The organism is Myxococcus sp. CA040A (genome assembly GCF_013336725.1).
Lineage (GTDB): Bacteria > Myxococcota > Myxococcia > Myxococcales > Myxococcaceae > Myxococcus > Myxococcus llanfairpwllgwyngyllgogerychwyrndrobwllllantysiliogogogochensis.
Genome location: NZ_JABUMR010000009.1, coordinates 169,657 through 227,327 on the forward strand (window position 1 = coordinate 169,657; position 57,671 = coordinate 227,327).

Annotated in this window: 42 protein-coding genes and 2 pseudogenes (2 of these 44 only partly in view); 15 read left to right on the forward strand and 29 right to left on the reverse strand. The window is 66.2% G+C overall.

Annotation, left to right across the window (positions count from 1 at the left end):
* From HUA75_RS36315 to HUA75_RS47230, 6 genes are all read right to left on the reverse strand, one after another.
* On the reverse strand, positions 1–981 hold the start of the coding sequence (locus HUA75_RS36315) for a DUF1156 domain-containing protein (protein ID WP_174489001.1). It extends 1,938 nt beyond the left edge of the window; only the first 981 of its 2,919 coding nucleotides appear in the window; it begins with the start codon at positions 979–981; its stop codon lies off the left edge, out of view.
* Positions 978–1,613 (reverse strand): retron Ec78 anti-phage system effector HNH endonuclease PtuB, encoded by a 636-nt coding sequence (gene ptuB, locus HUA75_RS36320; protein ID WP_174489002.1) that lies wholly within the window; start codon positions 1,611–1,613, stop codon positions 978–980. Before ptuB ends, HUA75_RS36315 begins: the two co-directional genes overlap by 4 nt.
* 2 nt (positions 1,614–1,615) lie before the next feature.
* The gene (locus tag HUA75_RS36325) at positions 1,616–3,025 is read right to left on the reverse strand and encodes an AAA family ATPase (RefSeq protein ID WP_174489003.1); all 1,410 of its coding nucleotides are present in this window, start codon (positions 3,023–3,025) and stop codon (positions 1,616–1,618) included.
* Entirely contained in the window at positions 3,022–6,555 is a 3,534-nt protein-coding gene (locus HUA75_RS36330; RefSeq protein ID WP_174489004.1) for a helicase-related protein, read from the reverse strand. Before HUA75_RS36330 ends, HUA75_RS36325 begins: the two co-directional genes overlap by 4 nt.
* Before the next feature lie 37 nt (positions 6,556–6,592).
* The gene (locus HUA75_RS36335; protein ID WP_174489005.1) at positions 6,593–6,796 is read right to left on the reverse strand and encodes a helix-turn-helix domain-containing protein; all 204 of its coding nucleotides are present in this window, start codon (positions 6,794–6,796) and stop codon (positions 6,593–6,595) included.
* Positions 6,797–7,131: 335 nt separating this feature from the next.
* On the reverse strand, positions 7,132–7,443 hold the full coding sequence (locus HUA75_RS47230; protein WP_254627947.1) for a transposase: 312 nt from the start codon (positions 7,441–7,443) through the stop codon (positions 7,132–7,134).
* 423 nt (positions 7,444–7,866) lie between these two features.
* On the opposite strand from HUA75_RS47230, the gene HUA75_RS36345 reads away from it, so the two are divergent.
* Both HUA75_RS36345 and HUA75_RS36350 read left to right on the forward strand, forming a co-directional pair.
* On the forward strand, positions 7,867–8,568 hold the full coding sequence (locus tag HUA75_RS36345) for a hypothetical protein (RefSeq protein WP_174489006.1): 702 nt from the start codon (positions 7,867–7,869) through the stop codon (positions 8,566–8,568).
* The gene (locus HUA75_RS36350; protein WP_174489007.1) at positions 8,565–9,257 is read left to right on the forward strand and encodes a hypothetical protein; all 693 of its coding nucleotides are present in this window, start codon (positions 8,565–8,567) and stop codon (positions 9,255–9,257) included. Before HUA75_RS36345 ends, HUA75_RS36350 begins: the two co-directional genes overlap by 4 nt.
* 190 nt (positions 9,258–9,447) lie before the next feature.
* On the opposite strand, the gene HUA75_RS36355 is transcribed toward HUA75_RS36350, so the two are convergent.
* Positions 9,448–10,221: an AraC family transcriptional regulator gene (locus HUA75_RS36355; protein WP_174489008.1), complete on the reverse strand. Its 774-nt coding sequence runs from the start codon at positions 10,219–10,221 to the stop codon at positions 9,448–9,450.
* A gap of 87 nt (positions 10,222–10,308) precedes the next feature.
* On the opposite strand from HUA75_RS36355, the gene HUA75_RS36360 reads away from it, so the two are divergent.
* The gene (locus HUA75_RS36360) at positions 10,309–10,758 is read left to right on the forward strand and encodes an antibiotic biosynthesis monooxygenase (protein ID WP_174489009.1); all 450 of its coding nucleotides are present in this window, start codon (positions 10,309–10,311) and stop codon (positions 10,756–10,758) included.
* A gap of 871 nt (positions 10,759–11,629) precedes the next feature.
* Here HUA75_RS36360 and HUA75_RS36365 read toward each other — a convergent pair.
* Positions 11,630–12,097 (reverse strand): SgcJ/EcaC family oxidoreductase, encoded by a 468-nt coding sequence (locus HUA75_RS36365; RefSeq protein ID WP_217440909.1) that lies wholly within the window; start codon positions 12,095–12,097, stop codon positions 11,630–11,632.
* An 887-nt stretch (positions 12,098–12,984) separates the two neighbouring features.
* Positions 12,985–14,193, reverse strand: coding sequence for an integrase core domain-containing protein (locus tag HUA75_RS48080; protein WP_371746270.1), 1,209 nt, complete (start codon positions 14,191–14,193; stop codon positions 12,985–12,987).
* A 326-nt stretch (positions 14,194–14,519) separates the two neighbouring features.
* Between HUA75_RS48080 and HUA75_RS36375 the strand changes: the two genes are divergently transcribed.
* From HUA75_RS36375 to HUA75_RS36390, 4 genes are all read left to right on the forward strand, one after another.
* Positions 14,520–14,720, forward strand: coding sequence for a hypothetical protein (locus HUA75_RS36375; RefSeq protein WP_141643385.1), 201 nt, complete (start codon positions 14,520–14,522; stop codon positions 14,718–14,720).
* A 34-nt stretch (positions 14,721–14,754) separates the two neighbouring features.
* A complete protein-coding gene (locus HUA75_RS36380) occupies positions 14,755–15,084 on the forward strand; it encodes a hypothetical protein (protein ID WP_141643386.1) in 330 nt (109 codons plus the stop codon).
* Positions 15,085–15,206: 122 nt separating this feature from the next.
* On the forward strand, positions 15,207–16,520 hold the full coding sequence (locus HUA75_RS36385) for a hypothetical protein (protein ID WP_174489011.1): 1,314 nt from the start codon (positions 15,207–15,209) through the stop codon (positions 16,518–16,520).
* Positions 16,521–17,095: 575 nt separating this feature from the next.
* Positions 17,096–17,848, forward strand: a complete 753-nt coding sequence (locus tag HUA75_RS36390) for a CTP synthase (protein ID WP_141643388.1) — start codon at positions 17,096–17,098, stop codon at positions 17,846–17,848.
* Positions 17,849–17,977: 129 nt separating this feature from the next.
* On the opposite strand, the pseudogene HUA75_RS36395 reads toward HUA75_RS36390, so the two are convergent.
* Positions 17,978–18,172, reverse strand: a pseudogene (locus HUA75_RS36395) (transposase); the annotation flags it as partial.
* A gap of 412 nt (positions 18,173–18,584) precedes the next feature.
* Here HUA75_RS36395 and HUA75_RS36400 point away from each other — a divergent pair.
* The gene (locus tag HUA75_RS36400; protein WP_254627948.1) at positions 18,585–19,526 is read left to right on the forward strand and encodes a hypothetical protein; all 942 of its coding nucleotides are present in this window, start codon (positions 18,585–18,587) and stop codon (positions 19,524–19,526) included.
* 200 nt (positions 19,527–19,726) lie between these two features.
* Here the strand turns inward: HUA75_RS36400 and HUA75_RS36405 are convergent, their stop codons facing one another.
* The 4 genes and pseudogenes from HUA75_RS36405 to HUA75_RS36420 all read right to left on the reverse strand — a co-directional run.
* On the reverse strand, positions 19,727–21,211 hold the full coding sequence (locus tag HUA75_RS36405; RefSeq protein ID WP_174489013.1) for a hypothetical protein: 1,485 nt from the start codon (positions 21,209–21,211) through the stop codon (positions 19,727–19,729).
* 157 nt (positions 21,212–21,368) lie between these two features.
* Positions 21,369–21,872: a hypothetical protein gene (locus HUA75_RS36410; protein WP_217446437.1), complete on the reverse strand. Its 504-nt coding sequence runs from the start codon at positions 21,870–21,872 to the stop codon at positions 21,369–21,371.
* A 68-nt stretch (positions 21,873–21,940) separates the two neighbouring features.
* Entirely contained in the window at positions 21,941–26,266 is a 4,326-nt protein-coding gene (locus HUA75_RS36415; RefSeq protein WP_174489014.1) for a TIR domain-containing protein, read from the reverse strand.
* A gap of 350 nt (positions 26,267–26,616) precedes the next feature.
* Positions 26,617–26,949: pseudogene (locus tag HUA75_RS36420) on the reverse strand (integrase core domain-containing protein); the annotation flags it as partial.
* 216 nt (positions 26,950–27,165) lie between these two features.
* Between HUA75_RS36420 and HUA75_RS36425 the strand changes: the two are divergent.
* Both HUA75_RS36425 and HUA75_RS36430 read left to right on the forward strand, forming a co-directional pair.
* Complete coding sequence (locus HUA75_RS36425) at positions 27,166–28,071, forward strand: serine protease (protein ID WP_174489015.1); 906 nt, start codon at positions 27,166–27,168, stop codon at positions 28,069–28,071.
* A 1,246-nt stretch (positions 28,072–29,317) separates the two neighbouring features.
* On the forward strand, positions 29,318–30,493 hold the full coding sequence (locus HUA75_RS36430; protein ID WP_174489016.1) for an IS256 family transposase: 1,176 nt from the start codon (positions 29,318–29,320) through the stop codon (positions 30,491–30,493).
* Between the two features lie 1,419 nt (positions 30,494–31,912).
* Here the strand turns inward: HUA75_RS36430 and HUA75_RS36440 are convergent.
* From HUA75_RS36440 to HUA75_RS48085, 6 genes are all read right to left on the reverse strand, one after another.
* Entirely contained in the window at positions 31,913–33,577 is a 1,665-nt protein-coding gene (locus HUA75_RS36440) for a TIGR02996 domain-containing protein (RefSeq protein WP_174489018.1), read from the reverse strand.
* Positions 33,578–33,667: 90 nt separating this feature from the next.
* Positions 33,668–34,852 carry a hypothetical protein gene (locus HUA75_RS36445; RefSeq protein WP_371746271.1) on the reverse strand — a complete coding sequence of 395 codons (1,185 nt, stop codon included), beginning with the start codon at positions 34,850–34,852 and terminating at the stop codon, positions 33,668–33,670.
* A 121-nt stretch (positions 34,853–34,973) separates the two neighbouring features.
* Entirely contained in the window at positions 34,974–35,819 is an 846-nt protein-coding gene (locus HUA75_RS36450; RefSeq protein ID WP_141643395.1) for a helix-turn-helix transcriptional regulator, read from the reverse strand.
* A gap of 171 nt (positions 35,820–35,990) precedes the next feature.
* Entirely contained in the window at positions 35,991–36,428 is a 438-nt protein-coding gene (locus HUA75_RS36455) for a DUF1801 domain-containing protein (protein ID WP_141643396.1), read from the reverse strand.
* Positions 36,429–36,754: 326 nt separating this feature from the next.
* Positions 36,755–37,303 (reverse strand): hypothetical protein, encoded by a 549-nt coding sequence (locus HUA75_RS36460; protein WP_174489020.1) that lies wholly within the window; start codon positions 37,301–37,303, stop codon positions 36,755–36,757.
* Between the two features lie 88 nt (positions 37,304–37,391).
* Positions 37,392–38,321 (reverse strand): cadherin-like domain-containing protein, encoded by a 930-nt coding sequence (locus HUA75_RS48085; RefSeq protein ID WP_368773769.1) that lies wholly within the window; start codon positions 38,319–38,321, stop codon positions 37,392–37,394.
* A gap of 581 nt (positions 38,322–38,902) precedes the next feature.
* On the opposite strand from HUA75_RS48085, the gene HUA75_RS36470 reads away from it, so the two are divergent.
* The 3 genes from HUA75_RS36470 to HUA75_RS36480 all read left to right on the forward strand — a co-directional run bounded on the left by HUA75_RS36470 (position 38,903) and on the right by HUA75_RS36480 (position 43,924).
* Entirely contained in the window at positions 38,903–40,372 is a 1,470-nt protein-coding gene (locus tag HUA75_RS36470; protein ID WP_174489022.1) for a hypothetical protein, read from the forward strand.
* Between the two features lie 462 nt (positions 40,373–40,834).
* On the forward strand, positions 40,835–42,421 hold the full coding sequence (locus HUA75_RS36475) for a hypothetical protein (protein WP_371746272.1): 1,587 nt from the start codon (positions 40,835–40,837) through the stop codon (positions 42,419–42,421).
* 234 nt (positions 42,422–42,655) lie between these two features.
* The gene (locus HUA75_RS36480) at positions 42,656–43,924 is read left to right on the forward strand and encodes a hypothetical protein (RefSeq protein WP_254627950.1); all 1,269 of its coding nucleotides are present in this window, start codon (positions 42,656–42,658) and stop codon (positions 43,922–43,924) included.
* A 112-nt stretch (positions 43,925–44,036) separates the two neighbouring features.
* Here the strand turns inward: HUA75_RS36480 and HUA75_RS36485 are convergent, their stop codons facing one another.
* From HUA75_RS36485 to HUA75_RS36510, 6 genes are all read right to left on the reverse strand, one after another.
* Positions 44,037–45,572: a hypothetical protein gene (locus tag HUA75_RS36485; protein WP_174489024.1), complete on the reverse strand. Its 1,536-nt coding sequence runs from the start codon at positions 45,570–45,572 to the stop codon at positions 44,037–44,039.
* A 14-nt stretch (positions 45,573–45,586) separates the two neighbouring features.
* Positions 45,587–47,035 (reverse strand): hypothetical protein, encoded by a 1,449-nt coding sequence (locus HUA75_RS36490; protein WP_217446439.1) that lies wholly within the window; start codon positions 47,033–47,035, stop codon positions 45,587–45,589.
* 314 nt (positions 47,036–47,349) lie between these two features.
* Complete coding sequence (locus HUA75_RS36495) at positions 47,350–47,910, reverse strand: DUF1993 family protein (protein WP_141643410.1); 561 nt, start codon at positions 47,908–47,910, stop codon at positions 47,350–47,352.
* Between the two features lie 253 nt (positions 47,911–48,163).
* Positions 48,164–48,730 (reverse strand): hypothetical protein, encoded by a 567-nt coding sequence (locus HUA75_RS36500; RefSeq protein WP_174489026.1) that lies wholly within the window; start codon positions 48,728–48,730, stop codon positions 48,164–48,166.
* 221 nt (positions 48,731–48,951) lie between these two features.
* A complete protein-coding gene (locus HUA75_RS36505) occupies positions 48,952–49,326 on the reverse strand; it encodes a helix-turn-helix domain-containing protein (RefSeq protein WP_254627951.1) in 375 nt (124 codons plus the stop codon).
* A gap of 162 nt (positions 49,327–49,488) precedes the next feature.
* Entirely contained in the window at positions 49,489–50,742 is a 1,254-nt protein-coding gene (locus HUA75_RS36510; protein ID WP_174489027.1) for a hypothetical protein, read from the reverse strand.
* 412 nt (positions 50,743–51,154) lie between these two features.
* Here HUA75_RS36510 and HUA75_RS36515 point away from each other — a divergent pair, with 412 nt between their 5' ends.
* Positions 51,155–52,105: an RNA ligase family protein gene (locus HUA75_RS36515; protein WP_254627952.1), complete on the forward strand. Its 951-nt coding sequence runs from the start codon at positions 51,155–51,157 to the stop codon at positions 52,103–52,105.
* A 154-nt stretch (positions 52,106–52,259) separates the two neighbouring features.
* Here HUA75_RS36515 and HUA75_RS36520 read toward each other — a convergent pair whose 3' ends face one another.
* Positions 52,260–52,826, reverse strand: a complete 567-nt coding sequence (locus tag HUA75_RS36520) for a hypothetical protein (RefSeq protein ID WP_174489029.1) — start codon at positions 52,824–52,826, stop codon at positions 52,260–52,262.
* A 447-nt stretch (positions 52,827–53,273) separates the two neighbouring features.
* Between HUA75_RS36520 and HUA75_RS36525 the strand changes: the two genes are divergently transcribed.
* Positions 53,274–54,752, forward strand: a complete 1,479-nt coding sequence (locus HUA75_RS36525; RefSeq protein WP_174489030.1) for an FAD-dependent monooxygenase — start codon at positions 53,274–53,276, stop codon at positions 54,750–54,752.
* 133 nt (positions 54,753–54,885) lie between these two features.
* Here HUA75_RS36525 and HUA75_RS36530 read toward each other — a convergent pair whose 3' ends face one another.
* Both HUA75_RS36530 and HUA75_RS36535 read right to left on the reverse strand, forming a co-directional pair.
* Entirely contained in the window at positions 54,886–55,734 is an 849-nt protein-coding gene (locus tag HUA75_RS36530; protein WP_217446440.1) for a hypothetical protein, read from the reverse strand.
* Positions 55,735–55,888: 154 nt separating this feature from the next.
* Positions 55,889–57,671 carry the 3' portion of a hypothetical protein gene (locus tag HUA75_RS36535; RefSeq protein WP_174489032.1) on the reverse strand. 14 nt of this gene lie beyond the right edge of the window, so 1,783 of the gene's 1,797 nt are visible here — the last part of the coding sequence; its start codon lies beyond the right edge, outside the window; its stop codon occupies positions 55,889–55,891.

Consider the following 57,671-nt stretch of genomic DNA (forward strand, 5'->3'; position numbering starts at 1 on the left):
CGCATCCTCTGGCGGCGTGCCCACCTTCACCGTGAAGCGATACTTGTCGCCTTCAACCACGGGCTTCACGTAGCTCTCCTTGCCCGTCTTGCTGCTCAGTACGAACGTCGAGGCCAGAGGCACGTCCACATGGCTGAACACCGGGTTCGGGCTCTTCACCGTGCGCGCCCACAGCCAAGCGATGACCGTGAGCTTCTGGCCCACGAGCCCTCTCAGGTCTGGGCGCTCCTTGGCCATCTCGGCGGTGATCTCGACTTGCGGATACAGGTGACCGATGCGCTTATCGGCCTCAGCGCGCATCCACGCGCCGTAGCGCCGCACGTCCTCGGCGAGCCCCTTCGCGCCGCTCCAGGTGTTCTCGACCAGCTTCCCCTGCTTGTCGCCCGGCACACGCGGTCCCACCGGCGCGCGGCCTGCGAAGCGCGGAGGAATCTCGATCATGGCCTTGTTGATGGTGACGGCCACGGGATTCAGATCGCTCGCGTAGCTCTCCAGCCCGAGCCGCTGCGCCTCAAGCGGCAACGCGCCGCCACCCGCAAACGGATCGTGGAACGCGGGCAGCTTGTCGGGATTAAACAGCTCGGCGGCCTGCGGGTGCGCCTTGTTCAGCTCGCAGACCTCACGCCACGAGCGGAGAATCTCGGCCCGCGCACGCGAGAGCACCTCTTCGTTGCTGGTATTCTCCCACTGCACCAAGTCCTCGATGATCTTGAAGAGCCGCTCGCGCTCGGCCTGTGCCTTTTCCTTGTTGACGCCGTACTTGAACCCGCCGCCCTGCTGGTAGCCGGGGTCGTTGACCATCTGCGCGAAGATGACGGCCCGCGCAGCGGCGAGCGGACGACGCGCCCACCACAGGTGCAGAGTGCTCGGGTGCCCATGACGAATGGACTTCTCGCGCGCGGCGGCGGCGTTGATGGCGTCGAGCGGTAGCGCGACCTCGATCAGCTTCTTCGGCGACTTGATGGGGGTCTTCGCACTCATAGAACGTCCTCGAACATGTGGCGGACGACGGTGCTGAACGGCTCCGAAGCGGTCGCCTGGATTTCTTGTTGCGCGTAGGCGCTGCGCTCGCTGGCATCGAGCGCGGCCAACTCGCTTACGAGCTGCAGATAGGTAGTAGCGGCGGCCTTGCGCATGTTTCGCAGGCGGCCGAACTCATCGTGAAGGTTGAATACACGGAGCGTCTCGCGGGCGCGGAACTCGTCGCGCTGCGAGAGCCCGGGGCGCACGTCAACGGTGCCGTCGGACCGGAAGCGCAGGAACTGCGATGGGTCATCCGCGCACGGGTCGAGGAGATCGTCGGGGTTGTACGGCCCCGCCCCGTGGTCTTTGAAATGCCCGCACGAGTCGTTCTGGTCGCACGAGCCGAAGAGGTTCGCCCACGCAAAGGTCAGGTGAACGAAGCGGCTCTTGCGACGGAAGTGCTCGATGTGCTGCCCAAGCGAATCGAGTGGACCTTCGCAGTAGGCGCAGCGCCGCCCCTGCATCTGCTCGAGCGAGGCGTGGAGCTCCTGCTTGTGGGTGTGCGAGACGTCGCCCCAGTTATTCCGCCCGTGGGCATACGAGGCGAGGCAAGCGGGCACCGTGGCCGTGGCGCGATCCAACTTGCGCATGGCTATTGCGCCCCCGGCTGCTTGGAGCGCTTGAAGGTCTGAAACCGCAGGAGCCGATCGCAGTCGAGGATCAGCGGGTGGTCATGGCCGAAGTGCTCGGTCAGCCTCGTGCGCAGGGCGAAGGCCTTGGGAGTCTCGCCTGCACCGTCTTCAATCAGCGACCGGTACTCACTCAGATCCTTCGCCTCTTGGACCTGAGGCACTGGGTCGACGCCCATGATGGTCGCGAGAACGTCCGCGCTCTCGACGCCCTTGGTCTGGAACTTGGGCGTTTCGAGTATTCCCGCTCCGTCGACGAGGCGGATCACCCGGATGCAGCTCACGTCAACGGTCGAGAGGACATGCGGGCTGTGCGTGCTCACGACGAGCTGCATCGCCGGGAACGCGCGCTGGAGCAGGCCGACGACGAGCTGCTGCCAGCGAGGATGTAGGTGCATGTCGACTTCGTCGATGAGCAGGATGCCGGGCGTGAGCTCGGCAGCCTTCTCACCGAACTGTGGGTTCAGCCGCGCACAGCGGTGCGCGAGATCGGCGACAAGCGCGATCATGTTGCGTACGCCGTCGCTGAGCACCGAGAGCGGGAGGCGCCCGTGGTCGGGGTGCTCGACGACGAGGGAGCCCTCTCCCTGCGGCTGGTTGTTTTCGTCGAGTGGGGGGAACTCCCAGTCGATTTCGCGCCAGCGCGTCGGCTCAAGCACGATTCGCGTCGCGTCGCGCACAGCGGCGAGGAGTTTCTCGGGCCGCTCCATCGGTCCGAGAGCCACCGACGTCGTGCTGCGCGCCGCGTTCGCCGTGCGCTCGTACCAGTCGACGAAGGTCTTGAACGACGACGAGGAAGATAGGCTGTCGAGGTAGCCCGCGACGCGCCCCATCGAGGACTGGCCGGCGCCTCGCTTGCGCTCCGTGAGCCGGTGCTCGCTCCACAGACGCCCGGTCCCGTAGAAAGCCACCAGCGGAAGAGGCGGTGGTAGTTCGCGCTCGCCCCCTGCGAAACCGGTCAGCCGCTGCCGCAAGCCGTCCGCTGCAGCGACGAGCGTCTGCGCATCACGGTTGGTCGTGCGCACCCGTTTCTTGCCGAGCGTCTTCACGGACCGGCCCCAGGAAAGTCGCGCGCCATCAGCCGAGCCGCTCGCCTTCAGTTCCACCGGCAGCACGGGCGACATCCGGCCCTGAAGATCCTTCGCGAGCCGAACGTCGCTGCGCTCGAAGCCGTGCGTCTGGCCGTTCGCCGCGATCGTGTCTACGAAGAGGCCGAGCGAGATACCGATGGCGTCGAGCACTGCCGTCTTGCCGCGCCCATTCTCAGCGACCAGCACCGTCAGTTTCTCGTGCAGGTCGATGGCGCATTCGGCGAAGCAGCGGAAGTTCCGCAGCTCGAGGTGATCGAGGCGCAGCGTCGTCGGCAGGCTCATGGTTTCAGCCCCTTCTTCGCCAACAGCGCCTTGATGTCGAAGGTGATGGCCGAGACGCCCCAGCCCGGCTCGCTATCGAACGGGCTCTGCAGGAAGTGCGGCCCGTCGAGGGAGTCATCATCTCCCACGAAGACGATGGCGAGGTGGAACTTCTGGGCCTGGTTGAGCGCGTAGAGCATCTCGTTGCGCGTGACGGTGATGGTGGTCGCGCCCTTGACGCGGCCTTTCACCTCGATGTGCCGTGCTTCGGGCTGCTTGCCCTCCGCGTGAGGAGGGTACGAGGTCAGGTCCCAGCCGCACTTCTGCGCCGACACGTCGACGACACGGCAGCCGCGCGCCTCTTCTGCCGCGCGGACGGCCTTCATCGCGAGTTGCTCGACGCGGCTGCGGGCCGCCGCGTCTTGCGAGAACGCGTCGCCATCGGTCGGCGCGTCGCCACGAAGCTTGTACAGGAGCCCGATGGGCACCACCAGCGCGCCACCCATCGCGATAGGGGTCGCCGACGCGACGTGGCGCATCGCCTTGAGCTCGCGGCTCCGGTTCTCCAGACGCCCCTCGAGGTCCATCACCGTGCGCCGGGCGTTCTCCAGGTTGAGCCTAACCTCCTTGCCGGCCTTCTGATCTTCGCCGAGCTTCATCCAGTGGTCGGTCCAGAACTTGATCTCTTTGCTGAGGCGCTCGTGGACGGCGGCCAGCGTCTTGTCGACATGCGCGATGCGACGCTCGGCGACCTCTTTGAAGTGCTCAGGCACGAGCGTCGATGCTGCGAGAGTGAGTGCCTTCTGTTCGAGATCGGCGTGAATCCAGTCGGCCTCCAGGACGCTCCTCAGTCGAGCGCGATCGGCGTCTTCCAGGGGCTGCAGATCGAGGTGGGGCGCCCAGCCCGCAAAGCTGGCACTGCCATCAGGCTCCACGCGCACGAACTGGAGCCGCTTGGAGAGCGTCTGGCCATCGCCCGACTTGATCTCGTGCGTGAGCAAGAAGAGGATGTGGGGCTCGACGCCCTCGTCGGCGGGGTCGACGAGGACGGCTCCCTGGCGGAGCAGGTTCTGGTGCTGTTCCAAGATGATGTCGGTCACCGAGAGCATGAGCGGGTGACCCGGATGGATCATGCTCCCCATCGCGAGGCCCGGCTTGTCGGGGCGCACGCCGTCCTTCGTGAAGCAAACGCGCTCGTAGCGCTTCAGCACTGGCGTGGTGTCGCGGCGATTGCGCCCCGTGATCTGCCGGTCGCGCTCGCGGATGGACGCGGGCACGAAGGTCACCTCGAAGCGCCCCGGCTCGCGCGGATGAATCGAGCCACCGAGCTGCTGGAACGCCTTCATGAAGAAGGAGCGGATGAAGAACGGCTGGAGGCGTCGAGCCTCGGCCTTCTCCATCTCCTCCTTCACCGCGAAGAGCCGCTCGGCGTTCATCGACTCCTGCGCCAGCGCGTTGCGGTCGAGGATGGTGCGGAGGTGTGCAGTGTCGAGCGCGCTCTCGACCGTCTGGTACAGGCGCGCGCGGATCTCCGGCTGGTCGCCGTAGCGGATCGCCTGGAGGAGCAGGTCCTTGAGGCTGGTCTCCTCGAACACCTCGCCGAGGATGTCGAAGACGCGGCCCTTGAGCGCCTCGCTTTCGACGGCGAGCTTCTCAAGCAGCCGGTGGTAGACGTCGCCTTCGCGCGTTTCCTTGGCAACGAGGTTCCAGAGGTGGCAGACCTCCTGCTGACCGATGCGGTGGATGCGGCCAAACCGCTGCTCCAAGCGGTTCGGGTTCCACGGCAGGTCGTAGTTGACCATCAGGTTGGCGTTCTGAAGGTTCACTCCTTCGCCCGCTGCGTCTGTCGCGATTAGCACGCGCACTTCGGGGTCGGAGCGAAAGAGCGCCTGCACACGGCGGCGCTCGTCGCGCTGCGTGCCGCCGTGGATGGTGACGATGGCGTCGGGCGTACCGAGCACACCGCCAACCTTCTGGTGCAGGTAGTTCAGGGTGTCGCGGTGCTCGGTGAAGATGATCAGCTTGCGGAGGCGCCCACCGGCGTCGCGCATGTGCGGATCGTCTTGGAGAATCCGTGACAACTCCTCCCACTTGCGGTCCTGCCCTGACGAGACGACGTCGAGCGCGCGCTGTTCGAGCGCCTGCAGCACGAGCACTTCGCCTTCGAGCTCGCCGATCGTCCTGGCCGCCGTCGCTTCGTCGACGAGCGTCTCCTCGAGCTGCTCCTGCTCATCGGCATTCAGGTCGTCTTCATCCTCGGGCGCGAGCACGATGGTCTCCGCGAGCGAGCGAGCGCGGTTGCCAAGCTTCTCTTCGCGCAGCCGTTTTTCAAGGCGGGCGTGCCGGCGCTTGAGCGACTGGTAGATGGCCTCGGGGCTCGACGCGAGTCGACGCTGAAGAGCCGTGAGGGCGAAGCCGACGGAGCCACGGCGCTGGCCCTCGAGCTCGTCGGCCTTGCCCATCTGCTCCTTCACGTAGGTCGTGACTCTTTCGTAGAGCGCGGCCTCAAGCTCCGAGAGCTTGTAGTTGACCGTGTACGCGCGACGCTCGGGGAAGAGCGGTGTGCCGTCGAACTTGAGCAGCTCCTCCTTGACCATGCGGCGCATGAGATCGGAGGTATCGACCTTGTGAACGCCGTCGCGGAACTTCCCGTAGAAGCGGTCGGAGTCGAGCAGCGACAGGAAGAGCTGGAAGTCCTCCTCCTTGCCGTTGTGCGGGGTCGCGGTCATCAGGAGCAGGTGCCGCGTCTGCGCGCCGAGCCGTTCTGCGAAGCGAAAGCGGCCGGTCTTCTCGAGCTTCGAGCCGAAGAAGTGCGCCGCGAGTTTGTGGGCTTCGTCGAAGACCACCAGGTCCCAGCCAGCGGCGCAGAGCTTCGCTTGCAGGTTACCGGCGACACGCCCGCCGTCGCCTTCCTGTTCATCGCGCGCGATTTGGTCGAGGCGCACGATGATGTGGCTCGTGTCCTCGAACGGGTTCCCGCTGGGCGACGCGAGCTCCAGGTCCTTCGAGAAGACACGAAACTCGAGGCCGAACTTCTCGAACAGCTCGTCGCGCCACTGCTCCACCAAGCTGCCCGGAGCGACGATCAGCACGCGCCGCGCGTCGGCGCGCATGATGAGCTCGCGGATGTAGAGCCCCGCCATGATCGTCTTGCCCGCGCCGGGATCGTCGGCGAGGACGAAGCGGAGTGGCTGTCGTGGCAGCATCGACTCGTACACCGCCGTGATCTGGTGTGGCAGCGGGTCCACGTTCGAGGTGTGGACCGCCATCATCGGGTCGAAGAGGAACGCGAGGTCGATGCGCTTGGCCTCGGCGGTGAGCTGAAACGCGGCGCCATCTCCGTCGAACGACCACGGGCGTCGTGCGGTCGCGACGTTCAGCGAGGCCTCGTCCGCGCGCGAAAGCAGGCGCTCGCGGAGCGCGCCGTCGGGCAGACGGTAGACGAGCTGCAGCGAATCCGGGGGCAGCGCCACCGCAGCCACCACGGTGACGACGCTTGAGGGCTCCACGCCTTCGAGGCTCGCGCCTGACGAGATCTCCTCGAGCCTCATGGTTTTCCCCTACGCGCGCAGAGCAGCCGGTGAGCGTTCATCCGTCGCGATCCTCGTCGTTGTCGCGGGAGGCTGCCTTCTGCTGCTCGATCCACTGGTCGAGGTCGGCGCGCTTGAACCGCCACTGCCCACGCACCTTGAACGCCGGCAGCTCGCCCTTCTGGGCCATCGTGTAGACGGTTTTCTCCGCGACTTTGAGCAACTGGGCGACCTCGGGCAGCGTGAGAATCTCGTCCGTCATGTTGGACCAGGCTCCACCTGGGTTAGCGGTTGGCAGAGGTTGCCAGCCAGTGCCAGCCTACACCAGACATGGCTGGTGTGCCTACCCAAAATTCAGTCGCTGCGTCATGAGTGCGTCAAGGCTGCGTCAAAACGCGCGTCATGACGTGAGCGATGCGCATGACGAGCCGCTGGGTCCTATCTTCCAGTTGATAGAGGTCGGAATTACGCCCGGCGCAGACGCCTCAACACCTCTCTCTGCCTGCGTGTGGACACTCCCCGCCCTTCCTGCGAACGCAGGTAGGCTGGGTGCAGCACGCGCGGGTCTACGAGGGTGTTGTTGGAAGGACCGAGACTCTACGCAGCGCGGCGCTCGTACCGGTGGTGGAGCCCGAAGACTTCCCGTAGCTCTATCACCTTGGCTCCGCGCTCCGGACCCTGCACCTCACGCGTCTCGGGCGCATCTTTCCCGAGCGACAGGTGCGTCCGGCTCGCATTGTAGTAACGCTGGTACTCGCGCAGCAGGCGCCGAGCGTGGGCTTCGTTCAGGACGACGACATGGTCCAGCAGTTCCCTACGTATCGAGCCGATGACTCTCTCCGCATAGGGATTCTGCCACGGACACCGTGCTGCACTCGGCACCTCGCGAATCCCCAAATGGATAAGCATGGCGCGAACGCCCTCGGAGTAGAGCTTGTCCCTATCTCGGTGTAAGTATCTCGGAGCACTGGTCCAGCTGCTTTGTCCATTCCTCCGTCGGGTGCGCTGTCACATTGATGTGGAGAATTCGCCTGTCTCGGTGACTCACAACCACAAATCCCAACAGCACTCCAAACGTCGCAGTCGGAATGACAAAGAAGTCCATCCCCGCGGACTCCACTAGATGCAAGCGCAAGAAGTTCCGCCATGTTGGTGACGGCTTCGGCGCTCCCCTTCCCGGTGTGCCTACCCAAAAACCTCGGTCGCTGCCTGTTGTGCCTACCCAAAATTCAGTCACTTGTGCCTACCCCACCCCGTAGCGGGAACGCGGCCCGTTCGAAAGGGGCGGCCGGCGACCCGAACCGCACGAACGGTGGCTCCGGCCAGCTGCCGATGGCACTGACCCAGACTCGCAACGCCGACGGCTCGTGGAGCGGACAGATTGGCGTCACGTGCTCGGTCTGCCACAGGGGCCAGATTGGCAAGGCGGGCGACGGCGCGGGCCTGGGGGCGTTGCACGGCACCAACGGCCTCACCGATGTGACGCTGTTCCTGGGCGAGCTCGGAGGCCTCAACCCCGCCTTCACCATCGCCTCCCTGAACCGCATCCGCGGCACGGGCAACATCACCAACTTCCAGCTCTTCGCCCTGCTCACCATCTTCGGCCCCGACGGGACGATCCCCGGCGTCATCCTCAATCCGGAGGTCTGGGCGGCCGGCTCGACCGGCACGGAGGACCCGCCGAACTGGTGGAACCTCGGGCACCGGCCGGTGAAGTTCTTCGACGGAGGGATGAGCAGCGACGCCACGCGCATCGAGCTCTCATGGTACATGCCGGGCGCCGCACTGCCGACCTACCAGAACGGCTACGAGTGGATCCTCGACAACGAGTACCAGGCGAACACCTGGATGCTCGGTCTGAAGTCGCCGGCCTACCCTCTTCCGGTCAACACGCAGCTCGCGGAGCAGGGATCGGTCCTGTTCCACACGCTCGACCTGTGGGCACCGAACCGCAACAACCCGGTCGTGAAGCCGCAGCAGGCGGCAACGGCTCGTGCGCGAGTTGCCATGGCGCCTACGCGCCGCGCTACGTGAACGACCCGAACTTCCTCGCCACGCCCTTGTTCGAGGGCATGGCGGCCAACGTCACGCCCATCGAGGTCATCGACACCGATGACGCCCGAATGCTCGCCAACGACGGGGCCGTCGAGACCCAGGCCCGGTACAGCTTCTTCGGGTACAACGGTCAGGAGGGGTGCGCCGAGAAGTACAACATGATCGGCTATCTCGCCCAGCCCCTCTACGGCATCTGGGCGTCCGGCCCCTACTTCCACAACGGCTCGGTGCCCGACCTCTGGAGCTTGCTCAAGTCGTCGGACCGCCCGCGCATCTGGCGCCGCAAGTCGAAGCCGTCGAGATTCATCGTCGTGATGGGATTCGAGACCGACCTCGCGAAGGGCTTTGACCAGAGCAAGGTCGGGTGGAAGTACGACACGATTCCGTGCAGCTACCTGACCTTCTCGCCGTTCAACCACTGCAATCCGTGGGACCCGAACGAGACACCGCTCATCGAAAGCGGGCTGTCGCTGCTGTACGGCAACGGCGCGCTGGCCTGGAACCTCCTCGGCAACATCGTGGCCCCGACGTTCTCCAACTCGGATATCGAGGACCGCAAGATCTACAACACCCGGATGTTCAGCCAGTCGAACTCGGGCCACACGTTCACCGACGTGCTGACCGATGAGGAGCGCACCGCGTTGAACGAGGACATGAAGACGTTGTGAGCCCTCCGCCGGGGCGTGGCGAGATTCGCTCGCCACGCTCCGGCACCCTCCATCGGCGCCAGGCGGAAACGTACCTGCGGGATGGGACGCCCGTACGAGCGCGACCTGGCCTGGACGCCGCCGTCGCACGTTGGCCGACTCTGGATGGCCACGGAAGCCTGCGCAAGTCCGTGAAACCTCGAGGCCGGGTTCAGCAATAATCGCTCGAGCCCAGCAAGCGCGTCGGTGCCTCGCCGACAGCGGCGCGCAGCTCGCGGTTGAAGTGTGACTGGTCGTAGTAGCCCGCCTCGTGCGCGAGCTGCGCCAGGCGCATGCCGGGCCTGTACGCGGACACCGCGCTCTTCAAGCGCAGGATGGAAGCGAGCCGCTTCGGCGAGGCACCGACCGCACGGCGAAAGCCCTTCTCCAGCGCGTCCTGGCTGAGTCCCAGGTCGCGCGCGAGACCGGCGATGCGCACCTCTCCCGGCTCCTTCTGAAGTACCCGCACCGCGGCCTGGATGGCGCCAGGGACCGCGTGGGGACGCAAGCGTGAGAGCAGGAACGACTCCAGGAGGGCCACGCGCCGGGCATCATCTCCGGCGTCCGCGATTCGCGACGCCACGCGGTCCACCTGCGCACGGGGCACCAGGCTGTCGAGCGAGAGTGTCTCTCCGAAGAGCAGGTGCATCGGCGTGTCGAAGAAGAACGCCGCACCGCCCGCGCGGAACTTGGCGAGGATGATGCCACTGCTCGCCAGGGTGAGCATGCGCCTCGCACCGACGCGCAGTCCGGAGATGACGCTGTCGGGCACGACGCGCGCCTCCCCACCTTCGACCAACCGCGAGGCGCCTCGGAAGCGGAAGCCGATGACGATGCTCGGCTCGGGAATGAGGACACGCGTCATCTCCTCCCGCGTCTCCATCACCTCGAAGACGCGGACGAAGGGCGCCAGTCTCTCGCTTGGGGTGAACACCGTCACGGCCATGGACGGTCTCGAGCATGCCGGGCGGCGTGACGGTCCGCACTGAATTCGTCCAAGCCCGCCGCGGGCCGAGGTCGGTACGGTGTGCCCATGCTTCGCAGACTCGCCACCGCGGCCCTTGCCTCACTCCTCGTCGCCTGCACCGCATCCCGTGCGGCACGCGCCACCCCGGAGAACACCTCGCCCATGAAGCTGACCATCGACCTCGAACAGAACCCGGACATCCAGTTCCGCATCGACCGCTTCTCCGTGCCCGACGCCGCGCGGCCGGAGCTCGAAGCGGCCATCCATCGCAGCACCCAGTTCCTCCGGACGCAGCCGGGCTTCCTCGGACACATCGTCCTCGAACGGCGGAACGACACCTCGGGCTACAACCTCATGACCGTGGCGGCATGGGAAAGCCCGGATGCACTGGACAAGGCGGGCGCGGAGGCACGGGCGTACTACGAGCGCATCGGCGTCGACGTGCCGGCAATGCTCTCCCGGTTGGGCGTGAAGATGGAGCGCGGCAACTACCATGCGCCGCTCGCGCTTCAGTAACGGACCTCGTTCCGCGTGCGCCGGTATCCGCCCCGTCCTCGACTGGGACGAGCGCTCGGGGAGCGTCACCCAGCATGTCCAGCGGACCTGGGACGACCAGACCTGAGCACAGTTACATCTGGGTTGCGGTATCGCCGGGCCGTGGATAGCACCCGGCGGAACCTGCATCCTCGCAGTCGGTCTCGCCAGCCGACCCCAACTCGGCGTCCGCTCTGTTCCCATTCCTGAAGCTGAAGTGGTCCTCGCGCGAGAGCCTCTGCGCGCAGTTGCTGTCGGTCATCCAGTCGCTCCCGCTCGACGGACCGCATCCCCTCGAGAGCACTTCCGCCAACGAATACACCCTGAAGTGGGTGCTGTACCGCCGCGAGCATCGCGAAAAGCCATGGAGAGGTCCGACGCGGCAGAGTCGGTGGCGCCGCCCCAAGGGGGGCGGCATGAAGACCCAAGTGCACCCACCTCGCGCGATACGCCCCTACCTCCACCCATTCTGAAGGATTCTGGACGCCATCCCCAATTCGCGATAACTGGGAGCAGCCGCCGCGAAGTTCGCGGACACTCAATCGGACCCCGAATTTTCCCGACTTCGCCTAACCCCAGGATTTCTCTCGTGTTTTCCGTCGCAGTCTCTAGAGAGAGCGCAGAGAACGAGTTCGCACAGGGCTTCAGTCGGGGAGCTGAAGAACGAAGGCCCTGCCAGTTTCTGGCGGGGCCTTTTTGTTTTTCTCGGGCCTCTCGATGAAAATCGAGGGGCCTTCGTGACGAAGCCCCTGAGTCCCAAGTGATTCTGCCTCGCGGTGCTGCAGAGGGCGCGCTCGGCTCTCCGCTCCGCAGACCGAGGAGACACCTTCCCTGACATAGGGGCGGCGTGGCTTTACCGCTGCCGTGGCGGTGCGTTCGCGTTGTCCATGTCCGAGACGATCAGCCACGGCCCACCGGGTGCACGACGCAGGGTGAGGGTGAATTTTCCCGTGTCGTCGGCTCTGTTGCCATAACCGTATGCGCCGATGATGTAGCCGCTCGTGCCTTCGGTGGCAAACGCGAGCGCACGTAGCTGCAATAGACCGCCTCCTTGCCCCTCATAGGCGGCCCGGATGGCCGCACGACCACGGACAGGCGGGCGATTGCTCTGGAGTACGAACCCATCCTCCGCGAACAGCGAGGCCAGTGCGGCCGCGTCGCCTGCGCGCCATGCACGCTCGTAGTCGCGCAGCACGCGGTCCAGCGCAGGTGGCAATGCGACATCGGGAAGTCGTGCGGATGCGGCAGGAGCTGGGGTGCTCTGAGCCAGAAGCGGCGCAGTCAACAGCATCGAGCCGAGGACGACGAATGGAAGGCTCATGGACCTCGATCACGGGCGGGTGGTGGGTGTGGCGCCGAATGAGTATTGGAGCGAACACCATAGAACTGGTCTCGAAATTGAGCGAGCAAGTCTGGGAGCGGAAGCTGGGGAGCTAATCGACATGAGAGGGATGGACATGCTCGAAGCTGACCGGTGGACCTGACCGACGAACAGTTGGAGCTGATTGAGCCGCTTCTTCTCGTTAGGAAGCCGAAGAGGGACGACCGGCCTGGGCGGAGCGTTCTCCCTCCCGAAGAAGAGCTGAGCGGGTGAATGGTCCAGCAGCAACGGGCGGGACGGCGTGGACCAAGAGGCGAGGCAGGAGCTGCCAAGCGCGCCCGCCGACACGCGCCCTTGCTGCTTCTGCTCCCGCCCCACTCCACTTCTCCACGAGGGGCGCGTACGCCCAATCTTCCCCTGGGGAGCCCGAGGCGACGTCTCCAGTGACGTACGGCGATACCTGTTCTCCATCCACACGGTGATCGCTGACCTCGAGCACGAGCGTGCACCAGAGAAAGTTGCCTGCGGCAAGAAGATGTCGAAGGGGCCCGAGGATGACGTGGCGGTGTCGCTCCATAAAGGCAGCAACTTGGCGGAGCTGAGTAATGGTCGGCAGGGCGACGCCAACGCCCGTGCCTACCCAAAATTCAGTCGCTGCGTCATGAGTGCGTCAAGGCTGCGTCAAAACGTGCGTCATGACGCGAGCGATGCGCATGACGAGCCGCTGGGGCCTCCCTTCCGTTTGATAGGGGTCGGAATTATGCCCGGCGCAGACGCCTCAACTCCTCTCTGACTGCGTGTGGACACTCCCCAACCCTCCTGCGAACGCAGGTAGGCTGGTGCAGCACGCGCGGGTCTACGAGGGTGTTGTTGGAAAGATCGCGACTCTACGCAGCGCGGCGCTCGTACCTGTGGTGGAGCCCGAAGACCTCCCGTAGCTCTATCACCTTGGCTCCATGCTCCGGGCCCTGCACCTTACGCGTCTCGGGCGCATCTTTCCCGAGCGACAGGTGCGTCCGGCTCGCATTGTAGTAGCACTGGTACTCGCGCAGCAGGCGCCGAGCGTGGGCTTCGTTCAGGACGACGACATGGTCCAGCAGCTCCCTACGTATCGAGCCGATGACTCTCTCCGCATAGGGATTCTGCCACGGACACCATGCTGCACTCGGCACCTCGCGAATCCCCAAATGGGTAAGCGTGGCGCGAACACCCTCCGAGTAGAGCTTGTCCCTATCTCGGTGCAAGTACCTCGGAGCACTGGTCCAGGGAAAGGCCTCTCGCATCTGATGCTTCGTCCATTCTTCCGTCGGGTGCGCTGTCACATTGAGGTGGAGGATTCGCCTGTCTCGGTGACTCACAACCACAAATCCCAACAGCACTCCAAACGTCGCAGTCGGAATGACAAAGAAATCCATCCCCGCGGACTCCGCCAGATGCAAGCGCAAGAAGTTCCGCCATGTTGGTGACGGTTTCGGCGCTCCCCTTCCCGGTCTGGGCATGTACCGAGCGACCGTTGTCTGGCCTACTTCCATCCCCAGCTTCAACAACTCCCCATGAATGCGCGGGGCACCCCATGTCGGGTTGGATTCAGCCATGCGCCGAATCAACGCGCGCAGCTCCGGAGTTGCCCGAGGCCGCCCCACCCGACTCCGGGACTTCCAGCGCCAAAAGAGCCGAAAGCCCATCCGATGCCACTTCACCACTGTCGCCGGCTGAACCAGGCACAGTGGCCTCCGCCAACCCTGCCAGAGGCGTTGGAGAACGACCCAGAAGATGCGGTCGCCCCGGGCAAGCCTCGGGGACGGGCGCTTCTCACGGAAGACTGCGAGTTGCTGGCGAAGAGCCAGGTTCTCCAGCGCCAGCTCCGAACGGCTCCGCAGGGCCGAGCGCATCGTCTCGACCAGCGTCTTCACGAAGACCCGCATCTTGCCATTCTTGCCGACTGTAGCTGGCAGGCCAGAGTTCTGCCACGCCCTATCACGCACCGCCTGCTGCCACATAGACAGCCGTGCACGCTCACCCACCTCCACCCATTCTGCCCTCCGCATGCATTGGGATCCCCGCACTCTTGGGGACCCATTCGAAGTACCGTGCATGAAATGAAGCGTTCGCTGACGCACGCGTGGCACTGGATTCGAATTTTCGGTGGCCACAACCTCCGGGAGTGCGCACACCGCAGGCTCCGCGCATCGGAGTAGACGGGAGCAGGGTCGAGCAACCCAAAGGCCGCATTTCCAGGAAACACCTCGACCCACAAACACTGTTCATCTGTCGCGAAGAAAACAGCCCCTGGTGCGGGCTGATACGATGAGCGAGTCCCTCCACCTCCAGCCGCACTCCATACAGAGCACCGTTCCAGGACGCCTGTGACAATCTCATCCAGAAGCACCCACCCTGACGCCCCGCACTCGGAGAGCCCTCCATGTCCGTGCTGAGCGAAGCCGACCTCCAGCGGTACATCCACGACGGCATCATCCGACTGGCCGGGCCCTTCCAGCGGAGTGGCGGACGAGGGTCGAGCCTTCCTCTGGAAGAAGACCGGGCTGTCTCCGGCGCCGCCGAGGAACAGGCCATCCGGCTGGCACTCGGACGAAGGGGCTCCCCGGAAGGACGGCGAGGGTGAATGGGCTTCACGACCTGCCCGTGCCGGAGGCGCGGTGAGTGAGACCAACGGCTTTGCTTGGGAGGGTACGTGTCCGAGCTGCCATGTCGAGGTCAGGGTCATCTTCCGGTCCCATGTCGGTTTGTTGGACGACCAGGTCTTCGAGCGGGGGGAAGACGTCTTCGGCCGCGAGACGAACAAGAAGCACCCCGTCCATGCACCTCGATACGAGCTTCGAAGCGGCAGCTTCTGGGCCTATGGCGTCGATGCGTGCCCGCATTGTCTGACGGAGCTGTGGAGTCGCGTGTTCGTGAGGAACGGTCGCTACGAGTCGTTGGTGCTCACGACGCCCCCCGAGGACCCTCTCTTCTGGGATGAGCTGTGAGCCTGGCCTGGATGACCGGGCAGGCAGATGGAACCTCGAGCCGGCCACTTTTTTCCGCGCGGGTGCGAAGGAACCCAGCCTCTCGCGTTGAACCCAGTCAGCCATGATAAGGAGATGCTCCCATGCGAACTGGCCTCATCGTCCTCGCGCTCGGCGCGCCGCTCTTGCTGGGGTGTGGTGACTCCGGGGATTCCGAAGAACCGAACGACTGTCCCACCACGGGCCAGGGCACGCTGGAGGTCACCATCCGCGGGCTCCCCTCCTCCACCGCCTCCATCGTCACCCTGCGCAACGGGAACGGGCTGCGGATCATCGATGCCTCGCGCAGGCTGGAGGGGCTCTCCGCGGGCACGTGGAACCTCCTTCCCGAGCCCACCGGCGGGAGCGGGCCGCTGATTCGCACGGCCTATGACGCACCGACCTCCCAGGTCTGCGTCCGCGACGGGCAGACGGCCACCGCCACGGTCGACTATGCGCTCGTCCCCAGCAGCCAGAAGCTGTGGCTGTCCACGAGCAATGGCGCCGCCGAAATCGAGGCCTTCTCCGCGGAGAGCCTCGGCGCCTCCGGGAGCCCCTCGGCCACGGTGTTGCTCGACTCCACCCCGGCCATCCCCCGCGCCTCAGGGCTCGCGTTCGACCGACGAGGCAACCTCTGGGTGGCGCTCGGCTCGGGGGAAATCCGGCGCTATCCCGCACGGGACCTCGGCGCCTCGGGTGTCCGCGCGCCCGACGTCACCCTGACGGGCAGCGCCCTGCGCGGAGGCGTCCCGGGCCCCATTGCCCTCGCCTTCGACAGGATGGGGAACCTCTGGGTCTCCGTCGGCTTCAGCGACAAGGTGCTGCGCTTCGGCGCCGCCCAGCTCACCGCCAGCGGCTCGCCCACGCCCGAGGTGGAGCTCTCGGGGCTCGGCGAGCCGAGCGCCCTGGCGTTCGACGCCGAGGACAACCTGTGGGTGGCGGACAGCGCCAGCACCGGCTCCCGCGTGCACCGGGTGGGTAGCGTGCGCCTGGTCACGTCGGGCACGGTGACTCCCGAGACGAGCATCGACGCCAAGCCCACTCCGGATGGCGTCAGCTTCTCCGGCCCCTCGGGGCTCGCCTTCGACGAGGAAGACAACCTGTGGGTCGCCTATGCCGCGAGTGGCATCGTCGCCCGGCTCACCCCCAGGGAGCAGGGCGACGCGGGCCCACGGACCGTCACGCCCGCGGTGTGGCTCGACGTCGGGGGCCCTAGGGAACTCGCCTTCGACGAGGAGGGCGGGCTCTGGCTCGGCTACGATTCCGGCGACATCGCCCGCTTGAGCCCGGGCCAGCTCGCCGCCACCGGTGCGCCGACGCCCCAGACTCTCATCTCCAGCGCCGACCTCGGCGTCACCCACGGCGTGGCCATCTATCCCGCCCCCGCCAACCTGCCCCTGTTCCACGGGCTGGACTGACGCTCGGCCCCCGGCGCGAAGGCCACTCTCCGCGCCGGGTGTCGCGCTGGCAGTACGGCATCCCATCCGTTTTGCACGCACGGCCCGCGCCCCGGAGCGTCCCGCCCGCGAACACGCTTCGAGGGCGCGCTCGACAGGTCGCCGCGGGCAGGCTCGCTCAACGGTGACGGCTCAGCCTCCCTCGGAAGTACCACCACCATTGCCGCAGATGTAGCAGGACGGCTCACGCCCGCACGAGTTCGGGCCGCGCGCGCCTGGCCGTCCAGCCAGTAGCGGCTCTCCGTCTCCGCACGCAGATGGCTCTGCGCCCAGCCGGCGAGCATCGGCATCTGCGCCTCAACGTTGGAGCGTGGCAGCTTCGCGCCGCGCGCCAGCATCGCGCTGAGGAAGCCATGGACGGCACTCGCGCGGACGGCGCGCGCGTACCGGAGCGGTCCTCCAACGAGCCCTCGGCTTGCCGCTCAGGCACTGGTTCCTTGTCGCGCGCAGGCCGAGCTGCTATCCGTCAGGTCCCTGGCGTATCCCGCTCGCGCTGATGTCGCGAATCTGGAGCGGTCAAACCGTCAGGAGACATCTTGAAATCCCCCGTCGTCCGCATCGGTCTCGTGGGAGACCGCAGTCCTGCAGTGCGTGCGCATGGCGCCATTCCCGTGGCCCTCGACCTCGCGAGCAAAGTGCTCGGTGTGGTGACCGAGCCAACGTGGCTGAGCACACGCGAACTCGACGGCACACTCGCGCAGACGCTTCCCTCGTTCGCCGGCATCTGGTGCGTGCCTGGCAGCCCATATGAGAGCATGGACGGCGCGCTCGGGGCGATTCGCGTGGCGCGTGAACAAGGCATCCCGTTCCTCGGTACCTGCGGCGGCTTCCAACACACGCTCATCGAATTCGCACGCCACGTCCTCGGACTCAACGACGCGGACCATGCCGAGTCCAATCCGGACGCCGTGATGCCCCTGGTCGCCGCACTCTCCTGCTCCCTTGTCGGCGTCCAAGGGCAAGTGACCCTGACCCAGGGCTCACATGTGGCTCGGGCCTTCGGTCGCACCCGGTCCACCGAATCCTACCACTGCAACTACGGGCTGAACGCACGCTACCGGCACATGCTCGACGGCACCGCGCTGCGCATCACCGGAGAGGACGAAGCGGGCGAAGTGCGCGTCCTGGAACTCATGGAGCACCCCTTCTTCATGGCCACCCTGTTCCAGCCCGAACTCACCGCGAGCACCGGCCAGCCCCATCCGCTCATTCAGGCCTTCCTCACGGCGGCCTCCGTCCGGGCGGCCCATCCCGCTGTTGCGCGGGAAGTCACCACACACCCGGTGTAGCTCGCAAGAAGCCTCAATCGCTTGGACCTGTGGCTCTCCAGAATTCGGTCGCTGCATCACGCGCGCGTCAGCCCCCGTCACAGCACTGGGCAGCGCGTGCTGACCTGCCTGGATCCTTCGGACCACTGATTACGAGAGAGGTGCCGGCCGGGATGGGTTGGGTACCATTGCTTCGCACTGCCGTCGAAATTCCAGAGGCGTGAGGTAGCCGAGGCTCGAGTGTGGCCGGACCAGGTTGTAGTGCTGCCGCCACGCCTCGATGACAACCTTCGCCTCTACCCTGGAACGAAACCATTCCATGCTGAGGCACTCGTCGCGGAGGCGTACTTGAGCACCGTGGGGACGGAGAGGCCCAAATCCTGACTGATGCGATGGAGCGAATGGCCGACACGCTGCCCGCGACGGACGGCTTCATAGCTGGCGAGCCTCCAAGTCCGGGCCTCTTCCCGCGATTGGGCCTCCACTCGCGTGCGAGGGAAGCTCGTCAAGCGATGCGGTGGCGCTGTCGCCTGCCGAGGCACGGGGGCAAGCTGTCGAAGTCGAGGATAGGCCGTCACCAACCAGCGCTCCAACAGCTGCCTGCCATTGAGCAGCAGGTGCCAGCGGTCCGCGACTTGAATCGCGCAAGGTGCAGCTTGGGCGATGGCACGAGCGAACTCGCGGGCGCGGTCTGGGCTTGCGCGCCGGGCGGGGGCACCCACAGCAACAGCGCCACACAGGTGAGCAACGGGCTGCGATGCATGTGTTCTCCTCGGAGTTCGCGATTCTTCAACAACCTGGAGACCTCGAGCGCTACACTTGCAATCCTATGTCGACTCCAGGCGCAATCGCTGTATACACGTCGGGCTCGGGGGTCCCCGAGCACGTCTCCGAGCGCCCCTGGCGTGGGGTCTATCAGCACTGGGATGGCTATCCGTCTGGCCTTGGGCAACACCTCATGGCCCGCGTTCAGCGCGCGCAAGGCGATATGCAGTCCGTGGTGCGCCAGCTCATCGATGAGGCCCCCTGGGGCTGGTCCCACTGCATGCCAGGACCCGACGCACCGGAGGGCGACCGCATCTCCGAGGAGAACGCCGGCCCGCGAGTCGCCCCGGACGAGACCGGAATGGTGGCCTACGTCTACGTCTTCGACCTGGAAGCACGTCGGCTCGACGCGTTCTCGACATGTGTCGGGGACGACGGCAAACGGCTCTGCTCCGTCGTCTTTTCGCAGACGGGCACGCCCGACCTGCGGGCGCTCGACCTCTTGCCTGAAGAGACTGTCGATGAACCCCTCCTTCCCGGCAAGGAGCTCTCGGCCAAGGAACTGCAGGACTGGCTCGAGGGACTGCCAACGCTCGGGACAGACTCCACGTCCCTCCACTGGTTGGACACACAACAGGGCCCAGACGACGCGCTCGCCATCACGTTCCGGGTCATCATCTATGAAGACGGCAGCATCCGCGACGTGCTGGAACGAGAGTGGGATGCAGTGCCCCCCTCCGCGCGACCGGAGCCGGAGCGTGTCCGGAACTTCCTCAAGGCGCTCGTCGACGTGGTGAGCGAGGATCCAAGGCGGCTCGATCCGTTCTGGATCTCCGCGCAGGACACCCTGCGTCGTTCTGGGGCAAGGCAGCGTGAGAGCTTCGCGAAAGTCCTGAGGGCTCACTGGGCCCGCGACTTCGGCTCTGCGGCGTAGCCGCCCTTTCGAACGGACACGTCGCGCCCCCATCTGTCTTGCGTTGCTCGGCTGTGCCTACCCAAAACTCGGTCGCTGCAGCATGAGTGCGTCAAGACCCCGTCAAGCAGCGCGTCAAGGCGAGCGAGCGAGGCGCGCGCCGTCATCGTTCTTCCTGGGTCGGCAATGCGCGAGGCGGGCTCGTGGCACGAGACTGCGACTCAGTGAACCAGGTGCTGGCCGGTTCCCGAGTGGAGTAGGACCCGCGCCATTGCCGCGGCGACCAGGTTTCCCCCAGGCTCCATGGCCTCGTGGAGCATCCTGTCCCGGTCCGCCGAAGGCGCGGCATCGGCCGCGGACTCGATCAGCAGACGCGAGCGGATGTCTGGCTCCTCCGCCTGTGCCAACCCCACCTCGAGCGCCGCCCGTGCCTCGTCCTTCCGGTCGAGCGCCGTGAGCTGCCGGCCCAGTTGCAGTTGAAGCTCGGGCACTCCCGGTGCCTCGCCGATGGCCTGGCGCGTGAGTCGCAACCGGTCCTCCGCGCCCAGGTTCGGAAGCTCGAGCGTACGCATCACGGTGAAGGCCAGGTACGGAATCCTTCCGGCGGCAATTCCAGCGGCCAGCCAGCGCTCGGCGCGACACCGGTACCAGCCCGGCGCAAGCGCCTCCACCTCGTCGTACCAGGACACGGCCTCGCTCGCGCGATGGAGGAGGAGGAGCGTGACGGCCCCTTCGTAGCGGGGCTCGGGCGAGTAGGCGTCGATACGCCGTGCCTCCTCGAAGAGCGCAAGCGCCTCCCCGTAGCGGCCCTGCCCGCCCAGCTCACGGCCTCGCTCGACCAGGGCCGTGGTGCGCGCGAGGTCGAGTCGATTGCGGCAGAAGATGAATTGCAGCTTCCCCTCAATGAGCGCGGGCAGCTCGTCCAGTTCGAGGGTGACGCTGTCGAGTTCCGCCACCACCCGATTGAGCGGCTCACCGGCCCGGACGATTTCGGCAACCTTCCGGATGCGGCGGGCCCGCGAATCCTGGCCCACCCGCTCCAGCGCCACCGCGAGTTCCATGGCCACACCTGCAGCATCCACTCCCTGCCCCAGGTAGCGGTGCACCTCGAAGCTGTTTTCCAGGTAGGCGACGACGCCCTCGTCGTCACCGGCTCTCCGGCACAGGTCAATCGCCTGCCGGAAGAGCGGAAGCGCGGTCTCCGCCCGGCCCTCCTGGAAATGACACGCAGCCATCTGCCCGAAGGTCATGGCCTTCATGGTCTCGGCGCTTCCTCCCGACAGGCCCTGGATTCGCTCCGCCTCGGGAGTGAGCAGCGATAGCGCACCTTCGAAGTCCAGCCCGCGCATGAGCGTGTTGGCGCGCTCCCGTGTCTCCTGCCAGCGCACGATGGGGTTATCGGCGGGAGTCCCCATCATCCGCTGGAACATTTCGGGCCGGTTCCGAGTCTCCGCGAGGCACTGAGCGATGCCGATGAGCCCCTGGCCATAGCGCTGGAGGTGTGTCGGCTCCTTGCGGACGCTCTCGGGAACCGTCAACCAGGCAGGGTAGTGCTCGAGGAGCAGGGCTTCGTGCTCGGCACAGAGCCGGATGAGCGCGGCGTCATTCTGTGATTGCACAGCATCGAAGAGCAGCTCGCGCACAGCCTCGGGCGAGGTGGGTGCCGGCCTGCCCGCGCGACCGAAGAGACGATTGAAGAGGCCCATGTAGCGAGGATACGCGAGCGAGACCGTTTCACGACACTCCGATGCACTTCTTTCCTACCCGTGCCGACCCAACCTCGGCCGCTGCGTCCTGAGCGCGTCACGGCCTTGTCGAACCGTGCGTCACTGCGAGTGAGCGAGGCGCGCACGGCAGAGGCGACTATTTCCCTTTCACGCCAGCCATTTCTGCCAGCACCGCGGCATACGTCTCCAATTCCGCTCGTGTGGCTTCCAGCTCTCCACGGAGCTTCGCCTCGTCCTTCCATTGCCGCTCCCAATCCCGTGGACTGACAGTTGAAGGCCTCAGTACTTCGTGGGCATGCAAAGGTGGGTGCCATTTCGTCAGAAACGGCCGTAGCCCCTTGCGCAATACCGCAATGGCCACTCCGCCTACCTTGTCCTGCGCAGCTCCGACATCGGGCCCCGCATTCCGGAGCACCTCACGCGTCGTTGCAAAGAGGCTATGCAGCGAGTTGAGGGCTTCCCGCGCCACCCCTTGGTCCATGTCCAAAGGTTGGGTAGAAATGCGCGTCACCAATTCCACATACAACTCCCACGCCGCGCGCCGTTGAGTCGGATCAGGCTCCCACTCAATTTCACCGACAAAGGGGATAGAGAACTTGTAGCACTTCACCCTTGCCGCATCCATCAATCCCGCCGTCATGAGACAATCCCTTCTCTTTGTCGACTGAGCCCGCAACTGTGGAGGCAGCAGGCAAATGAAAATGTACGCTACGGGCGCTCAACCGAAACAGCAGCCTTCGATGCAGACGGCCCTGTAGGAAGAGGGCAGTCGATGTCCTCATGCAGGTACTGCTGTCGTTCCTTGCATGTCAATTCTCGACCTGCCTGCAACTCAGACATGAGCGCTGGCTGCCAGAAGGCTTGTCGCCATATGCATGCCGTTCCGTCCGCGCTGGCCGTCACCACTCGCGTGCCGTCCGCGCTGAAGCTGGCGGTTTCCACGGCGCCGGTATGCCCCCAGAGAGTGGCCAGCGCCTTGCCCGTGGCCGCATCCCACACCCGCGCCGTGCCGTCCGCGCTGGCCGTCACCACCCGCGTTCCATCCGTGCTGAAGCTGGCGGCTTCCACCGAGTTGGTATGCCCCGAGAGAGTGGCCAGGGCATTGCCCGTGGCCGCATCCCACACCCGTGCCGTGCCGTCCCGACTGCCCGTCACCACACGGGTACCGTCCGCACTGAAGCTGGCAGCCATTACAGCGCCGGTATGCTCCGAGAGGGTGGCCAGGGCCTTGCCCGTGGCCACATCCCACACCCGTGCCGTCGTGTCCCAACTGGCCGTCACCACCCGCCTACCCTCCGCACTGAAGCTGGCGGTTTCCACGGCGCCGGTATGCCCCCATAGAGTGGCGAGGGCCTTGCCCGTGGCCGCATCCCACACCCGTGCCGTCGTGTCGTGACTGCCCGTCACCACCCGCGTACCATCCGCACTGAAGCTGGCGGTTTCCACGGCGCCGCTATGCCCCGAGAGGGTAGCCAGGGCCTTGCCCGTGGCCGCATCCCACACCCGTACCGTCGTGTCGTGACTGCCCGTCACCACCCGCGTACCGTCCGCACTGAAGCTGGCAGCCATTACAGCGCCGGTATGCTCCGAGAGGGTGGCGAGGGCCTTGCCCGTGGCCGCATCCCACACCCGTGCCGTCGTGTCCCAACTGGCCGTCACCACCCGCCTACCATCCGCGCTGAAGCTGGTAGCTTCCACGGGGCCGGCATGCCCCGAGAGGGTAGTCAGGGCCTTGCCCGTGGCCGCATCCCACACCCGTGCCGTCGTGTCCCAGCTACCCGTCACCACCCGCGTTCCGTCCGTACTGAAGCTGGCGGCTCCCACCGAGTTGGTATGCTCCGAGAGGGTGGCCAGGGCCTTGCCTGTGACCGCATCCCACACCCGCGCCGTCGTGTCCCAGCTACCCGTCACCACCCGCGTACCATCCGCGCTGAAGCTGGCGGCTTCCACGTGGCCGGTATGCCCCGAGAAGGTGGCCAGGGCCTTGCCCGTGGCCGCATTCCACACCCGTGCCGTCGAGTCCTGACTGCCCGTCACCACCCGCGTGCCATCCGCGCTGAAGCTGGCGGCTTCCAGGGCACCGCTATGCCCTGAGAGGGTGGCCAGGGCGTTGCCCGTGGCCGCATCCCACACCCGTGCCGTCGTGTCCCAGCTGGCCGTCACCACACGCGTACCATCCGAGCTGAAGCTGGTAGCTTCCACGGGGCCGGCATGCCCCCAGAGAGTGACCAGGGCCTTGCCCGTGGCCGCATCCCACACCCGCGCCGTAATGTCGTGACTGCCCGTCACCACACGCGTGCCATCAGCGCTGAAGCTGGCGGCAACCACCGAGTTGGTATGCCCCGAGAGAGTGGCCAGGGCATTGCCCGTGGCCGCATCCCACACCCGTGCCGTGCCGTCCCGACTGCCCGTCACCACATGGGTACCGTCCGCACTGAAGCTGGCGGCTTCCACTGCGCCGGTATGCCCCCATAGAGTGGCCAGGGCCTTGCCCGTGGCCGCATCCCACACACGTGCCGTCGTGTCCTGACCGGCCGTCACCACCCGCGTACCCTCCGCACTGAAGCTGGCGGTTTCCACGGCGCCGGTATGCCCCCATAGAGTGGCGAGGGCCTTGCCCGTGGCCGCATCCCACACCCGTGCCGTCGTGTCGTGACTGCCCGTCACCACACGCGTACCGTCCGCACTAAAGCTGGCAGCCATTACAACGCCGGTATGCCCCGAGAGGGTAGCCAGGGCTTTGCCCGTGGCCGCATCCCACACTCGTGCCGTGCCGTCCCGACCGCCCGTCACCACACGCGTGCCATCCACACTGAAGCTGGCGGCTTCTACGGCGCCCGTATGCCCACGTAAAACAGCGCGAGTGGGCTCGTTGGCCCACGCGACCAGAGCCTCAGAGACATGCTCTGTAAAGGCTGCGGCATGCGCATTCTGAATGAGCAGCAATGATAGTTGCGGGTCCTCCCGCACACGGAGGAGGGCATTTGCCGTCAATTCTCTGGCAAGGGAAACAGCTTGGGCCCTGCGTGCCTGTACCCAGAAGAAGCCTAAGAAACTGACTGCCAGCAAGAGCCCGCATGCCAAGGCTCTCAGCCGAACGTTCTTCTTCGCATGTTCTTCCGCGCGAACTCTCTCCGCTTCTGCCCGTGCCCGCTCCGCCTCAGCCCGGGACTTTTCAGCCAATTCGCGCGCAGCAAACTCCTGGGCAAGCTGCTGCGCCTGAGAGAGTGCTTGCTGGCGGCGTTCCTCCTCCTTCTGGAGAGCCTCCTCTCGGGCCTGAATACTGACAGCCAGAAACTCTGCCTCCCTCGCATTCAGCAGCGGTGACGTAAGAGGAAGAGCTTCCTGTGCCACCAACAGCCTCGCACCCGAGTAGAGAAAACCAGTGTCCTTAGCCTGGGCGACCCACTCATTGGCGGCCTCCGTCAGTCGACGGTGAGTATGCAGCTTACGTCGGTCCTCCTCCAACCACCGACGCAGCGTCGGCCACTGGCGAATGAGCACTTCATGGGCCACCTCCACCGTCTTCTCGTCCGCCACCAAGAGTCGAGCGTCCGGCCCCGACAGTCGCAGTAGCACCTCCTCCACTTCCTCTTCAGTAGCGCCTGCAAACTGTAGTTCCCCTCGGGCCACCCGACGTCGCGTGTCCTCCGTTCCCTCCCCCAGTGCTGCCAACCGAAGAAAGACGCGCTTAGCCACCTCCTGCCCGCGTGCTGGTAGCGACTCCAATGCCCCTTGCGCACGCTTTTCCAACGCCCCCCATACTCCGCCGCTGGTCTCGTACGTCGAGAGCTTCAGCCAAGCCCCCATCCTCGCCCGCCATAGCTCGTCAAGCGCATACTCCAGCAACGGAAGCGCCCCTGGCTGGTGCACCACGTCCCGCAGAATGGCGCTCACCACCCCCTTCTCCAGAAACGCGCCCACCGCATGCGCCGGACGCACGATGACGTCCCGCAGGGCCGCCGGCCCCATGCTACCCAGCAACACCTGCCCCTCCTGCAGCAGCCCCGTCAGCGTTGGCGACTGCAGACACCGCACCAGGAAGTCAGCCCTTAGTGTGGCCAACACTCTCAGCCGCCCCCTTCCCTTCTCCGCAGCGTCCCTCAGGTTGCGCAGGAAGGCTTCCACCTGCCCTAGCCCACCCACTTCGGGCGCTAGTGTGAAGAGTTCCTCAAGCTGATCCACCACCAGCACGCACCGGGCCGGCACCTCCGCACAAAGAGTGTCAAGAGCCGTCCTCAGCCCGTCCTCCCGAGCTGCAAAACGCGCCTCCAGGGCGTCGGCTTCCTTGAGGCGTGACGCCACCGGAAGCAGCGTCGCCACCTGGTCCGCTAGCGCACGCAGTGAGTTCGTGCCAGGCCGCATACTCCAAACGTGAATGGCAGCCCCCTTACCCTCCTCCGCTCTCCTCACTTCCGGCAGCACTCCGCTCAATACCAGCGAGGACTTGCCCACACCCGAGGCCCCCACCACCGTCACGAAGGGCCGCTGTCCCAGCTTTTCAAGCACCGCCGTTACCTCAGCTTGCCGTCCAAAGAAGAAACGTGCGTGCGCCTCGTCAAACGCCAAGAGGCCTCGGTACGGCGCCAGTGAGTCTTCTAACCGAAAGCTGTCCGCCTCGGGCGCCTGGCCCTTGATGCCTGCAACCAGTCGCCGGAAGGCCTCTCCATCATCCAGCCCTACCGTGAAATCCACCCACATGCGCTGGGCCAAAAAGCCTTTCACATCCTCGCGCTTGGCGCCTGGCAACAGCACCGGAATGACACGGTAATCGTCGCGCTGTTGCACCGCGCGCGCCAACGCCGCCCTCACTTCCTCATGGTGCCAGGGACCTACCCCCGACGGGCCGAAGAAGACCGCCGCCGTCGCGCTCGCCTCCAACGATTCCTCAAGCGCCGGTTGCCACGGCATACCCGGCACCAGATGCCACTTGTCCAGGTAAGGGCGAAGGCCCACCTCGTTGTGAAGCCTCCTGGCCAACTCCTCCACCGCCGGCTTGTCCTTGCTGTTGTGCGACAGGAATACGTCGTACATACATGCGCCCCCGCTAACGGCAGCGTAGGCTATCCCTGCGTGCCGCCGCATTGCCTGCACCTGACTAGACGGGCAAGGCTGTGGAATCGCCTGTGCCCACCCCAAGCTGGGGCGCCGCATCATGGGTACCGCCCTTGGCAGCGCGTCAAGGTGAGCGAGGCCTCCTGCCGAGGCGACGACTGCCCTGAACCAAGTGGGATTGTCACCCACCCCCGGGTACGTGGGCTAAGCAGCGAAGCCCAAGAAGAAAATCGCGTCGTGTCAGGGACGAAAGTCGATCACCGTAGCGCTGAGCGTCAAGGTAGTTGTGAAGTTGCCCCGGTTCCGCAGCGCGTTCCGCGCTTTCGCCCTCAAGCGGCAGCGCGGTGCTTCTTCTCGTAACCAGCGAGTGACTCGTAGTCGAGCGCGAAGTGACGCCTGAGCGGATTATACCAGCCCTCGATGAAGCGGAAGACAGCCATCCGCACCTCGGCGTGAGACGTGAAACGGCGGCGTGCGAGCATTTCGCACTCGAGCGTAGCGAAGAAGCTCTCACACATCGCGTTATCGTACGCGTCGCCAACGCTGCCCATGGAAGGGCGCACGCCGGCTTCCTTGCACCGAAACCCGAAGCCAATCGAGGTGTACTGCGCCCCTGGGTCGCTGTGGTGCACGATGCTCTGGGGTTGACGCTGCCCCTCGGCTGACACGCCCTGCTCCGCCGACGTCCGGGCCCAAGAAGTAGCGCGGCCTCCCCGGTCTATTTCCTCTCATTACGAGGTTCCGCGTATTGAGTCGTTCCCCTGCCAACCATGACAATGGCGGTCCTCACCCGCAGTCGTCATTGGAAAGGCTGGCCGATGCCATTCGTGTCGCGGAGTCGAGTCGCTCTTGCCGTCGCGGTGTTTGGATTCCTGGGCGTGGTCCCCTCCACGCGAGCCGCGCCCACCGCCGACCCGGCGGACAACACGAGTTCCTCCACGCTCGCGTCAGCGCTGGATGAGGCTCGCATCCTCGCCTACTGGACTCCGGAACGGATGGCCTCGGCAATTCCTGCGGAGCCCCCCACGCCGTCCGGCAAGGCGCCCATCAGCCTCAAGCCCGTCGCGCCGGAGAACGTGAGCCGCACCGTGGACGGCGCCGAGCCGCGAGGCGGCCTCGCGCCGCTGGCCGACATTCATACGATGAGCGGGAAGGTCTTCTATACGGACGGCGGGCAGAACTACGTGTGTTCGGGCAGCACGGTGTACAGCAATGGCAGACGGGTCGTCTTCACCGCGGGACACTGTGTGCATGGTGGCGGCTCCGGTCGCAACTGGTTCAGCAACTGGGCCTTCGTCCCCAACTACCACTCGGGTTCCCCCCACGGCACCTGGACGTCCACCAGCCTTTGGTCGAAGAACGGGTGGACCAACAACGGGGACCGGGCCTACGACGTGGGGGCCGCGGTGATGAACGACCGTAATGGCACGCGCATCGTCGATGCCGTGGGGGGACAAGGCATCAAGTGGGGAGCTCCCTACGGTGCGTACATCTACCAGTTCGGCTACCCCGCGGCCCCGCCCTTCAACGGCTCCCAACTGCTCTTCTGCCAGGGCGGCACGTGGAACGAGGGCGGCTTTCCCTCCATCTCCTGCAACATGACCGGCGGCGCCAGCGGCGGGCCCTGGTTGGAAAGCTATGGTCAGAACTACTGGGCCTATCTGTACTCGGTGAACAGCTGGATGTTCTGGGACTCGGACCCCACCATGGTCAACAAGTGGCAGGGCCCCTACTTCAGCTACGACACGGCGGGCAGCCTGTATGACGCCGTGAAGGACCTGTAACGCGCCCCTGTGCGTACCCACCGGGTCCGGCCACACTTGAGCCTCGGCTACATCACACCTCTGGAATTTCGACGACAGTGCGAAGCAATGGTACCCAACCCATCCCGGCCGGCACCTCTCTCGTAATCAGTGGTCCGAAGGATCCAGGCAGGTCACTCCCTATCTGCCTGCTGCAGTTCGAACCGTTGCATGTCAGCACTCCTACCTTGGCCAACACGCCACTCCGGCAGACTTCATTCGGGCGGAGGACTGGCGTCTGTGTCGCACGAAGGCCGCCCCGGGGTGGCCTCCTTCTGAATTTGCTCATCGCGGCGGGCCATTTGCCGCACAGACATGCCCCGTGCTAAATTTTGGAGCGCAGGGGACCCCGTCAGAAGGAGTTCGAGCATGAACAGTCGATTGAGGAAGATCGCTACGACCTGCGGGTTGGTGGGCGGACTGGTGCTGGCTCACGCAGCAGAGGCGTCGTGCCAAAACATCTGCGTTCGGGCTTACAACGACTGTTTGGCACACACGTCAGACCCCGCCGTATGCGTAGCAGAGCACACCCTCTGCTTGGATGACTGCAGTAGCGGTGGTGATTCCATCACCGGCCAGCAACAGCTTTTGAAGGAGCAACCTGAACCCCAGCAGTGCGAGCGCTCCCCAGTGCAGCAGCGCGAGCTGAGCGCGCAGGCGAATCCAGCGTAACCGGGCAATGTTCGCGCAGGAGGCGCCTCGGAAGGCGCCGCCTTTGCGCTGTCTTTGGGAGGCATCCGCTTCCGGTTTAGCCGCCGCTCCCGAGGGAAGCCCCCTGTGTCAGGGAAGTTGTCGCCTCGGCTGAAGTGCCGAGCTGACCACCCGAAGGGGCGAGTGCAGGCGGAGGAAGAGCAGCCAGACGCGCTTGCCCACCCGCCCCCCTCCGGACCAACTACACACGGTTCGGGACTTGACCGTCCGTTACACGCTCGAATCGGCAGCGCGCCGGCCCTCCTGTGAGCAGCCGTCGGCGGCTTGTTTCCACCGATAGTGCTGACTGGTAGCGTCTCGGAATGAAAGCTATCTGTAGCGTCGTGTCCGCCACCCTCTTCTGCGTGTCTCTCTCCTGCGCCCACGCCCCCGACCGTGGCGCCTCGAACTCCGAAACACGGTCGTGTCCCTATAAGTGTGTAGTCGGCGAGCAGGGCTGAGCGGGAAAGAGGGAAGCTCCTCGGTGAAACCAACCGAGACGGTCTCCCCCTGGCAGGGGAGCCGAGGAGTTCCCGCCGTGGACGATACCGAGTTTGCCGCGCCCTCGCACGAGGAGGTGCGCACCGACGTGCGCGCACTCTTCCTGGGAGCCATCCGCATGACGTTGGAGATGCTGCTGGAGGAGGAGATTCGGGGCCTGGTGGGGGCCGGGCGCTGGCAGCAGGTGGCTGGGCGCAAGGACCAGCGCAATGGCAGCTACCTGCGAGGCCTCTTGACGTCCATGGGGCACCTGGAGGTGGCCGTGCCTCGGACGAGGGCCAGCGGCTCGGCGGAGGCCGTGCTGGGCCGTTACAAGCGGCGCAGCGAAGAGCTCGACGAGGCGATTACCAGCGCGTACGTGCAGGGCGTCTCCACGAGGAAGATGGGCCGGGTGACCAGGGCGCTCATGGGCGAGGAGGTTTCGCGCTCGACGGTGAGCCGGGTGACGAAGTCCCTGGAACAGAAAGTGGAGGGCCTGCGCACCCAACCCCTCACCCAGGCCTTCCCCTACCTCTACCTGGATGCCACCTTCCTGGACGCGAGGTGGGCGCGCACGGTGCAGAACGTCTCGGCCCTGGTGGCCTACGGCGTGGGAGAGGATGGGCACCGGCATCTGCTGGCCGTGACTCTGGGTGGCAGCGAGTCGATGGACTCGTGGCTGGAACTGCTTCGCCAGTTGCTCGAGCGAGGCCTGAGGGGGGTGCGGCTTGTCATCGCCGACGGACACGCGGGGCTGGCCGCCGCGGCCCGGCAGTCGCTGCCCGAGGCCCGACTCCAGCGTTGCACGGTGCACCTCACCCGGAACGTCCTCGCCAAGGCCCCCTGGCGACTGCGAGGCCGCCTCGGCAAGGAGACCTCCGCCATCTTCGAGGCGCCGACTCTCCAGGACGCCAGGAAGCGTCTGGAGGCGCTCCAAGCCGGTCTGGGCCGCCAGGTTCCCGAGGCCATGGAGTGTCTGCGCGAGGGCTTCGCTTCGGCCACCTGCTTCTTCTCTTTCCCCAAGGCCCACTGGAAGCGGCTTCGCAGCACCAACGGCCTGGAGCGGCTGCACGGCGAGGTGAAGCGCCGCATCCGCTCCGTGGGCGCCTTCCCGGACCGCGCCAGCGCACTGCGCCTCATCACCGCCGTCGCCCTCGAAGTCTCTGGCATCTGGGATGACCGCCGCTACCTCGACATGGCCCTGCTGGCTTCAAACCCAGACACCGCTGAATGAATCCGCCAAGGAGCCTTCCTCCCCCGTTCCCCCTCCGAACCAACTACACACGATTCGGGACTTGACTCCGAAACACCGCTTCAGGCGCCAGAACTCACCGCAATGCCCGGTGAGGGTCAATCGCGGAAGAGAGCCGATAGCATCTGCCGAGTGCCGTCGACGCCCGCGGAATTGAAGCAGGAATGGCCGGGGCTTGAGTACCCCCTGGCCGGAAGCCCTCCTGTCGTGTCGTGCAACGACAACCAAGAAAAGTTCGAAGAAGGATACCGCTTCAAGCTCTTCGCCTCCCCCAATAGCGGGGTGAGACTTGATTATCTTGGAACCACCGAGGACATACGAAATGCGTGCTGGAATGCCTGCATCGAGCAGCAGAAGGTCTGCCACAAACGCTTCGCTGTCGAGGCAACATGTTCGCGCTTTAAAAAGGCTACCCGGTGCTCCATCACAGCACTAGAGAAGCTCTGTGATTCCCAGTTCCGCGACTGCAAGAACTCCAACGAGGCTCCTTTGGATGATTCCTGCACCACATACGGCGAACCCTGACAGTCTGCGCTGGCCCCCGGTGAGGCGCAGCGCTCCCTCCTACCGCCGTGGTAGCGGTGACGGAGCGCCTCGACCCTCATCACCTCCAACCGGCCGGTGGAGCCGCTGGGGATGGGGCCGCCCCAGGCGGAACGTGAGCATGCGTCCCGTGGCGGGGCAATCCACCACGGGACGCAGCTTGCGCGAGGTGGCCCAGGTTCTACATGTGCCCAGGCTGACACCTGGGCACTGAGTTGGAAGGACTCCGCAACGCAGAGTCCGACCTTCTCCTATTGAGCAAACTCCTCTGGAAGCTCCCAAGCAAAAACAACAACACACCCAGCTTCGCGACTCACCACCACGCGATACCTGCATCCAGGAAACTCTGCGACATCCCCAGCGGCGAGCTGGGCGACCTGCGTGCCGAATTCAATCTGGCAGTGCCCGGCCAACACGTAGCACGTACCGGCCCGCATTGCGCCAGCGAAATCCTCCCCCGGCGAATACCGATAAGCGCTCACCCGATATTTCCTCGCGGGCAAGTGCAGGGCACGCACACTCTCTTCCGAGAGTGGTTTGCTGGAGAGTTCGGACCAGCGTCGCACCGTGAGCTGTTTGGGTTCCATCATGCACCTCATTGCGGGAAGGTGATGCCAATCTTGGCGAACGCAGCCCGAGCAAACGCCACGCCATCCTCATCTCAATTCCATGCATGCAATGGACGCGTTTACTGACGCACCGGGGCACTGGACCCGAAATTCCGGGAGCCGCAGCCGGTGAGCGACACTCCCGCCATGTGACCAACAGTTCGTCGAGCGTCTGCTCTTCGTCGTGCCGGGCAAAGGCCTCCGCGGCGCGCTCCAGGTGAGCGTACACGATGTCATCCACGTCGCCATTCTACCGCAAGGCGGACATGCTCACCCATTCGACGTGGGAGAAGCGAGACATGCTCCACCGATCGGCATTGAGTCTCGCGGCGTCGACGTCGCGATGACAGCGCACCCGCAGGCCCCGCTTCCCGAAACCCTCCGCCGCGGAAAGGAGCCCCCAGAACGACTCGACGGCCCGGGCGCTCGCCAGCGTCACCTCGATGGGCACCTTGTCGCCCGGGCGCACCGTGAGCATCCAGACTCCCGGAAGGGTGGCATCGAAGCGCTCCAGCTTCGTCGCCAGCGTGGAGGTCGCGCACAGGCTCACGTCCTCCTCGTGCCCGGCGTGCAACTCCAGCCACGACAGGTTCGGCCACAGGGCCAGCCTGTCGAATACATCCCCCAGCGCGGGCGTGCGGTACACTTGGTCCGCGACAGACCCCCACAGCTCCAGCCGACTGACGGAGGGCGGCTGCCCCATCAACCGGGCCCAGTACGGCTCCACCCGTCGCATCCGCGTCACGCCCCGAAGATGCGGATGCGCGAGCCACTGCGCGTGGACCACCGACCAGGCCACCGTCGCCCAGTCGATCTCCCGCACCGTGCTCCAGGCCGGTCCCGGCTCGGGGAGAATCAGAGAGGCCGCCTCCTTCGCCATCCGCACCGCCACGGGAAAGCCCCGCTCGAAGCGGGTCGCCCCACTATCGATGTGGCCACCCAGCGGCATCTCCCAGCTCCGGAGGTGCGTCGCGAGCAACTCGTCGATGCGCTCCTCGTCCGGAGTGGGCGAGCACTGGAGCACGATGAACTCACCCAGGGGGTCGCCCGTCTCCATCAACTGGTCCGCCATCACCAGCCGCACGTCGTCGTCCTCGGGGTTGGCATAGACACGGGGCAACCACTGCTCCCGGATGCTGGCGTTTCGCGACTCCTTCTCCGCGCGAACACGCAGGGCCTCCCACAGCGCCGCGAGCAGCTCCCCCGCCTTCGCGTCGAGCTCCCGCGGCACCCAGTCGCGCCCCAGGCTGATGACGAAAGACAGCCGCGCGGCCGAGGCCCAAGCCTCCGGCCTCATCCGCTCATACAGTGCCTCGAGGGGCTCGACGTCGAAGGGCGGCCCCACGTGCCGGAGCGCCGCGCACAGCCTCAACACCCGCTGAGGCTCCTCCGCCGAGGGGAGTCGCGCGATGGCGAGCAACCCGGGGATGAACCGGGGGTCGGGCAGGCAGTCGAGCAGGGCATCGAGCCGCGCCTCCACCTCGCGCGGCGGCCCCTGCGCCCCCAGCCCGCGAGCCAGGTCCCGCGCCGCGCGACGAGCCTCCGCGGACTCCCCCTCCCGGCCCGCATGCGTCGAGTCGAGACGCGCCTCGAACTCCTGGGCGAACAGGACCAGCTCGCTCGCGCGACACTCGCGCCACGCATCCATCACGGCGCCGAAGGCCTCTTCCTCCTCCTGCCGCGCGAAGCACTCCGCCGCGCGCGCCAGGTAGCTGTGCAGGGCCTCGGTCACGTCGCCAGCGTATACCGCCTGAAGATTTCCAGCCTCCGCACAGGCGGCGACATGCCCGCCAACGCGAGCGGGCCCATCCACCTCCACGCCGAGCCTCCGCGTCACGCCGCCCAGATGCGGAGGGGCGAGCCACTCGAGGAACCCCGCGTCGCCCTTCCGCTGATGCCAGTCCAACTCCCGCACCGTCCGCGGGCATCTCCATCTTCGAGGCACGGGCCGCACGGAAGGCTTCTCCCGACACGCCGATGCCCGGGGCCGCGCGCGCCTGAGGGCCTATTCTTTCAATGCCTTCACGGGATAGTTGCCGGTGTAGGAACGAAAACGCTGCTCCAGCTTCCCGGGCACGAGTACGCCCGTGTCGAACAGCTTCAGCAGGAAGCCCTCGTACGTCGTCCATTGGGAGAAGTCCGCGCGCCGGAGCTCCTCATAGAGCACATAGGCCAACACGTGCATTCCATCGTCGTGGTCGCGGAAGAAGGCCGCGCCCGTGAGCGGCTTGCCGTCCCTCGCGCGGAGCAAGCCCTGTCGCTCGCTGACGAAGACGTCGATGGCCTCGGCACAGTCCTCCTCCGTCAGCCCCTGGGCGGTGGTGTAGCCGAACGCCGGGTCATGCTCGCGCACCAGTCGCTGGAAGTACGGGTCCGCCTCCAGGGCTGTCAACCGCGCGTCAATGGCACCCTCGCGCTTGAACGGCGGGTGGAGCATCTCATGCACGGCGGTCTTCACCGTGACGCTCAGCGGATAGGTGAGGTCGGTGAGAAAGTTCCAGCCCGTCACCCGGATGCCGTGGGGTTTGACGAACTTCAGCACGTGGGCGTTGAGCGCCTCCACGTGGAGCACCCGGCCGAGGACGTCCTCGTCCCAGCCCACCACGTCATGGGGCGTCAGTTGGACGCCGAATCGCGCGATGGCCTGTTCCACCTGGGGCAGGTACTCCGCGCGCCAGATGCGCGAGAAGCCGATGCGCTGGAGGAAGGCGAACAGCACCCCCAGGTCCTGGCGCACGTCCTCCATCTCGGTGAAGTCGGAGTCCTCGCTGTAGCTCGTCGCCTCGAAGTCCCGGCGCATCGCCTTCCAGGCGGCATCGTCCGACACCGTCCTGGCCAGGTCTTCCACGGTGGTGGCACCCGTGACGGAGAAGACGAGCGTCAGGTGGGGACCCACCATCTTCCCGGCCTGCTTTCCCATCCGCTCGGTGAGGTGCGCGAGAGCGGCCTTCTCCCTGGGCTCGAGGAGAACGGAGAAGCGCTGAAACTCCACGGGATAGTACTTCGTGTAGAACGCGTCGCCCCGGAGCAGGTTCAGCAGACAGAGGGCGTCGTAGGCCTCGGAGGGACGCAGCACCCAGTGCGTGCGCCCGGCCTCCACGCGGGTGATGGCCGGCGCGGGAGCTGTGGGGACCTCCTGCCGTGAGACGCAGCTGGCGGATGCCAGCCACAGCGTGGCGACGAGGGCCACTGTGGGTACTCCCCGGCGGGCGTCGGAGGTCGGGGAGGAAACGGGGACGGTGGAGGCGAGCGGGTCCGGAGTCATGGCGCTGAAGCTGACCCCGCCCGCGCGAGGATGTCTTGGACGGAACTCATCCCGTTGGACGAAACGAACGGCCCGCGAGCAGGCGCCGGTACTCGGCCGGTGCCAGGTGGAGTCGGCGGCTGAATTCGCGCGTCATGTGACTCTGGTCGCAGTAGCCCGCCTCCAGCGCGATGTCGCTGATGGGGTGCGCCGTCTCTCGCAGTGCCCGGCTGGCGCGCTCCAGTCGGGAGCGGCGCAGGTAGTCGACGGGAGTGCATTGGAAGAACTGGCGGAAGCCGCGGCCCAGTTGCGTGGGGCTCACCCCCGCCTCGCGAGCCAGTTGCGCGAGCGTGGGAGGCGGACCCCGGACCGCATCAAGCAACTCCCGCACCCGTGCGAGCCACGCGGGAGGGGCCGACGCCTTCGGGGGCGTCGTGGCGCGCACGGCCTCAGCCAGCAGCTCCAACGCCAGCCCTTCGATGGCCAGCGCCGTCATGTCATCCCCGTGGCGGAACTCCTGATAGAGGCGCGCGGTCAGCGTGGACAGTCGCGCCGACGCAAGCTCCATCCGGCTGTCGAGCCGGGAGACGAGGGGGTAGCGCGACCGCCAGACCTCCTCGGAGAAGTCGACGTTGAAGGTGCGGGTGAGCCGACCGGCGATGCGCTGCTCGTGGGCGACCTCGGGTGCCTGGAAGGCCACCGACCTGGGAGGACATTGCCGGGCGCGTCCTTCCAACACGTCGGTGAAGCCGCCTTCCAGCGTGAGCCGGAAGCCCGCGTGCCGGTGCCGGTGAAGAGGGAGGACGACGTCGGGAGGATAGGTGCTCTCCGTCAAGACGAGCCCCGCCACCTCCAGGCGCTGGAGCGGTGTGCCGAGATAGCGACCAAATCCAAGGACGGGTGTGGAGGACACGAAGCCCCTATGTACGGCCCGTGAATCGATTGCAATCTCCAGACTCCATCCAGGAGCCCAGGTCAAGCGCGCCGCACCCATGGCGAAGGGAAGCCCACTCCGGCCGTGCAGGAGCTGAAGCGCATCGGCTGACCCCTCTCACGCGACAGAGTGTGCCGGGCTCCCCTTTTCCTACCCGTACTTCTCGCTCATGTGCGCCCACGAACGCGTGGCCAGTTCGCGCAGCACCTGCTGATCCACGTCGGCGAGTTTGTTGATGTAGAGGCAGCTCTTTCCGTTCTTGTACTTCCCCAGCTTTTTCATCAGCGGTTCGGACGCGAGGAAGCCTGGCACGATGTAGAGCACGGTCGCGCCCTTGCGTGGGCTGAAGCCGATCTTCGGCCAATCCGCCTCACCCATCGTGTTCGTGTATTTGTATGAGCCATAGCCGATGATCGACGGCCCCCACATGGCGGGCTTTTCGCCGGTGACCGCGCGCAGCATCTTGTCAATCGCCTTGGCGTCCGCGCGCCTGGCGTCGTCATCGACCGCGGCGATGAATTCGGCGACGGAGGCCTTGTTCTTCTGCGTTTTGACTGGCGCCTTCTTGGCTGCGACCTTCTTGGCCATGAGCGTTCCTCGCGACTCGGGGACCTCACGCTACGCAATCACGCGCGGCAGCGGAAGCGTCAGGCGCGCGGCGCACCGGTCCTGTGCCTCCCCAAATCCGGTCGCCCAATGCCCGCGCCGAGCCGACCTCAGGCGCACCGCCTGAGGCCACGCGGGAATCATGGCCGTTGGTTCAGGGTGCTCGGCGCCCGGCAGGCACTGGACTTCGTCAAGCAACGCTCCGTGGCCCAGCCTGCTGCGGTAGTGCCGCGCGCCGAGGTTCCGGACGCTCGTGGCCATTCAACGCCCCGACGTCACCCGACCAGCGCGAGAGGTCATCAGGTACGTTATTGAAGATTGAACCAGCCGCCCTCGCTGTCGTACCCAACGCCGTTGTGCTCGCTGAACTCGATGATGATCGTCCAGCGACCGCGGCCCCAATTGTAGAAATAAATCTTGAGCATGGCCTCCTGGCCTGTCGGGCCCGACAGGCCCGTGAGCGTGCCAGCCAGCACCGACACCTGCTCATCGCCGTTTGGTAGCTCGTAGGTTGGCAGTTCGCTGACGATGACGTCGGAGAGCGAACTCGTCGCGAGCAACAACGCCTCGACCGCGAGCGAGCCTTCCTCGTCACTCACGACGTGGGGGGCGAGATTCGGCGCTCGCCCCTCGGCCAGCGCCTGGCGGACTTCCGACGCGCTGGCGCTGCCCACTGTGTCGAGCAGCACCTCGCCACCCGCCACCGGAATCGACCACACACAACTCGGGAAGCCGGACGGCGGCAAGCCCTGCTCCGCACACACAGCCCCCGCGGCAGAGGTGGCGGCGACGCTCGTGCCCGAAGACATCGCCATGACAACCAGTGTGACAACCAGCGGGTTTACTCTCGTATTCATGAGTCCTCGTGTATCGGGCGGCCGCACCAGCGACGCCCGTGATGGGTCCCTGCAATCGAGGCAGGCCGTCGACTGACCGCGTGTCCTGTTACGTCAGATGGATGCGCAAGCAGTCTCGAGCCGACCTCAGGGAACAACATAGTCCAGAATGCCTATCAAGTGATACTGAATTGCATCGGCATTTCAACAACGAAAATACAGACACATGAACTCCTCGTCCGTGAAGCGTTGGTTCATCGTGGCCACGAGGTCTCTCTTCGAGCGCGGACGACATCGACGCCCCAGGCAGCTCCATGCCCCTGCGCCAGAAGCCCTGAGTCATTGCACTGGAAGGGGTCCATGCAGCCACGTCGTCGGTACACGGCCGCAGCGTCGAAGGCCGTCTGGTTATTGTTCGTGTTGATGGGAATCTCGAGTTGTCAGGACGGGACATCGTCGGGACTTGAGGCGAGGGGGACAGCACGGAATCCTCGGGGGTGGCCAGGGTATCGGCGACCGCTGCGGGTGCGTCGTGCACGGGGTTGACCTGGACGCTCACCATCCCGGTGTCAGTCAGGCGTCCATCCCACACCGAGTACTCGAACGTCGCGGTTCCGGAGAAGTCCGCCTCCGGGATGAAGGTGGCGGTGCCGCCGACCCACGTCACGCTGCCATGGGTCGCCGTGCCAACGGAGGTGAGCGTGAGTGAATCGCCGTCCGCGTCGAAATCGTTGGAGACGAGCGACGCGCCTGGAATCACCAGGACGGTGTCCTCGTAGAGCGTCGCCAGGTCCTCGCGTGCGGACGGGGCCACGTTGGACGGAGGGGGCTTCTCCCCTCCTCCACAGGCAGCGAGGGCCACGGAGACAAAAAGGACGGAGCCCCGGATGCCGGGGAAGAATCCTGGGGTGCAGGCGAATTGCCGCGGCCACCGTACGGAAGTGAGGCTCAGGTACAAACGAACGAGTTGATACGCCACCATGCCCCTCAGAGAAAGAAGCCCCCCTTCCCGAGAAACCCAGAGGGGTGCTGCCCCCATAACGGGGCCCGGAGGCGCAAGTCGCAGAGGAAACCAATTCACTCGACCTGACGCCGGCAGCCCGCGGGTCGCCAGACCACGGAGAGCCGAGGAACAGCACTTGAGGCTCGTCCGGACTTCAGCCCCTGTGCCTCCCTGATAACCTCGATCATTGAGAAGACGCGCATGCCCGGGCGACCCGCGCCGCTTGACGCCTGGCCAGCTCTGCGCCCCTCGGCCTTGAACTTTCCGAAAACTCTCGGCGAGGTCCGCGGGGCTTGTTCAGCTTCTCTTCGTTCGCGGACCGCCCGTGCTCCTTCCATCACATCTCGGGTGTCCACGGAACTGGGCGACTCCCAGTACGGCCAACGGTGGCTGCGAGGACATCCGCAGCGGCCTCGTCTTCGCCGTCATCCCAAGCGAGCTGAACTGGAACGACGCCATCTGGGACTCGGCGCTCGCGGGCAGTTCCCCCTCCCGGCGTCAGCGACTCCGGCCGGCCCTGGGAATGTCTGCCTTCGCGCGGCGACATGCGCTCCAAGGCAGTTGCTGCGCATCCTGGTGGCTCCCACCGTTGTCCTCCTGGCCCTGGAGGGAGCGGCATGCACTCGAAGTATGGCTTTGCCCTGGTGTGTCTGGTGTTGATGGGGTGCGCGGAACCAGACTCAGCGCCGGATACCGTCAAGGCCCAGGCCTGCGCGCCGGGCGTGGCCCAGCGGGTGAAGGTCGTCATGCCTCCGGGCGACGACCCGCCCTGGGACGAGCCCGCACCCGTGAATCTGGTGGACGCCCAGGGGACCCTCTACTTCGCCGTGAACTTCCGCGATGGCCGCAGCGCGCTGTGGCGCAGCGACGGCTCGGATGCGGGCACCTTCCCGGTGAAGTCCTTCCCGGCGGTGACACCCCGGCGGAACAGGGGCCTCGGCGGACTGGTCCCTGTGGGCAGCCAGGTCTTCTTCCAGGTGTGGAACCCCGACACCGGCAAGGAGCTCTGGGTGAGCGACGGCACGGAGGCCGGCACGCACCTGGTGGCGGACCTGATGCCGGGGACGGCGGACTCCTCCCTGCGCCTTCCCACCGCGCTGGACGGCGCGCTGTCGTTCTTCCGGCTCACCCCGGTGGCGGCGGGGACACAGGTGGAGTTGTGGCGCTCGGATGGGACGGACTCGGGCACGGTGCAGGTCGTGAACTTCGGGGTGCTCGCCGCGCTCCAGGGGCAGAGCCTGAGGGGGGGCGACGCCTTGCTCTTCTTCCTCGTCGGGCCCGGCAGCGGCACCGCGCTGTGGCGGACCGATGGCACGGCCTCCGGGACATCCTTCGTCAAGCGGCTGGACGCCGACGTGGTGCCCCTGGGTGACGTGCGGAGCCCCGACAGCGGAGCCCCGGGATTGTTCACGCTGCTCGACGGCCCCAACACGGAGGTGTGGAAGACGGATGGCAGCCCGACCGGCACGGTGCGCCTGGACACGTTCGGCCGGAGTATGCGGTTGCTCGGAGCGCTGGGTTCGTCGGTGTATCTGACGTCGGCGGATACAACCACGCGGCGCATGGGACTGTATCGCCTGTCCCTCGCTGGCGGAGGCAAGAGCACCGTCAAGGTGCTGCCCAATCCCTACGCGGACATGGAAGGGACGACGCCCTACCTGCAGGACACGGCCAGCTCCGGCGGGCGGCTCTACTTGTCCGTGGCCATCGGCAGCCCCTTCCCGGGCCCCGCCGCGCTGCGCGTGGGCCTCTGGGTGACGGATGGCACCGCCGAGGGGACCGTGCAGCTCCCCGTGGAGCTGAGCATCTCGGAGTACTACTGGTCCCCTCTCTACGCCACGGGCATGGGCGCGGTGCTCTTCGGCGGGGACACGTCGCCCCTCTCCTACAACGAGCCCTGGGTGACGCGGGGCACGGCCATGTCCACGGGACAGGCCGCGGACATCGGAGGGGGAGGCGCGTCTCCCCAGGGCTTCGCCCGCGTCGGGGAGCGGGTCTACTTCAGCGCGAAGGACGACACGTTCGAGCCCCAGTTGTGGTCCCTGCCCGCCGACCTCGCGTGTCCTCCGGGCCCCGCTCCGGAGTAGGCGCTCGCCCCGCGCGTCAGTGACGCGGGAGTTCCAGGGGCGCTCATCAGACGGGAGCCAGGTGGCTGGGAGATGACCTTGGCTTCGCGAAGAAGGGGGAGCGCTCGGTGGGAGTGTCCCGGCGGTGTTCGCGGAGCTCGAGAGCGGCGGATGGCCGCGGGGGGCCCGCGCGAAGTAAGGTGGCTGGTACACCTCTTTCCTTGCCCGCCGCTTCACGTCCATTTGGGAATCCTCAGATTCGCAGGATTGCTTCTCGTCATGGCGGCCTGTGCGCCCCGTCCCGTGCCTGTCATTCCCGCCCCTTTCTTGAGTCCCGTCGTGGTGACGGTTCCCAGGCCGCTGCTCACGGTGTTCCGCCATGAACCGGATGGGACCAGCGCTGAGTTCGGGCGGTTACCACCAGGGCCCGAAGGCTTCACCCCACCTGACACAGGCACCTGGTACGCAGAACCCTTGCTCCCCGTGCGTACCGACGCGGACGCTCGCGAAATCGCCGCCGTGTTGCGTGAGTACCGAGTGCCCGAATTGGGCTTTGGCTCGGTCGGCGTTCCAGCCCCCGGGCTGCTCGCGGCCCTTCTCCAAGGGTCCGGCGTCGTCGCGCTTCAGTTGTCTGGCACGGACTTCGGCAATGCGCACCTCGCCTCGTTGGAAAACGAGACTCGACTCGAGGCCCTGTACCTCAATGCCACCCAGGTCACCAACACGGGGCTGGCTCCTCTCAAACGAATGCGACAACTGGCGGTGCTGCGGCTGGACGAAACGTCCGTCTCGGACGCAGGCCTTGCGTCGCTCTGGGAGCACACCACCCTGCGTCGAGTATCCCTCGCCGGAACGGCCGTAACCTCCCAAGGACTTGGATTCCTCGCGAGGCAACCGGGGCTGGAGGAACTCGACCTGTCTGATACCGCAGCGGACGACGCCGTCCTCGCATTGTTGCCGGGCGCTTCGTTGCATACGCTCAACCTCAGCGGCACGAAAGTCTCGGATGCCGGTCTCCGCTGCATTGACGCCATGCCCTCCCTCAGGCGGCTGGGCCTTGCGCGTACTGCTGCCTCGAACGCCAGCCTCGTGCATGTCGGGGGGCGACGTGAACTGGAAGCCCTCCACCTGGGCAGCACGCGGGTGACGGACGCTGGGTTGCTCCACCTCGCGAAGCTGCCCGCGCTTCGTGCGCTGGTCCTCAGCAAGGCGCGAATCCGAGGCCAAGGCCTTCGCCACCTCGCAGGCAGCTCTCGACTGGAAGCGCTTCACCTCGACGACACTCTCGTGGGCGATTCAGCGCTGCGCCATCTTCGAGGACTCAATGAGTTGAGAGAGCTTGACCTCTCGCACACGCTCGTTACGGGTACGGGACTTCAAGAGTTGAGTGCCTTGGTGGCGCTCGAATCCCTTTGGCTCTCTGGGCTCGCGCTGACTGACGAGTCCTTCACGGCACTCGCGCCCCTCAGCCAACTGACGCGGCTTGCGCTCAGCCACACGCCGATTGGACTGGAAGCGCTGAACAACCTGGGGGCCCGCCCACGCCTGAGGCACTTGGACTTGAGCAAGACCCGGTTCACTGACGAATGGGTGCCCGCCATACGCCAGGCCTTTCCCGGCCTCCATTCACTGAAAGCCGAACGCACCCTCCTCACGGACGTGGGGCTGGGCCAGTTCGCGGACTTGACAGAGTTGGAGGCAATCCAAGTCGCGGGGACGCTCATCAGGGGTACCGGCCTCGCGAGCCTGCATACCCTTGCGCGACTCACGACGCTCGACCTCGGCGCGACCAGGCTGGACACAGAGGGCCAGAAAGCGCTTCAGGAATTCACAAAACTCGTCTGGCTCAGCCTCGCCGGCGGCCGCACCGGGGACGAGACACTCGGCCACCTTCCCAGTTCGCTCCGAACCCTCTATCTGACGCGCACGAAAGTCACTGACGCGGGCCTCCCGGCGCTGCACAGGCTGCCATGCCTGCGGGAACTCGACCTGCGCGGAACCGCGGTTTCCGCAGAGGCCCAGAGCGCCCTGGCAAAGGAACGCGGCATCCACCTCATCACCGGGCCGTGAGCCGATCGTGGGCCGCCCCCACCCTGTATCAGGGAAGAAGTCTCCTCGGAGGAGCCTTCCTGGGTTCTTTGTACTCAGAGTACGGATTTCGCTGGCGCGCGGGCCCCCCGTGGCTAGTCTCCGCCACGGCCAGCACCGGGTTCGTACGACTGCGCCACAGCGACGACGTGGGCGCGAAAGCGCTGGTTCGCTGCCCCCCGGCCCCTCGCAATCCCAACCAGCAGGAGTCCCTACTTGTCGACCCCGTCGCTCGAGCGATCCAACCTCCGTCCCTCTTCCGCGCTGCGCAGCCGAAGCGCGCGCGCCGCCCTTGTTCTTGCTGTCGTCATGCACCTGGCGACGGCCAGCACGGCGTTCGCCGCGCCTTCGGTCTCGAACAAGAGCCCCGCCAAGGTCGACATCCAGACGGTCGAAGTCAAAATGAAGAGCATCACCAAGAAGTTCGAGAAGTCGGACTGGAAGAACTCCAACACGCTCGACGAGATCGCGAAGATGCTCGATGACGTCGAGACCCGCATCGCTCGCATCAAGGAGAAGGACAAGGACTGGGACACCTCGAGCTTCGAGACCTTCTTCTCGGAGTCCAGCGCGAAGTGGAAGAAGGCGAGCGAGGAGGTGAACGCGACCCGCGGCGAGGCGCAGCTCGACCTGGAGCGCCGCGCCCGGTTCACGACCATCGGTGATCGCCACGGCGCCGCCATCCAGGCCGGGCTCATGGCCCTCGACGGACAGGTGCGCGGCGCGCTCGGCCATGTCCGGGAGGACATGGAGGCAATCCTCGCGCTCCCCGCCCTCGCCGAGGAGTGTGAGGACCGCCAGTACCCGACGATTCAGAAGTACTACGAGGACGAAGGGCGCGCGAAGCAGCCGAAGGTGGTCTGCGAACTCGCCGGCAACCATCAGAAGGTCGCCGAAACCTACGTGTCGCTCGCGGCGAAGGCGCGCCTCGAGGATCAGCTCAAGGTCGACCAGGAGGCGCTCACCGCACTCGAGCAGCATGGCGCGCTCTCCAGCGTCTGGCTCGCGCGCTTCAAGGATCCCGCCGCGCATGTCAGGCAGGTCGCCAGCGAGTTCGCCGAACTCACCGCCTCGGTGGGAGTGACTCTCGGCGCCGAGCACTTCAAGCCGCTCGAGGTCCAGGCGAAGAAGTTCAAGGAGGTACTGGCCGCCGCGAGCCGGGTTGATCGCTTCCCCAAGGCCTGGTCGACGAACGACGCGAAGCTCAACTTCTCCGTCTCCGGACAGGTCAAGTCCTTCGGCGGTACGCTGGCGAAGCTCCGCACCTCCGGCACGATGATGGTCGAGAAGAACGACCTCGGCATCCCGCTCGCGCAGTCGACCCGTGGCGCGGCGCTCGTGCGCGTCGCGAGCGACGGCGGGTTCTGCCGGCTCTACGACGACGTGGGCTTCTCGGGGACCTACAAGGGCGGGGGGACCTATGCCCCGCTCTCCTACTCCTCGGGCATCGAAGATGAGTTCAAGGTGACGGTCTGCTCGAAGTAGCGAGCACACCGACGACACCCGGCGATGCGGTCCGGCGCCTCGAACCGGACCGCCATTGCCCTGGTGTTTTGACAGGGGCAGCTCCACGGTCTCCACCCCCGCGACCTGAGGCTCACGGGTAGGTCTGCTTCAAGTAGATGGCGTCCTCCACCGAGGGCGGCAATTCCTTCCAGAGCCACAGATCGACCCGCGTCCCCACCAGGGACTTCTGGCGCGGCTCGCCGTCCCCATCCGAGAACACCAGCAGGAGGTCCTGGCGCGACGGAGGCACGGCAAGGGCACCGACCGCGCCGAAGGGAAGCCGGCACTCGATGTCCTGGCCTCCCTGCCGCGCCCGCCACCGGCACCGTGCGCCGCGTACGGGCCAGTCCACACGGGTCCCCCGGAAGTCCCTCCACTGGCGCAGGGACGCGTGGCCCTCCGGCTCCAGGACGACCGCGTAGTACGGACGGAGCTCCAGGTGGTCCGCGAAGACGGGACTCAAGCCAGGCCGAGCCGGCGTCACCCGGTCGTCGCCCACCTGCGCGGCCAGGTACAGCGCGTCGGCCCCCTGTGCCAGCCGCCACGTGACGGACGCATCCAAAGGACCCTCCCACGCACCCAGGCCATGGATGACATTCGAGTCGGTGAGCGCCGGGAGCGGCTGGACCGGCCCCCACGCCGCGTCGCCCGCGATGTCCCCATCCACCGTGGGCTCGGCCTTCATGGGGACGGTGTGGTAGCCCTCCTCGTACAGGAAGGCGACCCGTGACGGCGGAGCCGGCAGCACAAGGCGGTCCGGCGAGCCGATGAGGACACAGGCGCTCGAGACGATGTCGCCACCGCTCCCGCCGCCCTGGACGAAGGTCGCGCACACCGTCGTGCCCGTCAGCGCGACTCCGGTCAGGCCAGAGGACCCCAACACCTCCGCGAACTTGAGGACATGCGGAGCGCCTCCGTCCGACTGCCCCACCACGCACTCCCACACCCCCTCATCGGCCCCGAGCGCGATGCACGCCGACGCCGAGCAGGAGCCCACCGCGGACACCGGCTGCTCGCCCGCGCCCGCCGACGTGGCACAGAGCTTCGCCGCCTCCTGGAGGAAGCTCGCCGCCGGCTTTCGCCCCGTGCAGGTGGGAGGCGCCAGCGTGGGCTCGCTATTGGACGGCTCGATGGAGCAGTAGGCCTCCTGCGGCTTCGACTTCGGCTGCGGTCTCGGCTCGGGTAGGGGCGTGAGAGCCGTCGTGGGCCCGCGCTCGGTCGTCCGAGCCAGCTCCACGAGAGAGCCGTCCTTCCGGCGCTTCGAGCGCAGCACGAACGTGCGACGCGCTTCGTCCCGTCCCCGCACGTCGATGCCCCCCGCCTCGCTCGCCCGGGTGACCTTCGCGTCCTCGGTCCCAGTGAGCGCCAGGCTCCCTGTCACCGTGCCCTTCCGGTCTGTCACCACCAGGCACCAGTCCGCGGGCATGCCGGGCAGCGGGGAGTCATTGCGCAGGGCGACGCAGTAGTCCTTCTTGCAGCGCGTGTCACATGAGAGGTGTTCCCAGTCCTCGGGGTCCGTCATGCACGACACCACGTCGGACACCTCTCCCACGTCGCGGCAGGCCTCGCCCGCGGAGGCGCGCGAAGCCAGGACAACGAACCCCATCAGCGCGAAGTGCAACGCCATTCTTCGCTGTCCACTCATGGAAGCCTCGCCCGCTTCTGCTGCTCGATGGAGCGCGCCTCCTGAAGGGTCGGTGGCACCTCGCTCACGAAGTTTTCAGTCAGCAGCGGTCCCATCAGCGTCTCCTGCGTCCCGGGCTGGTCAGCGTCCGAGACCCAGACGGAGAACCACGACGGACCGGGCACCGCGGGGATGAAGAAGATGACGCCATTCGGGATGCGGCACTCGACCGCATAGCCCCCGTCCTCGGAGGCCCAGACGCACTGGGACTCGAGGGGCCAGTCGACCTCACGTCCCCTCCGGTCCCGCCACTGCCGCAGGGACACCTTCCGGTCCGCGCCCAGCAACAGCGCGTACCGGGGGGCCTCGATTCCATTGCGGCCGAAGTCGAGCTCCAGGTGGTCCGTCCCGACGGCTGGGACGCCCTGCGCCAGCGGAACCACCCGGTCGTCCCGGACACGGGCGGCGAGGAGCATGCCGTCCGCGTCATGCAGCAGCTTGAGCCGGACGGAAGAGTCCTCAGGACCGCGCCACGCGCGCTGACCGTACAGGAGGTGGGCCCGCGTCTCGGCCACCACCTCGCGAGCCTGGGCCCACGCTGGGTCATCGAGCGTCCCATCCACCCGCACCGGAGACACCGCGGGGCCCACGAAGTACACCCCGTCCGACTCCAGCGGCGAGCCCTGGTTCGGCAGCAGCAGTCGGTGAGGTGGGACCGCCGCGTAGCAAAGCTCCCGCAGGCAGGCCTCCCGGTTCGTGCAGCCCCCGTCCACATGCGCGCAGAGCGTCTCTCCCCGCACGTCCCATTGAAAGGCGTTCCCATACACGAGAGGTTGCGAGAGCCGATGGACGGGCCCCTTCACATCCACCCAGACCAGGCACCACTCGCCCGCATCCAGCGCGCCGCTCTTGACGGGCACGACCGTCAGACACCCCTGTGCGGAGCACGCGCCCTGTGGCGGCTTCTGTATCGATGCGGGGCGCTCGGGACTCGTGCAGGCGGCGCGGGCCTTGTCGACGACATCGGGGGACGGCGCCCTGCCCGTGCAGGCAAAGACCTCCTGCCGGCGACCCGGAACGGTGCAATGGCCCTCGGGCGGTGGACGCGGCGGGCCCTCGAGCGGCGGACGGAACGTGAGGGACTCCGAGGCTTGGAGCTTCCCTTCCTGGGTGCGGATGAGCCGGACATGGCCGACAGCACCACCGACGAGCACGGTCAGGTCCACCATGCCCGACGCCGACACGTCCAGGCCCGGGCGACCGAAGCTTCCGGGGCCCAGCGACCAGGAGCCGGTCACCGCTCGCGTCCGGGCATCGAGCGCGAGCACACACAGCCCGCGCTTCCCGGCCTGGAACTGCTGCTCATCCGTGCGGATGCAGAACCCCTGCGTACAGACCTCCTGGCACACGGAGCGGGGGGACGAGGGATTCGACTGACAGACCAACGTCGAGGGATTGCCGGGCACTGCGCACGGCGTCTCAGCCGCTGCGCGGGCGCCAGCGGCAACGGTGATGACCAGGGCGAGACACGCTCCTCGCCACCCTGTCTTTGGAATGCCCATGAACTGGTACCCTTGCGATGCCTGTGCCACGCCGAAGGGGGCACCTCATGGACGAGAAGCGTGGCCCTACAACCACAGCGCCGTGGTCCCGAGGCCGCAAGGCGCCTGCGGAACCTGTCGTGGACCCTGGCCTGAATGTCGAAGTGGGTTGAGACGCAGGAGTGGTTCGAGGGCGCCGAGGAGTTCGAGGGCAGCGGGCCGCGAGGGCGGAGTTCAACTCAACTCGCCCCCCAGTTGCCCAAGAAGTCGCCCATGGTGAGTCGCACGCCTTGGTTGCGCAAGATGCCGTAGGCGGTGGTGACGTGATAGAAAAAGTGAGGGATCGCGAAGGCGATCAGAAACTGGTGGCCACTGGAGCGCATCGAGCCACGGCGGTGCTCAATCACGACCTCTCGTTCGAGGCCGGCTTCGAGGTCGCCTGGTGCGAGCTCTCGCAGATACGCAATCGTCGCATCGAGCCGCTGGTGCAGCTCCGCGAAGCTCTTTGCATCGTTCGCGGCCGGCCCCCGTTGCGCGCCCAGCAACTGCGCGATCGCCAACCTGGCTCCCTCCGCGGCCCAGTGGACTTGAGCGGCGAGCGTGTACATGTGCAGGTCCGCTGGCGAGTTACTCGCATCGCCGTGCATGCGCCCTTCCGCGGAGATCCGCGCGTCCAGCAACACCGCTTCACCGCTGCCACTGGCTGCGGCATGTTCTTCGGCCTTCGCCAACTGCGCTTTCAAGTTGGTCAGTCCTCGGACAAACAGGCCAGCAGAGAGTTCGTAGGCATTCAAAGACATGGTCACCATTCACCGCGTCATGCGCCGGTGCCAACCGGTCCCGACCAGCGCGTATTGATGGACTGCGATACCTACCGCACCTTGTCCCTCGCAGCCAGCGGAGCGTACATCCAACGGGTTTCACGTCAGCGTTCGCCATACCCCGTCCCGACGCCACGCTGACGCGGCCTGCTCGCGCGACGGGAGCAGGCGTCAGGCCTGAGTCGTCCTCTCCGAACCCACTCCACATGGTTCGGGGCCTGGCCCGGCGTCGCTACAGGGCCGTGAAGAGATACGTCGACGGCCCGCTCGCGGAGGTGAGTCCCGCCTCCGTGCTACATGCCGCCAGGTCCAGGTTCAGAAAGGTCGCCACCTGCGTCACCTGCGCGCCCTGGAACAGCCCAGCCGTGATGGGCCCTTTCAGGGTAAGGACGCGTTGGCCACTCACGCTGGTTCCCACAATGGTCGTGAAATGCCAGGTACTGATTGCTCCGTTGTTCCACACAAAGGTCTGGTCACCCTCATCGGTGGCCAATAACGTCACACATGACGCCGTGGTCTCGCCCGTGAAGGTGGTCGTGAAAGAGCTCACGCCCGCGGGCAGCCCCACTCCAGTGCAAACCCCTGACAGCTCACTCCCCATGTATTGGATGAGCTTCGACGTATACGTCAATCCGGGCGAATAGGTCATCTGCGTCGTTCCGGCCGGACAGGTGATGAGCAAGAGCGCATGCGCGACGGACGGCACCGTCAACAGCCCCAGCACCGTCCCCGCCAGCAGCAAGGAACGAGGCGACGCGGAGGAGAACCGCGTTGGATGAAGCTTCAGACTGGCTTGCATTCAACCCCCCAGGGAAGAAGAGCAGTGCGCTCATTCTCGCAGCAAAGGGCCAGGAACTCCCTGCCTGCGTGGCGGCCTGTCTGCTTCTCGACGGAGGCTCTCCAGGGAGTCCTTGCTCACTCCTGACGCTCCTCCACATTCACCCGGAGAGCAGCCGCGCCATTCCTTGCGGGGTGGCTACCTCCGGAAGCGCTGGCTCTTTCGCTCGTTCTCCCGCGACCTCACTGTGACGCCCGGGCGATCTCCGTCGGACTCATGCCCAGGAAGCGGCGCAGGCAGCGAGCCATGTGGCTTGGGTGTGAGAAGCCCGCCTCCATCGCAATCTCCGTCAGGCTCTTGCGCCCTTCCATCAAGCGCAGCCGTGCGCGCTCCACGCGCCGCTCCAGCACGAACCGATGAACCGGCAGTCCCGTGGCCTGTTTGAACAGCGGCTTGAAGTGAGACAGGCTGAACCCCGCCACCCCCGCCAGTTCCGCCAGCGTCAGCTCCTCGTCCAGGTGCGCCTCGATGTATTCGACCACCTGCCGCAGCCGCCACGCCGGCAATGCATGGCGACGCCTGGGCGCCGAGTCCTCCGTGGGGACGGGAGACTGCATCCTCTCGAGTTTCAGTGGGTCCGAAGACCGCGGGGCAGGTCATCCACCTCCGTGGCGGCCCGTTGCGTCCTCTCCTCGATGCTCCCAGGCAGACACACCCGCCGGGGCCCGTGCAGGCGGCCCCGGCGGTGGGATTCGACTCTTCCGCGACGGGAGGCGGACTTACGGAGCGCGCGCCAGGTCCACGGTGAGGCAGGGCTCCATCTTCTCGGGGGTCACGAGGAAAGCCTCCTCGCGGTCCAGGTGCCGGGAGATGCCCGGCGTGGCGAAGCCAATCTGGCCGCCGCCGTCGTAGATCAGGGCCAACCAGTCATTCTGCGCCGCGGGGAATACATCCCCAGCGAAGCCGTTGCGGTTGAAATCCAACGAATAGGCGCCGTTGTCGACTTGGACGTTGTTGTTGAAGTCGAGGAAGTTGCCTGCATGGCCAAAAATATTGACGCCGTTGACGCGCACTCCGCCGATGCGGTCAAGGTCCGCTTCCGTGGTAGGCGCAATAGGCGCGAACGCAGAAGTCTCAAGGATATTCTGCTCACTGAAGGCAGCAACCCGCACACGCGAGTAGTCGAGCACGCCGCCAATGTTGTCAATGACGAACCCATGAAACTGGTATTCGTAGTTCATGATGCTCAGGTAGTTGGGCTTGTAGTTGGCACCGTCATTGCCACCGTGGTCCAGGCCGATGTTGTGTCCCAACTCGTGCATCAGGGTGCCAGCCACCGCCACGTTCGGTACGCCGCCCCAAAAGCCCAGTGACACCACGAAGTCCTGGGCAGGCAGCCCGCGCGAGATGCCGCTGGAGTTGCCCCCGTTGTATCTGTGCGCGAACAGCATGTAATGGAAGTACGGCGCGCGGCTCGCGGCGAAGTACTTGGCCTTGATCTTGTCGAAGTCGGTCCAGACAGGACTCAAGTCCAGGTCCACGTCCGCGGCGGCGATCTCCTGACTCACCACCAGGTGCAGCGTGATGCCCGTGGACCCATTCGGGTTGCTCACCGGCGCTTTGGCGAAAGCCGTGATGACGCTGTTCAGCGTGTCCTGGGTCGGCAGGAGGCCGGGAAGGTAGTCCATCTCCACGAAGATATCCTTCTTGCGCGGGTTGGCGCCGAGGGCACTCAAATCCACGCCGCCGAAGCCGAACAACTCCACGTAGTCGCTGAGGCGGTCCCCGTCCGTGTCAGCGTTGTTCGGATTGGTGCCAAACACTACCTCCACGATGTCGCAGACGCCATCCTGGTCTGTATCCAGTGAGGTCAGGAGACAGCCGAGAGGGAGCGGGAGTGGCACAGCCTCTGCGACCACCTCATCCTGGCGAGTACTGCTCTGTACCTCGTCCGGTGGAGCCACGTTGCCGCAGGCGGTCAAACCCAGGACGGACAGGGAAACTGTCAGTAGATGCCTGTAAAGCTGTGTCATACTTCTCCCCCTGCACTGAAGATTAGCATTGCGCCAATCGCCGACATCATCGCCGGATACGTCTTGAATTGGAAGAGGTATGGGGCCGATTCTGGCGGTCCCGACCCGCAAGCAAGGAATCGGCAAGCAGTTCCAAGCAAGAAAGAGATGACTTCCTTGGTGAAACCAAAACCGGGATGGCTGCGTCTACCCAAAGTTCGGCCACCGCATCAGGAGCGGGTCAAGGCCCCATACAGCGGTGCGTCAATGCCAGTGAGCAAGGCGCGCGGAGACCGGAGCGTTCCTGTGTCGGCGACGCGGAGTTGGAATCAACTCCCCTGCCGCGTCCGAATGACCGGGGCAGCGCGGCGCGGCCACTTCGGGCATTCTGCCGGGCATGGTGCCGCCTCCTTCATTTCGGACCTACGCGAAGATGCCCGCAGCGGGTCAACCGAAGTCAGCGCCCAGCCCGGGTGGCCCGTGGATCGCCCTGGAGAAGATTCATGGCGCGCAGCTCGTCATCGCCGTGCGGGCTGGACAGGTCTGGTTCGGCAAGCGAAAGGCCTGGCTGACCGAGGACGAGTCCTTCTTCGGCTGGCAGCTCATGCGGGCGCAACTGGGCTCCGCGGCCGAGCAGATGGCACAGTCGCTGGGGGCCACGACCGGCACGGTGTATTTCTACGGAGAGCTCTTCGGCGGGCACTATCCGCATCCGGAGGTGCCACCCGTGCCGGGGCTGTCCGCCGTGCAGACCGGCATCTGGTATGCCCCGGAGCTGCGCTGGTCGCCGTTCGACGTCCTGCTCGTGCGGGATGACGAAGACGAGGGCACCTTGCTGGCCCATCCGGAGCTGGAGGCCGCGGCCAAGGCAGCGGGACTCATGACGCCTCCCGTGCTTCGACGAGGGACTCGCGGCGACATGGACAGCGTCCCCACGCGGTATCCGACACGGGTTCCCGGCGTGTTGGGGCTGCCACCCATCCCCGACAACGTGGCGGAGGGGCTGGTCATCAAGAGCGAGCTGCGCGCCTCCCCCAGCACTCGTGCCTCCGTCAAACGGAAGATCGACGAGTTCAGCGAGGGCCGCTTCGACGAGAGCGAGGCGTGGAGTCCCCACCAGTCCCTCTCGCTGGAGACGCTCGAGGAGTGGGCCGCGCGACTGGTCAACCCCGCGAGGATCGCCAGCGCCCTCTCCAAGTGCGGACGCGACCAGGTCGATACGCTGCTCAACGAAGTGGTCCTCGACGTGCGGGTGGACCTGGAGCTGGCGTTTCCTCTCGCCTATCGCTCGCTCGATGCGAAGGCGGAGGACTTCCTGTCGGCCCGGATTCGCGAGCGGGCCCTGGTGCTCGTCCGGGCCGCGCTCGCGCCACACGGTAAGTGAGAACGGATGGTCCTGAGGACAGGGGCCACGGGCGTGGGGTTGCCCCCGTCGAATCGGACACGGTCAGCGGGTTGAATTCGTGAGTCGGAATTCGCGCTGGGCGCACAGCTCCGTGCGCCAATGCGCGCGAGGCGCGCACGAGAGCCCGGCGTCGCTACATGGCCGTGAAGAGATACGTCGACGTCCCGCTCGCGGAGGTGAGCCCCTCCTCCGTGCTACATGCCGCCAGGTCCAGGTTCAGCAAGGTCACCACCTGCGTCACCTGCGCGCCTTGAAACAGCCCAGACGTGATGGGCCCCTGCAGGGTGGTGACGCGTTGGCCGCCCACGCTGGTTCCCACCGTGGCCGTGAAATGCCAGGTACTCGTGGCCCCGTTGTTCCACACAAAGGTCTGGTCACCCTCGCTGGCGGTCAACAACGTCGTACATGCCGCCGTATCCTCGCCTGTGAAAGTGGTCATGAAAGAACTCACCCCCGTGGGCAGCCCCAGTCCAGTGCAAATCCCTGACAGCTCATGCCCCACGCCTTGGATGAGCCTCGGCGTATTCGTCAGTCCGGGCGAATAGGCCACCTGCGTCGTTCCGGCCGGACACGTGATGAGCAGGAGCGCGTGCGCGACGGACGGAACCATCAACAGCCCCAGCACCGTCCCCGCCAGCAGCAAGGCACGAGGCGACGCGGTGGAGAACCGTGTTGGGTGAAGTTTCAGACTGGCTTGCATTCAGCCCCCAGGGAAGAAGTGCAGCGCGCCCATGCTCGCAGCAAAGGGCCATCAAATCCCCGCCTGCATGGCGGCCTGTCTGCTTCTCGACGGGGGCCCTCCAGGTAGACCTCGCGCGTACTGACGCCCATCCACCATCACCCGGAGAGCAGCCGCGCCATCCCTGGCGGGGAGGCTACCGACGCGGCGCATACCGCATCGCCACCGAGCCAGACAAACCGGTCCCATGCAGGGGGGGCACCAAGGCCACTTCATGCAGTGCGTCAGTGCCACGCGCGAAGGCACGCGTGCGCACTTTGGGGGTCCGCGACGGGCCGCTGGAGGAGCCATGGCAGCCCTCGCCGCTCTCTCCACTGCCATCAAATGCCAGACCCCGGCGATTGCCGCAAGCCCCCCCGGTCATGCTCCACCATCACCCGTTTCACTCCAGAAGAAGGAGGCCAGGGGATGCACACGAACGTGGTGACACAACACGAGGTGGTGATTGCTGGAGGGGGCCCGACCGGGCTGATGCTGGCGGCGGAGCTGGCATTGGCGCGGGTGGACGTGGCCATCGTCGAGCGGCGCGCGAATCAGGAGGTCGCCGGCTCGCGCTCGCGCGGACTGCACGCGCGCAGCCTGGAGGTGCTGGATCAGCGCGGGGTCGTCGAGCGCTTCGTCTCGCAAGGGCAAGCAGTCCAGAACGTCGCGTTCGGGCAGACGCTTCTGGACCTCAGCGACTTCCCGACACGTCACAACCATGGACTCGCGCTCTTGCAGGAGCGCTTCGAGCACATCCTGGCGGAGTGGGTGGGCGAGCTGGCGGTGCCCATCTACCGTGGGTGCGAGGTGACGGGCTTCGCGCAGGACGACACCGGCGTCGACGTCGAGCTGTCCGACGGCCGTGCGTTGCGGGCGAAGTACCTCGTCGGGTGCGACGGGGGTCGCAGCCTCGTTCGCAAGGCTGCGGGCATCGAGTTCCCGGGGTGGGATGCGTCGATCAGCTACCTCATCGCCGAGGTCGAGATGACCGGAGCGCCGGCGTTCGGCATCCGCCGGGATGAGAAGGGCACCTACGCCATGGGCAAGCTGGAGGACGGCCGCGTGGGCGTCGTGCTGAGAGAGGAGCAGGTCGGCACGGGCGACGCGCCGACCCTCGATGGGCTGCGCGAGGGGCTCGTCGCGCTCTACGGGACGGACTACGGCCTGCGACGCGCCACGTCCCTCTCGAGGTTCACCGACATGACGCGGCAGGCGGCGTCCTACCGGGACCGACGGGTGCTCCTGGCCGGCGACGCGGCCCACGTGCACTCGCCCATGGGCGGACAGGGGCTCAACCTGGGCGTGCAGGATGCCGTGAACCTGGGGTGGAAGCTGGCCCAGGTCGTGCGCGGCGTCTCGCCAGAGAACCTGCTCGACACGTACCAGGCCGAACGGCACCCCGTCGCGGCCCGTGCACTGCGGAAGACTATGGCGCAGACCGCGCTGAGCCGCGGTGACGCGCGAATGGACGCCGTGCGCGAGACGTTGGCTGAGTTGCTGCAGATGGACGGGCCACGCAAGCAGTACGCGGCGATGATGTCGGGGCTGGACGTCCACTACGAGCTGGGCAGCGGACACCCGCTGGTCGGGCGCCGCATGCCGGACCTTGACCTGGCCACCCCCGACGGCCCCCGGCGCGTGTTCCACCTGTTGCACGACGCGCGGCCGGTGCTGCTCGACCTGGGCGAGTCCGGCACTCTCGACGTCACGCCCTGGGCGGACCGCGTTCGGAGGGTCGCTGCTCGCTACACGGGGGAGTGGGAACTCCCGGCGCTCGGCGCGGTCACTGCACCCGTTGCGGTGCTGATTCGACCGGACGGTCACGTCGCGTGGGTCGGTGAGGGCACGAACCAGGGCCTGCGTGAGGCCTTGACCCGATGGTTCGGGCCGCCGCGTACGCCGTAACGCGTTTCGCTTGCCTTAGCGGACCATGCCCGGCGGTCTGACGGCCGCTGCGGCATGGGTGCGTCAAGGCGAGTGAGCGAGGCGTGCACGGAAGAGACGACGGCGTCCCGGACACAGGGGGCCCTCGAAGGGCTCAGAAGAGGCTGACCTTCGTATACAGGCTATAGCCAGCGTCTCGTTTCATCCACATGAACCGGCGGCCTTCCCTGACCTCGTTCGCGGTGAACTGGAGCGTGTGGTCCGTCCCCTTCTCCAGGCATTCGACCAGCCAACCGCCCCCGTAGAGCGTGCAGTCCAGCGCCTCAAGAGAGGGGCTGCGGACCGCCCAGTCACTGGCTTGCGAGAGCTCTTCCCACTCCATCATCTCCCTCTGGGTCAGCTTCTTCGCATTGGCGATTCCCGTCAGACGGACGGTTTCCTGGATGGGGCCCGCCAGGAGGGCTGTGAAATCCTCGAACTTCTTCGCCTGGAGCAACTGCTGCAACTCGACGATCTTTGCGTGGACCTGATTCTTCTCCGCGTCGCTCCAGACAATCTTCTGGCCTGTCCGCCAGAGAGGGGGCTTCAGCTTCGTGGGTGCCTTGAACGTGAGCGGGACCTTCACCTGGATGTTCCCCACGTCGGAGTAGGTCTCGGCCAGCGCTCGGTCCTTGCCCACCTTCACCGTGAGCTTTTGCAGTTTGCCTTGGACCGTCTCCGCATGGCCGTCGACTTCCACCCGCAGGGTGTTCTTCCCCGGCACCACGAAGTGCTGGATGGGAAAGCCCCGCCGGAGTTCGGGCTCCATGTCCTCTTCGGGGCTGCTCACGGGATGCCGGTAGACGAGGACGTCGTTCACGAACAACCGGGGCCGCGCTTGCGGCTTGTAGGTGAACTCCACGACGAACTGGTCGGGAATCGTGCCCGCGGACTCCGACTTGAGCCGCACCTGGACCTGCGCATGCGCCGCTTCCACGAAAGCGAGACAAAACATCAGAAGCATGCGGCTCGCATTCCCTACCAACCACTGACCCGTACGCACGAACAACCTCCAGGGCTCACTCCAGCGATTGCGTCGAAGGAGCCGACCAACCGGCCTGGAGCCAAGTCTGAGACCTTCTACCATGGTGCCTGGCCCAAACGAGGCAGACAGCCATTCAGCGGTCGAGCCTGGGCCCGTCGACCCGGAAGTCGAACAAGAAATATGGAGGCACGCACGCGCCTGTTCCAGGAGCGCTGCCTGGGTAACGGCTGCAGCCATAGTCGTCGCGGCAGGGTTCGTCGACGGAACAGGTGCGCGTGGTCATGACCGCCACGAGCCCTTGTTTCTGGACGCAGTCTTCAATCGAGTCCTCCTGCGGAAAACAGACCTGCTCATAGCCGGAGACGAGCATCGGCGCGCACACCGAGGAGCCCGAGCGCGCGCCGGGCTGGGCGCACGGCACGGTGCAAAACCCGAGCGGGAACCCGTAGCGATTGGCGATGCACGGAATGGCGTCCGAGGACTGCCCCTGACACACCTCAGGTGGATCGGCGACGATCTGGTCGCCGCTCGCGCCAGGGCGGGCGACCACTCGGGCATTCTCACACGCGTCGCCGGAGGTCGGAATCGCGGACGCGCAGTACCCGACTTCGTCGTGATGACTGTCGCGGCACTTGAGCCCGGTCTGGCACGTCCAGTCCGCGAAGGTTGGATCTCCGAGACCACAATGTGAGCCGTAGAAGCCGGCGGAGGTGGGGTGTTCGGGAAACGGTCGCGGCTCAGCGAACGCCGTCCCATCCGCCACGCTCGCGAGCATCCGTGCCCGCCAGCCGAGCTCCTCATGCAGGTGCGGCGAGACGCCGACCGCGAGGGCGTTGAACGTCTGGTTCGAGTCGCGCTCCTCGCCGGGGAGGTGAAAGCCCGCCACGGACCGGCTTTGATGGCAGCCTGTACACGTGAAGCCGTCGAGCCGTCTCAGCAGGCCCCGCGGGGAGCGAACCAGCTTCGCCTTGGCATAGGGGAGTTCGGCGAAAACACGCGAGTCGATCTCTGCCTTGAAGAGGGAGCTGAAGACGCGATTGGCGGGCCTGGAGAGCCCTCGGGGGCTCACCGAGATGGCCCGCGTGGCCAGGAACCGGTCCGGAATGACGGAGCGCCCGGCGTCGATGTCCATGAAGCTCTTCACCATCCAGTCCGTCAGCGCCTTGCGCTCCGCCGGATTGAGGTCCGCCCGAGGCGTGTTGAGGAGCGGCCGTGGGATGAGGCGATTCGCTTTCACGTCGAAGGCCCTGAGGACGTACTCCGCGTGGTCGTCCGCCTCGGGGGTTCCCGGCCCGTGCAGATTCTGGAAGTTCGTCTCGAGGCGGCTCATGGGCGGCAGTTGGGTCACCATCCGCCCCACCGCGACGGTTCGCTCGGAGGCGCTCACCGGCAGCTCGCGCCACTGTCTGGCAATCGCCCCGCAGCTCGCGCCCGGTCCCATGGGCAACGGCCGGATGACGTTGATGGTCATTGGCAGGCGGACGACGGGCCGGCCTTTCGGCTGGAGTGAGAGGCGATAGATCAACCGGAACTGGCCACACTCCTTGGGCGTCGAAAAGCGCATGTCGAGCCGGTTGACCACGCCCACCAGTTGGAAGCGCGCGTGGGGCGAGCGCAACCACTTCGGATCGAAGACGTAGTTCAGGCGCTGGGTGTCGAGCGGGAACTGGCTGAAGGCGACGCCGTCCCGACTGGACAGCTCGGCAAGGTCGCGCTCGATGACCGAGACGAAGGACGCATACCGTGGAGAAGTGAGGAGGCTCTGCGCGTCCTCGGCCGGAGCGCCCAGCTGCTGACCGAAGGCCAGCCCCTGCCGCTCCAGGAGGATCAGCTCCGCGGGGTCAGAGAGGAGCAGCGCGGGTTCGCGAGCGGGCGAAGGAGGCACTCGCGCGGCGGGCGCGGGCGAAGGAGGCACT

Coding starts and splice junctions, on each gene's coding strand:
- HUA75_RS36495 (WP_141643410.1), bottom strand. CDS start 47,910: ATGTCTTTGAATGCCTACGAACTCTCTGCTGGCCTGTTTGTCCGAGGA.
- HUA75_RS36515 (WP_254627952.1), top strand. CDS start 51,155: ATGCCCGCAGCGGGTCAACCGAAGTCAGCGCCCAGCCCGGGTGGCCCG.
- ptuB (WP_174489002.1), bottom strand. CDS start 1,613: ATGCGCAAGTTGGATCGCGCCACGGCCACGGTGCCCGCTTGCCTCGCC.
- HUA75_RS36360 (WP_174489009.1), top strand. CDS start 10,309: ATGCTTCGCAGACTCGCCACCGCGGCCCTTGCCTCACTCCTCGTCGCC.
- HUA75_RS36345 (WP_174489006.1), top strand. CDS start 7,867: ATGGCACTGACCCAGACTCGCAACGCCGACGGCTCGTGGAGCGGACAG.
- HUA75_RS36375 (WP_141643385.1), top strand. CDS start 14,520: ATGTCCGTGCTGAGCGAAGCCGACCTCCAGCGGTACATCCACGACGGC.
- HUA75_RS36365 (WP_217440909.1), bottom strand. CDS start 12,097: ATGAGCCTTCCATTCGTCGTCCTCGGCTCGATGCTGTTGACTGCGCCG.
- HUA75_RS36525 (WP_174489030.1), top strand. CDS start 53,274: ATGCACACGAACGTGGTGACACAACACGAGGTGGTGATTGCTGGAGGG.
- HUA75_RS36405 (WP_174489013.1), bottom strand. CDS start 21,211: ATGGGCCTCTTCAATCGTCTCTTCGGTCGCGCGGGCAGGCCGGCACCC.
- HUA75_RS36520 (WP_174489029.1), bottom strand. CDS start 52,826: ATGCAAGCCAGTCTGAAACTTCACCCAACACGGTTCTCCACCGCGTCG.
- HUA75_RS36530 (WP_217446440.1), bottom strand. CDS start 55,734: ATGCTTCTGATGTTTTGTCTCGCTTTCGTGGAAGCGGCGCATGCGCAG.
- HUA75_RS36505 (WP_254627951.1), bottom strand. CDS start 49,326: ATGCAGTCTCCCGTCCCCACGGAGGACTCGGCGCCCAGGCGTCGCCAT.
- HUA75_RS36415 (WP_174489014.1), bottom strand. CDS start 26,266: ATGTACGACGTATTCCTGTCGCACAACAGCAAGGACAAGCCGGCGGTG.
- HUA75_RS36400 (WP_254627948.1), top strand. CDS start 18,585: ATGCATGTGTTCTCCTCGGAGTTCGCGATTCTTCAACAACCTGGAGAC.
- HUA75_RS36485 (WP_174489024.1), bottom strand. CDS start 45,572: ATGGCGTTGCACTTCGCGCTGATGGGGTTCGTTGTCCTGGCTTCGCGC.
- HUA75_RS48080 (WP_371746270.1), bottom strand. CDS start 14,193: ATGCACGGTACTTCGAATGGGTCCCCAAGAGTGCGGGGATCCCAATGC.
- HUA75_RS36410 (WP_217446437.1), bottom strand. CDS start 21,872: ATGACGGCGGGATTGATGGATGCGGCAAGGGTGAAGTGCTACAAGTTC.
- HUA75_RS48085 (WP_368773769.1), bottom strand. CDS start 38,321: ATGGGGGCAGCACCCCTCTGGGTTTCTCGGGAAGGGGGGCTTCTTTCT.
- HUA75_RS47230 (WP_254627947.1), bottom strand. CDS start 7,443: ATGCTTATCCATTTGGGGATTCGCGAGGTGCCGAGTGCAGCACGGTGT.
- HUA75_RS36330 (WP_174489004.1), bottom strand. CDS start 6,555: ATGAGGCTCGAGGAGATCTCGTCAGGCGCGAGCCTCGAAGGCGTGGAG.
- HUA75_RS36335 (WP_174489005.1), bottom strand. CDS start 6,796: ATGACGGACGAGATTCTCACGCTGCCCGAGGTCGCCCAGTTGCTCAAA.
- HUA75_RS36355 (WP_174489008.1), bottom strand. CDS start 10,221: ATGGCCGTGACGGTGTTCACCCCAAGCGAGAGACTGGCGCCCTTCGTC.
- HUA75_RS36470 (WP_174489022.1), top strand. CDS start 38,903: ATGCACTCGAAGTATGGCTTTGCCCTGGTGTGTCTGGTGTTGATGGGG.
- HUA75_RS36455 (WP_141643396.1), bottom strand. CDS start 36,428: ATGGCCAAGAAGGTCGCAGCCAAGAAGGCGCCAGTCAAAACGCAGAAG.
- HUA75_RS36510 (WP_174489027.1), bottom strand. CDS start 50,742: ATGACACAGCTTTACAGGCATCTACTGACAGTTTCCCTGTCCGTCCTG.
- HUA75_RS36460 (WP_174489020.1), bottom strand. CDS start 37,303: ATGAATACGAGAGTAAACCCGCTGGTTGTCACACTGGTTGTCATGGCG.
- HUA75_RS36325 (WP_174489003.1), bottom strand. CDS start 3,025: ATGAGCCTGCCGACGACGCTGCGCCTCGATCACCTCGAGCTGCGGAAC.
- HUA75_RS36385 (WP_174489011.1), top strand. CDS start 15,207: ATGCGAACTGGCCTCATCGTCCTCGCGCTCGGCGCGCCGCTCTTGCTG.
- HUA75_RS36500 (WP_174489026.1), bottom strand. CDS start 48,730: ATGCAAGCCAGTCTGAAGCTTCATCCAACGCGGTTCTCCTCCGCGTCG.